The 43227-nt window shown below is 68.0% G+C and carries 43 protein-coding genes and 2 tRNA genes (1 of these 45 cut by a window edge); 29 read left to right on the forward strand and 16 right to left on the reverse strand.

Translation table 11 applies throughout. The annotated features are described in order from the left end of the window. A protein-coding gene (gene rsfS, locus LR394_RS05715; protein ID WP_231439308.1) for a ribosome silencing factor crosses the window boundary here: on the forward strand, nt 1–143 show its 3' portion. Its footprint begins 253 nt before the window's first position; only the last 143 of its 396 coding nucleotides appear in the window; its start codon lies beyond the left edge, outside the window; the stop codon is at nt 141–143. Continuing rightward, nucleotides 140–754 carry a histidine phosphatase family protein gene (locus tag LR394_RS05720; RefSeq protein ID WP_231439309.1) on the forward strand — a complete coding sequence of 205 codons (615 nt, stop codon included), beginning with the start codon at nt 140–142 and terminating at the stop codon, nt 752–754. The genes rsfS and LR394_RS05720 overlap by 4 nt, the downstream gene beginning before the upstream one ends. Here the strand turns inward: LR394_RS05720 and LR394_RS05725 are convergent. Next, on the reverse strand, nt 739–1296 hold the full coding sequence (locus LR394_RS05725) for a TetR family transcriptional regulator (protein ID WP_231439310.1): 558 nt from the start codon (nt 1294–1296) through the stop codon (nt 739–741). The two genes, LR394_RS05720 and LR394_RS05725, sit on opposite strands and share 16 nt — an antisense overlap. 90 nt (nt 1297–1386) lie before the next feature. Here LR394_RS05725 and LR394_RS05730 point away from each other — a divergent pair, with 90 nt between their 5' ends. Both LR394_RS05730 and LR394_RS05735 read left to right on the forward strand, forming a co-directional pair. Beyond that, nucleotides 1387–2343 (forward strand): saccharopine dehydrogenase family protein, encoded by a 957-nt coding sequence (locus LR394_RS05730; protein ID WP_231439311.1) that lies wholly within the window; start codon nt 1387–1389, stop codon nt 2341–2343. Nucleotides 2344–2416: 73 nt separating this feature from the next. After that, nucleotides 2417–2489 (forward strand) — tRNA-Ala (locus LR394_RS05735). A gap of 87 nt (nt 2490–2576) precedes the next feature. On the opposite strand, the gene LR394_RS05740 is transcribed toward LR394_RS05735, so the two are convergent. Both LR394_RS05740 and LR394_RS05745 read right to left on the reverse strand, forming a co-directional pair. Beyond that, nucleotides 2577–3071: a hypothetical protein gene (locus tag LR394_RS05740; RefSeq protein WP_231439312.1), complete on the reverse strand. Its 495-nt coding sequence runs from the start codon at nt 3069–3071 to the stop codon at nt 2577–2579. A 201-nt stretch (nt 3072–3272) separates the two neighbouring features. After that, entirely contained in the window at nt 3273–5930 is a 2658-nt protein-coding gene (locus LR394_RS05745; protein ID WP_231439313.1) for an EAL domain-containing protein, read from the reverse strand. Nucleotides 5931–6141: 211 nt separating this feature from the next. Here LR394_RS05745 and LR394_RS05750 point away from each other — a divergent pair, with 211 nt between their 5' ends. From LR394_RS05750 to LR394_RS05775, 6 genes are all read left to right on the forward strand, one after another. After that, a complete protein-coding gene (locus tag LR394_RS05750; RefSeq protein ID WP_231439314.1) occupies nt 6142–6306 on the forward strand; it encodes a hypothetical protein in 165 nt (54 codons plus the stop codon). Continuing rightward, entirely contained in the window at nt 6306–7418 is a 1113-nt protein-coding gene (locus LR394_RS05755) for a YeiH family protein (RefSeq protein ID WP_231439315.1), read from the forward strand. Before LR394_RS05750 ends, LR394_RS05755 begins: the two co-directional genes overlap by 1 nt. Nucleotides 7419–7664: 246 nt before the next feature. Beyond that, nucleotides 7665–9218: a pectate lyase family protein gene (locus LR394_RS05760; RefSeq protein ID WP_231439316.1), complete on the forward strand. Its 1554-nt coding sequence runs from the start codon at nt 7665–7667 to the stop codon at nt 9216–9218. A 122-nt stretch (nt 9219–9340) separates the two neighbouring features. Then, nucleotides 9341–9416: transfer RNA gene (locus LR394_RS05765), tRNA-Ala, on the forward strand. A 170-nt stretch (nt 9417–9586) separates the two neighbouring features. Further along, nucleotides 9587–10177 carry a helix-turn-helix domain-containing protein gene (locus LR394_RS05770; RefSeq protein ID WP_231439317.1) on the forward strand — a complete coding sequence of 197 codons (591 nt, stop codon included), beginning with the start codon at nt 9587–9589 and terminating at the stop codon, nt 10175–10177. After that, the gene (locus tag LR394_RS05775) at nt 10174–10743 is read left to right on the forward strand and encodes a nucleotidyltransferase (protein WP_231439318.1); all 570 of its coding nucleotides are present in this window, start codon (nt 10174–10176) and stop codon (nt 10741–10743) included. Before LR394_RS05770 ends, LR394_RS05775 begins: the two co-directional genes overlap by 4 nt. Before the next feature lie 109 nt (nt 10744–10852). On the opposite strand, the gene LR394_RS43555 is transcribed toward LR394_RS05775, so the two are convergent. Then, complete coding sequence (locus tag LR394_RS43555) at nt 10853–10972, reverse strand: phosphotransferase-like protein (RefSeq protein WP_407936976.1); 120 nt, start codon at nt 10970–10972, stop codon at nt 10853–10855. 416 nt (nt 10973–11388) lie between these two features. Between LR394_RS43555 and LR394_RS05780 the strand changes: the two genes are divergently transcribed. The 10 genes from LR394_RS05780 (at nt 11389) to LR394_RS05825 (ending at nt 21473) form a co-directional block, all read left to right on the forward strand. Then, nucleotides 11389–12756: a DNA-binding protein gene (locus tag LR394_RS05780; RefSeq protein ID WP_231439319.1), complete on the forward strand. Its 1368-nt coding sequence runs from the start codon at nt 11389–11391 to the stop codon at nt 12754–12756. A gap of 47 nt (nt 12757–12803) precedes the next feature. Beyond that, nucleotides 12804–14969, forward strand: coding sequence for a catalase/peroxidase HPI (katG, locus tag LR394_RS05785; RefSeq protein ID WP_407936986.1), 2166 nt, complete (start codon nt 12804–12806; stop codon nt 14967–14969). Nucleotides 14970–15070: 101 nt separating this feature from the next. Continuing rightward, nucleotides 15071–15532 carry an MSMEG_3727 family PQQ-associated protein gene (locus tag LR394_RS05790; protein ID WP_231439321.1) on the forward strand — a complete coding sequence of 154 codons (462 nt, stop codon included), beginning with the start codon at nt 15071–15073 and terminating at the stop codon, nt 15530–15532. Nucleotides 15533–15546: 14 nt separating this feature from the next. Further along, entirely contained in the window at nt 15547–17283 is a 1737-nt protein-coding gene (locus LR394_RS05795; protein WP_231439322.1) for a PQQ-dependent dehydrogenase, methanol/ethanol family, read from the forward strand. Between the two features lie 19 nt (nt 17284–17302). Continuing rightward, the gene (pqqA, locus tag LR394_RS05800) at nt 17303–17398 is read left to right on the forward strand and encodes a pyrroloquinoline quinone precursor peptide PqqA (RefSeq protein WP_231439323.1); all 96 of its coding nucleotides are present in this window, start codon (nt 17303–17305) and stop codon (nt 17396–17398) included. Nucleotides 17399–17434: 36 nt separating this feature from the next. After that, complete coding sequence (gene pqqB, locus LR394_RS05805; RefSeq protein ID WP_231439324.1) at nt 17435–18310, forward strand: pyrroloquinoline quinone biosynthesis protein PqqB; 876 nt, start codon at nt 17435–17437, stop codon at nt 18308–18310. Between the two features lie 39 nt (nt 18311–18349). Beyond that, nucleotides 18350–19039, forward strand: a complete 690-nt coding sequence (pqqC, locus tag LR394_RS05810) for a pyrroloquinoline-quinone synthase PqqC (RefSeq protein WP_407936987.1) — start codon at nt 18350–18352, stop codon at nt 19037–19039. A gap of 11 nt (nt 19040–19050) precedes the next feature. Further along, the gene (gene pqqD / locus LR394_RS05815) at nt 19051–19314 is read left to right on the forward strand and encodes a pyrroloquinoline quinone biosynthesis peptide chaperone PqqD (protein WP_231439326.1); all 264 of its coding nucleotides are present in this window, start codon (nt 19051–19053) and stop codon (nt 19312–19314) included. Continuing rightward, nucleotides 19307–20383 (forward strand): pyrroloquinoline quinone biosynthesis protein PqqE, encoded by a 1077-nt coding sequence (gene pqqE / locus LR394_RS05820; RefSeq protein WP_231439327.1) that lies wholly within the window; start codon nt 19307–19309, stop codon nt 20381–20383. The genes pqqD and pqqE overlap by 8 nt, the downstream gene beginning before the upstream one ends. Nucleotides 20384–20411: 28 nt before the next feature. Continuing rightward, nucleotides 20412–21473 carry a sodium:calcium antiporter gene (locus LR394_RS05825; RefSeq protein WP_231439328.1) on the forward strand — a complete coding sequence of 354 codons (1062 nt, stop codon included), beginning with the start codon at nt 20412–20414 and terminating at the stop codon, nt 21471–21473. Here LR394_RS05825 and LR394_RS05830 read toward each other — a convergent pair. The 3 genes from LR394_RS05830 to LR394_RS05840 form a co-directional block, all read right to left on the reverse strand. Next, entirely contained in the window at nt 21470–22405 is a 936-nt protein-coding gene (locus tag LR394_RS05830) for a glycine betaine ABC transporter substrate-binding protein (protein ID WP_231439329.1), read from the reverse strand. The two genes, LR394_RS05825 and LR394_RS05830, sit on opposite strands and share 4 nt — an antisense overlap. Before the next feature lie 138 nt (nt 22406–22543). Then, nucleotides 22544–23392 carry a calcium-binding protein gene (locus LR394_RS05835; RefSeq protein ID WP_231439330.1) on the reverse strand — a complete coding sequence of 283 codons (849 nt, stop codon included), beginning with the start codon at nt 23390–23392 and terminating at the stop codon, nt 22544–22546. 75 nt (nt 23393–23467) lie between these two features. Beyond that, nucleotides 23468–24292 carry a calcium-binding protein gene (locus LR394_RS05840; protein WP_231439331.1) on the reverse strand — a complete coding sequence of 275 codons (825 nt, stop codon included), beginning with the start codon at nt 24290–24292 and terminating at the stop codon, nt 23468–23470. Between the two features lie 180 nt (nt 24293–24472). Between LR394_RS05840 and LR394_RS05845 the strand changes: the two genes are divergently transcribed. Continuing rightward, entirely contained in the window at nt 24473–25183 is a 711-nt protein-coding gene (locus LR394_RS05845) for an NUDIX domain-containing protein (RefSeq protein WP_231439332.1), read from the forward strand. A gap of 71 nt (nt 25184–25254) precedes the next feature. Here the strand turns inward: LR394_RS05845 and LR394_RS05850 are convergent, their stop codons facing one another. The 4 genes from LR394_RS05850 to LR394_RS05865 all read right to left on the reverse strand — a co-directional run bounded on the left by LR394_RS05850 (nt 25255) and on the right by LR394_RS05865 (nt 32633). Beyond that, entirely contained in the window at nt 25255–26238 is a 984-nt protein-coding gene (locus tag LR394_RS05850; protein ID WP_407936988.1) for a DNA double-strand break repair nuclease NurA, read from the reverse strand. An 8-nt stretch (nt 26239–26246) separates the two neighbouring features. Further along, nucleotides 26247–29567: an AAA family ATPase gene (locus LR394_RS05855; protein ID WP_231439334.1), complete on the reverse strand. Its 3321-nt coding sequence runs from the start codon at nt 29565–29567 to the stop codon at nt 26247–26249. Beyond that, the gene (locus tag LR394_RS05860) at nt 29564–30733 is read right to left on the reverse strand and encodes an exonuclease SbcCD subunit D (protein WP_231439335.1); all 1170 of its coding nucleotides are present in this window, start codon (nt 30731–30733) and stop codon (nt 29564–29566) included. The genes LR394_RS05855 and LR394_RS05860 overlap by 4 nt, the downstream gene beginning before the upstream one ends. Before the next feature lie 157 nt (nt 30734–30890). Further along, nucleotides 30891–32633: an ATP-binding protein gene (locus tag LR394_RS05865; protein ID WP_231439336.1), complete on the reverse strand. Its 1743-nt coding sequence runs from the start codon at nt 32631–32633 to the stop codon at nt 30891–30893. Nucleotides 32634–32766: 133 nt separating this feature from the next. Between LR394_RS05865 and LR394_RS05870 the strand changes: the two genes are divergently transcribed. The 6 genes from LR394_RS05870 to LR394_RS05895 all read left to right on the forward strand — a co-directional run bounded on the left by LR394_RS05870 (nt 32767) and on the right by LR394_RS05895 (nt 37317). Beyond that, nucleotides 32767–33252, forward strand: coding sequence for a DinB family protein (locus tag LR394_RS05870; protein WP_231439337.1), 486 nt, complete (start codon nt 32767–32769; stop codon nt 33250–33252). Between the two features lie 102 nt (nt 33253–33354). After that, nucleotides 33355–34086 (forward strand): ATP-binding cassette domain-containing protein, encoded by a 732-nt coding sequence (locus tag LR394_RS05875; RefSeq protein ID WP_231439338.1) that lies wholly within the window; start codon nt 33355–33357, stop codon nt 34084–34086. Further along, nucleotides 34079–34846, forward strand: coding sequence for a hypothetical protein (locus tag LR394_RS05880; RefSeq protein ID WP_231439339.1), 768 nt, complete (start codon nt 34079–34081; stop codon nt 34844–34846). The genes LR394_RS05875 and LR394_RS05880 overlap by 8 nt, the downstream gene beginning before the upstream one ends. Before the next feature lie 165 nt (nt 34847–35011). Next, the gene (locus LR394_RS05885) at nt 35012–36271 is read left to right on the forward strand and encodes a sensor histidine kinase (protein WP_231439340.1); all 1260 of its coding nucleotides are present in this window, start codon (nt 35012–35014) and stop codon (nt 36269–36271) included. Beyond that, nucleotides 36268–36936, forward strand: a complete 669-nt coding sequence (locus LR394_RS05890; protein WP_231439341.1) for a response regulator — start codon at nt 36268–36270, stop codon at nt 36934–36936. Before LR394_RS05885 ends, LR394_RS05890 begins: the two co-directional genes overlap by 4 nt. A gap of 108 nt (nt 36937–37044) precedes the next feature. Next, nucleotides 37045–37317, forward strand: coding sequence for a hypothetical protein (locus LR394_RS05895; protein ID WP_231439342.1), 273 nt, complete (start codon nt 37045–37047; stop codon nt 37315–37317). Here the strand turns inward: LR394_RS05895 and LR394_RS05900 are convergent. Genes LR394_RS05900 through LR394_RS05915 form a run of 4 tightly spaced genes read right to left on the reverse strand, consistent with a single transcriptional unit; the run spans nt 37280 to nt 41298 of the window. Next, nucleotides 37280–38116, reverse strand: a complete 837-nt coding sequence (locus LR394_RS05900; RefSeq protein WP_231439343.1) for an ABC transporter ATP-binding protein — start codon at nt 38114–38116, stop codon at nt 37280–37282. The genes LR394_RS05895 and LR394_RS05900 overlap by 38 nt on opposite strands. 34 nt (nt 38117–38150) lie before the next feature. Beyond that, nucleotides 38151–39209 carry a FecCD family ABC transporter permease gene (locus tag LR394_RS05905; RefSeq protein ID WP_231439344.1) on the reverse strand — a complete coding sequence of 353 codons (1059 nt, stop codon included), beginning with the start codon at nt 39207–39209 and terminating at the stop codon, nt 38151–38153. Then, complete coding sequence (locus LR394_RS05910; RefSeq protein WP_407936989.1) at nt 39206–40228, reverse strand: FecCD family ABC transporter permease; 1023 nt, start codon at nt 40226–40228, stop codon at nt 39206–39208. The genes LR394_RS05905 and LR394_RS05910 overlap by 4 nt, the downstream gene beginning before the upstream one ends. A 17-nt stretch (nt 40229–40245) precedes the next feature. Continuing rightward, the gene (locus LR394_RS05915) at nt 40246–41298 is read right to left on the reverse strand and encodes an iron-siderophore ABC transporter substrate-binding protein (protein WP_231439346.1); all 1053 of its coding nucleotides are present in this window, start codon (nt 41296–41298) and stop codon (nt 40246–40248) included. A gap of 207 nt (nt 41299–41505) precedes the next feature. On the opposite strand from LR394_RS05915, the gene LR394_RS05920 reads away from it, so the two are divergent. Next, nucleotides 41506–41976, forward strand: coding sequence for a hypothetical protein (locus LR394_RS05920; protein ID WP_231439347.1), 471 nt, complete (start codon nt 41506–41508; stop codon nt 41974–41976). A 37-nt stretch (nt 41977–42013) separates the two neighbouring features. Here the strand turns inward: LR394_RS05920 and LR394_RS05925 are convergent, their stop codons facing one another. Further along, nucleotides 42014–42406 (reverse strand): YbaB/EbfC family nucleoid-associated protein, encoded by a 393-nt coding sequence (locus tag LR394_RS05925; protein ID WP_231439348.1) that lies wholly within the window; start codon nt 42404–42406, stop codon nt 42014–42016. 155 nt (nt 42407–42561) lie between these two features. Between LR394_RS05925 and LR394_RS05930 the strand changes: the two genes are divergently transcribed. Continuing rightward, nucleotides 42562–43227: WXG100-like domain-containing protein (locus LR394_RS05930; protein ID WP_231439350.1), on the forward strand; the 666-nt coding region annotated here is incomplete at its 3' end.

Below are 43227 nucleotides of genomic sequence, written 5' to 3' on the forward strand. Positions count from 1 at the left end.
ACTTCGGCGACATCGTGGTGCACGTGCAGCACGAGGAAGAGCGCGAGTACTACACGCTGGAGCGGCTCTGGAAGGACTGCCCGGTCCTCGAGTTGCCCGCCGACATCACCGCCGACAGCAACGCGGCCGGCGAGCAGGAGTGACCGCGACCCGCGTCATCCTCATCCGGCACGGTCGTACCACCTGGAACGCCTCCGCGCGCTTCCAGGGGCAGACCGACGTCCCGCTCGACGACGTGGGTGTGGGCCAGGCCCAGCGCACCGCCGATGCGCTGTACCAGGAACTGGTCGGCACCGACGTGAGGATCCTCTCGTCCGACCTGTCCCGCGCCGCGCAGACCGCCCGCGCCCTGGCCACCAAGCTGCACGTCGAGGTCGGCCTGGACGAGCGCCTGCGGGAGATCTCGGCAGGGGAGTGGGAAGGCCTGACCCGGGACGAGATCGTCAAGGGCTGGGGCGACGACTACGACGCCTGGCGCCGCGGCGACGTCGAGCTGCGGCTCGGGGGTAACGGCGAGACCCGGAACGAGGCGGCCGAGCGCTGCGCCTCCGCGATCGTCGAGGCCGAGAAGGCGATGGACAGCGGAACGCTGGTCTGTGTCGGTCACGGCGGAGCCCTACGGGGAGCCATTTTCAGCCTCCTGGGTACGCCGGCTTGGCCCTGGCACGCGATGGAAGGCCTGCGCAACGCGCACTGGGCCGAACTGCAGTACACCGGCCAGGGCTGGCGGCTGAGCCGCTACAACGTCAACTGAGCCAGCTTCTCCATCTGCAGGATCAGTGCTTCGCGCCGGGCGGTCAGATCCAGCCCGGCGCCGAGCACCGATTCCGCCACGGCGCCCAGCGACCAGCACGCCGTCACCAGCGTGACCGCGGTCAGCAGCAGGTGCTCGGCCGCCTTCTGATCCAGGCCGGGCACCGCCACCCGGAAGCAGTGCACCTGCCCCGCGCAGATCGGCTTCCTCCGGGCCAGCGCCACCGCTTGTCCCAGTTCCAGACTCTCCCAGGCCAGAAGCCGGGGTAGCTCGGGCCGCGCCAGGCAACGGTCGAACAGCTCCGCGGTAAACGCGCCGACGTCCGGCACCTCGATGCCCTCCAGCAGCGCGGACAGCTCTCGCTCCAGTACCGCGGCAAAGAACTGCTGCTTGTCACCGAAGTAGCGGTACACGCGTTCCTTGTTCACGCCGGCGTCCCGGCCGATCGCGTCCACCCGCGCGCCCGCAAACCCGTGCTGGGCGAATTGCCGCGCCCCCGCGTCCAAAAGCTTCTTACGGGTTGCCTCCGTGTCCCAGGCCATGCCGAGGACGGTACAACTCCAACCGGCTGGTTGCAGAATCGGCGGCCGCCTGTCTATGGTCAGAATCCAACCGAACGTTTGGAGAATCTCGTGAAGGCGTTGGTACTGGGTGCGCGGGGTGCGGTCGGCCGCGTGGTTGCCGCGGAACTGCTGGCGGCAGGGGATGAGGTGATTCCCGCGGGTCGCACAGCGGTTCCGGGCGGGGTGCGGGTAGAGCTTCCAACTGAGGACGGTTGGCGCGCCTTGAAGCGCGAATCGGCCAGTGTGGACGTGGTGGTGAACGCATCGGGGATTGAGGACGCCCGGATCGCCACCTACGTGGGTACGACACCCCTGGTCGAGATTTCCGCTACCGCCGCCTACCTGGCGCAGTTACGCGACGCCAACGTGGTCCTGGGCGCGGGGTTGGCGCCAGGTCTGAGCACTGTGCTCGCCCGGGCGCTGGCTTCCGAGCCGGGCGACGAAATCGATCTCCTGGTGATGCTGGGCTCGGGGGAGGTGCACGGCCCTGCCGCGGTGGCCTGGACCGCTGACCTGATCGGTGCCGAGGTCTACCAGCCGGCCGAAGGGGGTGTGGTGCGCAACCTGACCACCAGCCAAATGGTCGTTGGCCCCGACCGGCGGCGCCGCCGCTACCTCCGCGCCGACTTCCCCGACAACCTGCTCCTCGCCGACCTGCGGGTGCGCAGCTACCTAACGCTCAGTTCCGGTCTCGCCACCGCAACCCTGGCCGCGGTCGCCCATGTGCCCTCCCTGAAGGGCCTGATCGCCCGTGCACCTCACCTCGGCTCCAGCGACTGGCATGTCATTGCTGTGAATCGGCGCACAGGCGAACGCCTCGCCACCTCCGGTGCGGGCCAGTCCGAGACCACCGGCCTGCTCACCGCCCTGGCCGCCCAGCGGGTCGCGGGTACTCGGCCCGGCATCGTGACCATGGACGAAATCGTTGCTCTCCCGGACCTTCTGGGTGTTACGACGCCGGACGGGAGGCCGGCGGTCGCGCTGGCCGAGCCCGCCGCGGACGCTCCGAAGGTTCTCGATTTGTAGTTTCCCCCTTGTCCTGCGGTAAAGTTCCATGACGCCGAACGAGAGGCCGCGAAAGCGGAGCTCATCGCGTGGCGGGGCTGTAGCGCAGCTGGTAGCGCACCTCCATGGCATGGAGGGGGTCAGGGGTTCGAATCCCCTCAGCTCCACCGGAAATCAACAGAGGGACCGTCGAGAGACGGTCCCTCTGTTTCGTTTGCGGGATTCGGCCGCTCCGGATGCCGTTGGCCCGGGCCCTACTGCTCGCCCAGGTCCCGGTCGCTGACGTAGACACCGCGCTCGCTCAGCCAGTCCGGCGTGGTGGTGCGGATCTGGTGATCGGTCATGCCGGGCCGGGGCACCGTCCACGGGTCCTCCATGTAGAGGCTCCGGGTCCAGGTCGGCGTCATCTTGCGGGCGTCCTCGAACTCGTTGCCGATCAGCGTCCCGAGCAGCACGTGCCAGCCCTTGTAGGAGCCCTGCGGGCCGTGCGGGCCGCCGGCGATGTCCTTGGTGCCGCGGCGCGGCGGTGCGGCGTCGAGACGACGAGGGGTGCGGGCCCCGGGGTCCCGGTTCCACTCCGTGATGGCCGGACCGATCACCTCTGCCGACTCCTCCATCTGGAGCGCGAGACGGGTGTGGTCACGGCACTGCAGCACCAGCTTGAAGGCCCAGTTCTCGTCGGGCGCGTCGTCGTCCAGGGCAGCGATCATGGCGTTCCAGGTCGGGCCTGGGGTGGCAAAGATGGTCACACCTCGAATGGTGCGGGGCGATCCGGGTACCGGATAGGGCCATCCTGCGTAACCGGCGTGACTGATTGGTGATGAAGGCTCTCTCCGGGTGAACTTTTCGGCCGGTGGCCGGCGACCAACGGTGACGTTCGTCGCGCTCGGCAGATGCCCGCAAAACGCCTGTGGAGGCCGTCGCCGACGGCCTCCACAGATGAGTTCTGATCAGGGGTGCAGCAGCTCGGGAGAGGGCTGCGGGAGCGAGGGGGCAATCAGGTGTGAGAGGTCCTGGGCCGGCACGGGGCGGCCGAAGTGGTAACCCTGAGCCATCTGGCAGCCCAGCCGGCGTAACGCCTCGATCTGGTCGGCCTCCTCGATCCCCTCGGCGATCGTCTCCAGGCGCAGCGTGTGGCCCAGCTGCACGATGCTCTCGACCAGGTTGTCCTCGTCCTCGGTGCCGGACAGCCGTTCCACGAACGAGCGGTCGATCTTCAGGATGTCGACCGGGAAGCGGTGCAGGTAGCTCAGCGAGGAGTAGCCGGTGCCGAAGTCGTCGATCGCGATCCGCACTCCCATCGCCTTCAGCGCCTGCAGGGTGTCCAGGGTGGCCTCGGCGTCGTGGACCAGCACGCTCTCGGTCATTTCGAGGACCAGGCGCTCGGCCGGGAAACCACTCTCCAGCAGCACCTCACGGACCTCGTCGACGAAGTCGCGGCGCTGCAGCTGCTTGGCCGAGACGTTCACCGCCACGGTCAGCGCCGTCTGCGGTGACAGCTGGGCCCATTCCTGGCCTTGGGCGCAGGCCCGGCGCAGCACCTGCCGGCCCAGCTCGTGGATCATTCCGGTCTGCTCGGCGATCGGGATGAACAGGTCGGGCCGGACCATCCCGCGCTCCGGGTGCGGCCAGCGCACCAGCGCCTCCACCCCGACCATCGCGCCGGACTCCAGCACGATCGTCGGCTGGTAGTGCACCTCGAGCTCCTGGTCGACCAGGGCCCGGCGCAGATCGCTCTCCAGTGCAACCCGTTCCAGCAGGTCGTGGTGCAGGCTCGGGTCGTACCGGGCGGGCCGGCCGTCACGCCGTTCCTTGGCCTGGTACATCGCCAGGTCGGCATTGCGGATCAGCTGGTCCACCGCGATCGAGCCCACCTCGGCGCCGGCGATGCCGATGCTGGTGCCGACGAACAGCTCCTGGTCGTTCACCACGATCGCCGGTTCCAGGGCCTGGTGCAGCCGCATCGCCAGGTCGACGAACTCGGTCTCGGCCTGCGCCCCCTCGACCAGGACGGCGAACTCGTCCCCGCCCAGCCGGGCGATCGTGTCACCGGGGCGCAGGCAGGCGGTCAGCCGGGCGGCGACCTCGACCAGCAGGGCGTCGCCGGCGGCGTGCCCGAGCGTGTCGTTCACCGACTTGAAGCCGTTCAGGTCCAGGAACAGCACCCCGATGATCTCGGGCTGCTCGGTACCGGCCCGGCGGTGCAGCGCGTGCTGCACCCGGTCGTTGAACAGCGCCCGGTTGGCCAGGCCGGTCAGGGTGTCGTGGAAGGCCTGGTGCACCAGGTCGTCCTCGAGCCGGCGGCGCTCGGTGATGTCCCGGGCGTTCAGCACGTAGGCGTTCACCGCTGGGTCGTCGAGCATGTTGGTCACGACCTCCTCCATGACCAGTTCCGTCCCGCCGGGCAGGATCACGTTCAGCTCCACCCGTTCCCGGCTCAGCGGTACGGCCGAGACCCGGGCCATGGCGTCGTTCATGATCTGGTTCGACTTCTCGTCCAGCAGCGCGCTGACGTGCAGGCCGACGATGGCGTCGGCCTCGGCGCCGAGGACCCGGCCGACCGAGTTGCTGACGTAGCTCAGCACTCCGTCGCGGTCCACCAGGCCGATCACGTCGGAGCTGTTCTCCACCAGAGCCTGGAACCGCTTGTGGCCGGCCTCGACCCGTTGCTCCAGAGCCTGGGTCAGGGAACGGTTCTCGCGGCGGGCCAGGGTCTGGTGGGCGAGCATCATCAGGATCAGGACGGCGCTGAGCCAGCGGCTGATGTCGTCGCGGAAACCGGTGAGCTCGGGCATTGCCGCCGCGGCGAGGGTGGCCGCAATGATGAACGAGTTCGGGACCGCCTCGCCGAACCGGCGCCGGTGAGAGAGCGGTTGCGAGCGGGGACGGGCCGGCAGCAGCGCTCCGGCCAGCAGGCAACTGATGCCGAGCAGCCAGAAGGCGTCCAGCGGGTTGCCGATCCGGTAGGTCCCGGCCAGCGTGGCGTAGGCCAGCCAGGTGTCCGCCACCGAGGTCAGGACCACGAGGCTGACCAGGCTCCACCACGGCACCGCAGGCTGAACCCCGTTCCGGTGCAGATCGGCGGCCAGGTAGACGGTCAGCGAGATGGTGATGATCAAGGTGGCGAACAGACCGGTCACGGACAGCGCCCCGACCGCCGCCGGGTTCTCACGCAGGGCCGGGCCGAGCACGGTGACCCAGACCGCGATCAGGATCGCCCAGCCGATCATCGTCCCGTCGAGCAGCGTTCTCACCCGGGCGGTTCCGCGCTGATGCGGGGTCAGCAGCCGGACCACCCCGACCAGGAACAGCGGGCAGGCCAGCGCGAGCGCCAGCCAGCGCAGACCTTCCAGGACGGGTCCGGGGCCGGTGAGGGTGATCGCCAAAGTGGCGCTCTGGCTGAGCCCGAACAGGCCCAGGGCCGCGGCGAGGATGAGCCAGATGCTCCGCGCCGGAGTCTGCCGGGCCGTGAGCAGGCCGCGTCGGGCACCCGCGGCCGCGGTCAGCAGCGCACAGGCGGCGACCGATCCGGCTGACAGCCGGGCCAGCGAGGTCGGTGACCCGAGCTGCAGCACGAGCACGAGGGAAACCAGCAGTGAGGTGCCCACCGCCAGCGCAGCCAGGATTCGGCCAGCAGCGGGCCCGTTCGCATTCACACTCTTCGTAGTCGGCGGATCAAGAACGACGATAATGGCCCAGCAGAGTTACTCTCCGTACCCGCCCTCACTCGAACGCCGATCCCTGTCCGGCGCAATCTTGACCATCTCTATGGAGTTAATCAGAATTGTGGCCACTGCCCGCGATGCATGGAGGTCCACCATGTCCGGCACCGGTCCCACCCCCGCCCCCGATTCCGATCCCGAGCAGAGCACCAGTACCGAAGAACGCTGGGCGGTGAACGAGGACTGGCTGGCCACCGCGGTCGGCCTGATCCTGCTCGCCCTGATCCTGGCCGGAGTCATCACGAACGGACTGGTGCCCTGATGACCGAGACCACCACGACCCGGCCGGCCACCCGCGTCCCCAGTTTCGTTCTGGGTGTTCTTGTCGTCCTCGCCCTGGCCTGGATCAGCTACTACCTCAGTGAGCACGTGCCGGAATGGGCCGAGGGCGGATCCTGGGAAGACATCGCCTCGGCCGTCGAGTACCCGGTCTACGCCATCCTGTTCGGGCTGGCCGGCAACGCCGTACTCACTGCCACCGGCCTGCGCGAGCAGCTGGCCGAGGGCTTTCGCACCGAGTTCTTCATCAAGACCGGTCTGGTCCTGCTCGGCGCCTCGATCAACCTGAAGCTGATCGTCGACGCCGCGGGCCGCTCGATCCTGCAGGCGGTCCTGCTGATCACCATCGTCTTCGGCTTCACCTGGTGGCTGGGCGGCCGGCTCGGCCTGGACCAGAAGCTCCGCGCCCTCCTGGCCAGCGCGGTCTCGATCTGCGGGGTCAGCGCGGCGATCGCCGCGGCCGGCGCCGTGCAGGCCCGCAAAGAACAACTGGCCTACGCCGCGAGCCTGGTCATCGCCTTCGCGCTGCCGTCCATCTTCCTGCTTCCCTGGCTGGCCGACGTCCTCAATCTCGAGGATGCCGTGGCCGGGGCCTGGATCGGCGGCAACATCGACACCACCGCAGCGGTGACGGCGGCCGGGGCGATCGCGGGGGAGGGCCCGCTGGCGATCGCCAGCATCGTCAAGGTCACCCAGAACGCGCTGATCGGCGTGGTGGCGGTGGCGCTCGCGGCCTACTTCGCCTACCGGGTCGAGCGCACCCCGGGCGCCCCGAGGCCCGGCCTCGGCGAGTTGTGGCGGCGCTTCCCGAAGTTCGTGCTGGGTTTCGTCGCCGCCTCGGTGATCGCCACGATCTACCTGCAGAACGTCAGCGAGGCCACCGGCGACGACGCGATCGGGGTGGTCAACGACTTCCGGGTCTGGTTCCTGATCCTGGCGTTCGTCAGCATCGGCCTGGAGTTCCGGGTCTCGGCCCTGAAACAGGCCGGATGGCAGCCGATCGTGGTGTTCGGCGCCGCCACCGTGCTCAACATCCTGGTGGCTCTGGGGCTGGCGGCGCTGCTGTTCAGCGGCTTCGAGGTGCCGGCCGACTGATGGACGTGGGTGCGCGGCCTGGGCGGGAACGTCACGGTCAGGCCGCTGCCCCGGCCGGTCGAAGATGTGAAAGACACAGGTTCGCCTTGACGCTCACTTGACACACCGCGTCCGCCCTTGCCCTAAGGCTCAAAAAGTTTCCAGAAATCCTTCAAACCAGGCAACTTTCGCGGCCCCTGGTCCGACTAAGCAGGCGTGACCGAGCCCGAATCAGGCGGGCCGAGGAAGACGGATGGGACGGCAACGATGAAGCGACGGGGCAAGCGCGTACTGGGTATCGGCGGCGCGGCGACGGTTGCGGTCGCCGCGGTGGCCACGGCCGCGGTGGTGAACCTGCAGGGTGCCAGCGAGGCCACGGCAGCTGAGCCCAGCGGCGCGACCGGCTTCGCGGCGCAGAACGGCGGTACCACCGGCGGCGCCGGCGGCAAGACCGTGCGGGCCACCACGGGAACCCAGATCCATCAGGCGCTTTGCGGTCGGGCGGCGAACAGCACCCCGATCATCATCGAGGTCGCCGGCACGATCACGATCGGCAACACCGCCAAGGTCTCGGGCAGCTGCAACACCGCGGCCGGCGTGATCGAGCTGAAGGACATCAGCAACGTGACGCTGATCGGCGTCGGCAGCACCGGGGTGTTCGACCAGATCGGCATCCACGTGCGCAACTCCAAGAACATCATCCTGCAGAACCTGCACGTGAAGAACGTGAAGAAGTCCAACGGCGCGACCTCCAACGGCGGCGACGCGATCGGCCTGGAGTCGAGCGTGAGCAACGTCTGGGCCGACCACCTCACCCTGGAGGCCTCCGGCGGCGAGTCCGAGGGTTACGACGGTCTTTTCGACATGAAGTCCGGCGTCAAGTACGTCACCCTCTCGTACAGCGTGCTGAAGAACTCCGGCCGGGGCGGCCTGGTGGGTTCCAGCGACAGCGACACCGGCAACGGCCCGGTGACCTACCACCACAACTACTACCAGAACATCGAATCGCGCACGCCGCTGCTGCGCGCGGCCACCGCGCACATCTACAACAACTACTACGAGAAGCTCGGCTCCTCGGGCATCAACCCCCGTAACGGCGGCAAGGCGCTGGTCCAGAACAACTACTTCAAGGACTCGCAGAACGTCCTGGGCACGTACTACACCGACCTCAAGGGCACCTGGCAGGCCTCGGGCAACGTCCTCGACAACGTGAAGTGGACCGGTGAGGGCACCCACGCCGGCGCCGGCATGACGTCCAACGGCACGGTCACCGTCCCGTACACCACCAAGCTCGACGCCGGCGCCTCGATCCCCTCGATCGTGAAGAGCACCGCTGGTCACGGCACCGGGATGAAGACCTCGGACGGCGGCACCACCGCGCCGAACCCGGGCACCACCACCCCCGCGCCGGGCACCACCACCCCGGCTCCCGGCACGACCACGCCGGCCCCGGCCCCGGGTGGCACCAACCTGTCGATCGGTGCGGGTGCGGACGGCAGCAGCAAGGCCTCGGGCAGCAGCTACGGCAACGTCATCGACGGCAACACCAGCACCTACTGGCAGCCCAGCGGGAACACCGGCGACATCTCGGTGAAGTGGTCGAGCGCCAAGACCGTCGGCTCGATCGTGATCAAGGAGGCGTCCGGCAGCAAGGTCACCTCCTGGAAGCTGATCGACGAGACCAGCGGCAAGACGATCTCCACGGGGACGAACTCCGGCGTGAAGACGTTCACCCCGATCTCGACCAAGAAGCTGACCTTCGAGGTGGTCTCCGCGACCGGCACCACGCGGATCACCGAGTTCGAGACCTACGCCAAGTGACGTCTCGATAGGCACCTGATCCGGTCCGCCGGCAGGGGGTGGTCAAGAGCAGTCCCCGGAGTGGGATATGCTCTTAGAGCTTCCTGAGCAGGGCAACCGCCTCGGCGGACCGAATCAGGGGCGGGGCTGTAGCGCAGCTGGTAGCGCACCTCCATGGCATGGAGGGGGTCAGGGGTTCGAATCCCCTCAGCTCCACCAGACAAATTAAGGGACCGTCATCGACGGTCCCTTAATTTTGTTTGGGGGCTTGTTCTGCTGCTCGGGGTGATGAGTGGCGGGTCATGAGGCAAGGGTCCGTAGTGAACCTCCGCCTGACCGTACTCTTCCGGGAAGCCGGAGCAGATTATCCAATCTGATAATATTCTCGAGTGGATGTCGATCTGCGGGTCATGACTGAGGATCTCGACCGTGCTTGTCGAGACAGTGGCCTTCGACAGGCAGCCTTCGCCGCGGCCCTCGGTACATCTGCATCGCGCTTCTCCACCTACCGGTCGGGGCGGACTGTTCCCTCGGCAACCTTCTACCTTCGCGCTCGGCGCATTGGTAGTGCGCTGAAGCAAGCATCCGACCATGGCTGGATGACTCCTCCGATGTCAGCCGCCGCCATCGCGAGCGCCTTGGCCGAGCCTGACGAGATCTGGGCCTTCAAACTCGCTCTTCAGGCCCGCGATCATCTGCGAGAGCTCTTGACTGACCGTCCCGAGATTTCCAGTGCCTGGGAGGCTGCCCCTCAGAGCACCGGGCGAACGGAGTGGGACGCGTTCCTGGCCGCCTTGGCAGAACATGAATTCGACTTGGCCGGCCAGCCGACTCCGGCCTGGACGCAGCGCGCCGCGCTTACGGCCGACTGGATCCTTGACAGCCCGATGTTCGATGAGATGGGTGTCCGCGCCCATACGCCATCCTGGCTCGCGCAACGCCGTATCTATGTTTCTGCGAGGGATCTGACCACCGTATGAGTGATCTTTCGCCGGAGCTGAGCCGGCCGCGCATGGAGCATCTGCTGGCCCTGCTCAACGTCCGGCTCAAGGAACGCGGTGTGCGCGCCAGCATCTACGTCGTAGGTGGTGCCGCCATTGCTCTGTCGGTTCGGAACGACCGGCGTACCAGGGATATCGACGTTCTGGCGTCCGATTCGGCGGTGCTGGAAGAGGCTGCCACGGTCGCCAGAGCCGAGAAGATGTCTCCGCGGTGGCTCAACCAGGCGGCGCGTCCATGGATCCCGCCCCACCCGGCGATTTCGCTGCCCGAGCTTCCAGGGCTACGAGTCGTCTTTGCTCCACCGGAGCACTTGATGGCGATGAAGCTCGTGGCCATGCGACGGCAAGATCTGCGCGACATCGTGGCTCTGGCTCGGGAGATCGGCATGCTGGAGGCCGGTGCCGAGGATTATGCGGACTTGCTCGAACGTGTCTACGGTGACGAGTACGCGTTGCAGCAGGTCCTTGGCGTCCCTCTCGAACAGGTGAGGGGTGAAGCCGTCGCTAGAGGCGAAATGGCTCTTCAAGCAATAAATTTGATCTGAGCGCGCGTGCCCGGGACCAGCGTGAAACGCAACCCGCCGTGGGATGAACCGACTGTAAGGGCCGCGTCCTCCCGTTCCACCGGTCCTACTCTCTCCGGGGCAGATTGGATCAACCGAAGGAACAGCTCCGGATGCGAGCAGCGACCTCGGCCCAAGTCTTCTTGCCCGTGCTGACCTCCAAGTCGGAGGCGATGCCCTGATGCACCGCCTCCGCCTGCTTGGCTGCCATCCCAGTGACTTGATCACCACGAGCGCGTTCCCGCTCGGCCACGATCGCTGGGGTCGCAGTGCACCCCGGCCCAGCCCACCTGAACCTCAACCAGGGCGGCCTGCCAGTGGTGCTGCCCGCTGGTAAGCCGGTCCGAAGACCGATTGCACGCTGAAGATGCTGAGGCTGCGGTCGTGGGTGCAGCGAAACGTCCGCACCGCCCGGCGGTGCGGGCGTCCTTTGTTGTGGCGAATATTTTTATCGGGCAGTGGATTTCGCCGGTTCTCCCGGCTGGCGGAATGAGACCGGCCGCCGCCGCGCCCTAGCCATCCCTGAAATCGGTACCTAGAGTGTTGATGGTTACAACTCGGCAACAAGCGAAACAAATGGCATCACCACGGCGGGCGTTGCGGACGGACCAAGGGCGGTTCTCCACGATGAAGGATGCACGACGGCGTGAACCTCTGGGCTCGGTGTACGCCGCCTGGGAACGGTTCGTGCAGGGCGAGGACCAGGTGCTGGGCGTTCGCCCCGAGGTGGCGATCTCCTGGCATCGTTGTCGCGAGCGCTACCGGGTCGATCCGAACCTGACCGAGGCGCCGATCGCGGTTGCCGAGATCGAGCACACCCCTGAGCATGACGGCGTGTTCGCCGAGCTGGGCTTTCGGGCGGCGGCGGTGGCCCAGGACGTGGGCTTCGCCGGGGGAGTGCTCACCGTCACCGACTCCACCGGGCGCATCCTGGCCGAGTGGGGTGACCAGGGAACTCTCGCCCGCGCGGCCGAGGCCAATCTCGCCCCCTGGTTCTGCTGGTCGGAATCGGCGGCGGGCACCAACGGCATGGGCATGGCTCTTGAGACGCACGGCCCGGTGCTGGTCAAGGGGCCGGAGCACTGGTGCAAGGCGTTTCACGACTGGACGTGTGCGGGCGTCGCGGTGCGCGACGTGGTCACCCGTGAGCCGATCGCCGTCCTGAACATCTCGTGCTGGCGCAGTCGGCTGCCGTCGTTCGCCGGGAACTGGCTGAGCAACGCCGCTGTCACTACCCAGGCCCAACTGCGAAGACGCGCGCGCAACAGCGGAGCCGAGCTGGTTGCGGCGTACACCCAGGCCCGGGCGGGGGCGAGCACTCCGCTCGCGGCGATGGACACGGCCGGGAAGGTGGTGATCGCCGACGAGACGGCCAGTGTGCTGATGGGTGTTCCGGCGGCCACCCCTGCGCTCGATCCGACGGTGCGCTGGAATCCCGGCCTCCCGGAGCTGATCGGCGCCGCGCAGTACGCCGCCACGCAGGCGGCGCGGAATCCGGACTGGGTGGGCTCCACGCAGATCTTCACGAACCTCTCCGACGAACCCACGCCGATCGTCATCCGCCCGGTGTTCCTGTCCGGCCATCTGATCGGCAACCTGGTCCACTTCAACGCCACCGAGCCCGGTCCGGGCATGCCCAGTGCTGACCGCCCAGCCGCGATCCGGCCGCGCAGAGTGGTCGCCACCAGGGAGAACCGCATGGTGTTGTTGCGTCTGCCCGAGGTCGCCTTCGCGGAGTCGGACGGCAACGACGTCTGGCTCTCCACCGATCAAGGACGCTTGCGGGCGGCGTCGGCGAGTCTGGACCGGTTGGGCGGGGAACTGGCCGACGTCGGGTTTCTCCGGGTGCACCGCAGCTATGTGGTCAACCTGAGCCGGGTGCGGGAGGTCGAACGCGGCCGAGGCGGAGAACTGCTGCTGATCATGGAAAACGGGGGAGACGTACCGGTCTCCCGACGTAATGCCCCGGCTGTACGTCGCGCGCTCGACATCTAAGGAGCCTTGTGGCTGATCGTTCCCATGACGCTGCCCCCGGTGGTGGGCTGGGGCTACCCAGTCCGCACGAGCGTCCGTACTCAGCCATCCTCGACTCACGTGGAACATCCGAAGACAGCAGCAGACATTTGGATCTCAGCGTTCTGCAGTGGCCTGCATCCGACGATTTCGATTACCCAAAGGCTTTCGCCGAAGTAGACCTTGACGCGTTGGCCCGGGATGTCGATGCGGTGCTCACCACGTCGCAGGACTGGTGGCCGGCCGACTTCGGCCACTACGGGCCGCTGATCGTCCGGATGGTCTGGCACTGCGCCGGTACCTACAGGATTGGGGACGGTCGTGGCGGCCCGAGCGCGAGCCTGCAGCGATTTGCTCCGGTGGACAGCTGGCCGGACAACCGGAACCTGGACAAGGCGCGTCGCCTGCTCTGGCCGGTGAAGAAGAAGTACGGCCGGCGGATCTCCTGGGCTGACCTCATGGTCTTCGCCGGCAACCGGGCGCTGGAGTCGATGGGCCTGCGTACTTTCGGCTACGCGGGTGGGCGGGACGAGGTCTACCAGGCAGATCGGGTGGACTGGGGGCCGGAACAGGCGTGGATGGCCGATGAACGGCATACCGGGGTGCACGATCTGAACGGGCCGTTGGCGGCGGACCAGCTGGGGTTGATCTACGTCAATCCGGAAGGCCCGAACACGGTGCCGGATCCGCTGATGTCGGCGCGGGACATCCGCGACACGTTCCGGCGGATGGGCTTCAACGACGAGGAAACCGTTGCCCTGATAGGCGGCGGGCACACGTTCGGCAAGACCCACGGCGTGGCGGACCCGGAGCGGTACCTGGGCCCGGAGCCTGCGGTGGCAGATCTGGAACAGCAGGGGTTCGGCTGGCAGGGCGGGCATGGCACCGGTCAGGCCGGGGACACGGTGACGAGCGGTCTGGACGGAACCTGGACCCAGACGCCGACAACCTGGGACAACAGCTACTTCCGGAACTTGTTTCAGTACGAGTGGGACGTGGCGCTGAGCCCGGCCGGGTTGTGGCAGTGGGTGCCGCGAGGCGGGGCGGGCGCCGGGACGGTGCCGGACGCGCACGATCCGGCCGTGCGGCACGCGCCCACGTTCCTGACCACAGATCTGGCCTTTCGGGTAGACCCGGACTACGAGCCGATCGCCCGGCGGTTCATGGAGCATCCGGAGCAGTTGGCCGAGGCGTTCGCCCGGGCCTGGTTCAAGCTCACCCACATCGACATGGGCCCGCGGGAGCGCTATCTCGGGCCGCTCGTCCCGCAGGAGCACCTGGTCTGGCAGGACCCGGTCCCGCCCCCAGTACGGACCGAGTTCAGTACCAGCCTCACCCTCGATGAGATCACGCAGCTCAAGCACCAGATCCTCCGTTCCGGCCGGACCATCGCCGACCTTGTCTCCACCGCCTGGGCCTCGGCCTCCACCTACCGCAACAGCGACCGGCGCGGCGGTTCGAACGGTGGCCGGGTACGTCTCGAGCCGCAGCGCTCCTGGGAAGCCAACGATCCGGAAACCCTGCACCCGGTGCTGCAAACCCTGGAAGAGCTCAGACCACCGAACATCTCGATGGCCGACCTCGTCGTCCTGGGCGGCTGTGCAGCGGTGGAAGCAGCCGCCCGGAAAGCTGGCCACGAGATCGACGTGCCCTTCACCCCCGGCCGCATCGATGCTTCGCAGGCCTGGACCGACCCGCAATGGTTCGCCGCGCTGGAACCGCTGGCCGACGGCTTCCGCAACTACCGCAGCCGAAGAGCCCAGCACCTGTCCGAGCGCTTACTGATCGACCGGGCGAGCCAGCTGACCCTGAGCGCCCCCGAGATGACCGTGCTGCTCGGCGGTCTGCGCGCACTCGGCATCGGCCGTGACGGACTCGGCGTGCTCACCGCCACTCCCGGCGTGCTGACCAATGACTTCTTCGTGAATCTCCTTGACATGCGCTACCACTGGACTCCAGCAACGGAAAAATCATCATCGGAAGCTACTTTCGAAGGAAGGGACCGGAGTACCGGAGAGGTGTGCTGGCGCGCCGGCCGGGCTGATCTCGTCTTCGGATCCAACCCCGAACTGCGGGCGCTGAGCGAACTCTACGCGGCCGATGACGCCGAACCGAATTTTGCCCGGGACTTCGTGGCGGCCTGGGACAAGGTGATGAATCTCGGCCGGTGGGCGCAGAACCGGTCTGAACGGTAGCTCGGGGCGGGCGAACGGCGGCCCGGCGAGAATGTCGGACCCCCGGCGTAAGGTCCACTTCGGCGGAAGGTTTGATCGTTTCCGACGAGGAGCTGAGGTCGATGACGACCGTGGAAGAACGCGAAGATCTGCTGCGCCGGCTGGGGTTGGGCGGGCAGAACACCGCTGCCCTGGGCCGGCTGCTGAACACCGGCAATGTCGCCGAGGCCAAGGAACGGGAGGACGGGGTGATGGAGGCGACGATCCGGATCCGTCCCGACGAGATCTGCTGGGACCCCTCGATCCTGGTGCTGCCGCACGGCGGCGACCTGGAACTCGAGCTGATCAACGACGACCTGAACACGCACTGCGCCCTGCTGCCAAGCAACGGTGACCGCAAGTTCATCTGGCTGGTCAACCACTCCCGGGGCACGGCCAGACTCAATCTGGACGGCCCGGGCTACTACTGGTTCAGCTCGCCCTCCGGCAACGACGAGGGCCGCGGCCTGACCGGTGCCATCGTCGTCCTCGGGGACGTGCCGCCGGAGGCCCGTCTCGACCGTCCCGACCAGCCGCGCCCCTGAAAGGAGCCATCGCGATGACCACTTCGGAATCCGCAGAACCGTACGTCGACGCCGGCGAGGCGGTCGACCAGGGCCGTCTCAGCGGCAAGGTCGCGGGCGGGGACGTCGCCCCGCCGGTCACCGAGAACCTCACCTTCGAGCGGATCGTGGACGCCCGTTCGGAACCGCAGAACTGGCTCACCTACTACGGCACCTACGACGGGCAGCGGTTCAGCTCGCTGGACCAGATCAACACCGAGAACATCAAGCGCATCGGCCCGGCGTGGATCTTCCAGGCCGGGGTCAGCGGGATCATCGCCGGCACCTCGACGTACTCGTTCGAGGCCACCCCGCTGGTGGTGGACGGCATCATGTTCCTCTCCGGCTGGGACGGCTGGGTCTGGGCGCTGAATGCCGCTACCGGGGTGGAGATCTGGCGCTACAAGCACGCGGTGCCGTTCGACGTGTCGCTGTGCTGCGGCAACGTCAACCGCGGGGTCGCGGTGGCCAAGGGCAAGGTCTTCTTCGTCACCGCCAACGCGCACGTGCTCGCTCTGGACGCCACCACCGGCAAGCGGGTCTGGGACAAGACGTACGGCGACGTGCGGGCCGGCGAGAGCGGCACGATGGCTCCGATCGTGGTGAAGAACAACGTGATCGTGGGCAGTTCGGGCGGTGAGTTCGGGGTGCGCGGTCATCTCGATGCGTTCGACCTCGAGACCGGGGAACACCAGTGGCGCTGCTACATGGTGCCCAAGCCCGGTGAGCCCGGTTCAGAGACCTGGCCGGCCGACGGCGAGGCCTGGCAGCGCGGTGGCGGGAACTGCTGGCTGACCGGCACTTACGACGTGGAGCAGAACCTGCTGATCTGGGGTACCGGCAACCCGGCCCCCGACTTCGACGGGGAGGTGCGCGAGGGCGACAACCTCTACACCGACAGCCTGGTCGCGGTCGACGCCGACACCGGTCAGATCCGCTGGCACTACCAGTGCACCCCGCACGACGTGTGGGACTACGACAGCATGAGCGAGTGCATCCTGTTCGAGAAGGACGGCCGCAAGCTGCTGGCCCACTTCGACAAGAACGGGTACATGTTCGTGCTCGACCGCACCAACGGTGAACGGGTCTCGATCACCCCGTTCGTCGACCGGATCACCTGGGGAGCGATCACCCGCGACGGGCAGGTCGTGCCCAAGGTGTACCCGGAGGCCGAGGGGGTCGCCGTGCACTTCTACCCGGGCCCGGCCGGCGCCAAGGAGTGGACGCACGCGGCCTACAGTCCCAAGACGGAACTGTTCTACGTACCGATCCAGGACGTCGGAGCCACCGCTGCCCGCCGCCGTCGCGAGTTCAAGGAAGGCATCCCGTACTGGGGCGCCGGCGTCGCGGTCGACATCGAAGAAGCCGTGGGGTACCTCAGTGCCTTCGACGCCAACGGCGAAGAGAAGTGGCGCTGGCGCAACGAACTGCCGATGTGTGCCTCGGTGCTGGCCACCGGGGGAGACCTGGTGTTCGCCGGGGAGCCGTCGGGCGAGTTCAACGCTTACGACGCCCGCACCGGGGAACTGCTCTGGCAGTTCCAGTGCGGCAGCGGCCATCACAGCAGCCCGGTCACGTACTCGGTGGACGGTCGGCAGTACATCGCCGTGCCGGTCGGCTGGGGCGGCTGGGCGGAAGGTTTCCTGCCCGGGATGCTCGGTGCCGGTCACGGCAGCGCGCTGATCGTTTTCGCCCTGCCCGAGGACACCCCCGGCCGCGGCGACGACGACTGATCTGAGAGGAGGTGCAGCCATGGAATCCCGTTACGAGGAGTGGGAGACGCCTGCGTTCGACGAGATCGCCGTCGCCCCTGAGGTGACGATGTACATCGCCCAGCTCGACGACTGAGAGAACTGAGATAACCCGAGGAGGGGTGGTTCACGGATGTGGGTACGGGTACTCGGCTCCGCAGCCGGCGGCGGTTCGCCGCAGTGGAACTGTGGTTGCGAGGTCTGTGTGAACGTACGCTCCGGGGCCGCCCCTCCCCGCACTCAATCGTCGATTGTTGTCAGCCCCGATCGGCAGCGCTGGTTCCTGTTCAACGCCTCACCGGACGTGCTCACCCAGTTCGCGTCCTTCCCACCGCTGCAACCGCGCAGCGCCCGGGAATCCCCGGTGGAGGCGGTCTTTCTGACCGATGCCGAGCTCGACCACACGATGGGACTGCTGCTCCTGCGGGAGGCCGAGTCGATCCGGCTGCACGCCACTCCCGCGGTGCACAAGACCCTGTGCGACGGTTCCGGCCTGCTGACCTTGCTGGAACGTTACTGCCAGGTCGAATGGACGCCGGTGGTCGCCGGAGCGGTTCAGAGCCTCACCGAAGGGCTCACCTGCAGTGCTTTTGAAGTGGAGACGAGCAAACGTGACCGTTTCGGGGTGGGGGCCGGGCCCGGGCGGGTCGTGGGCTACCGACTGCACGACGCGAACACCGGAGGAACCCTGGTGTACCTGCCCGGCGTTCAGCAGCTCACCCCGCAGATCCGGGAGCAGATCGAAAGCTGCACCTGCCTGCTGATCGACGGAACCTGCTTCCGTGACGACGAACTGGTGCGGCTCGGTCTGGCCGCCAAGACGTCCCGGCAGATGGGGCACACCCCGGTGGAGGAGAACCTCGACCTGCTCGGCCGCAGATCGGGGCGGACCGTCTTCGTGCACCTGAACAACACCAACCCGATCCTGCTCGAAGGCACACCGGAAAGGCTTGCGGTGGAGCAGAACAGGCTGGAAGTGGCCGTGGACGGACTCGAGATGGAGGTCTGAACGATGCCCCAGACGACCCAGGAGACTCAGGTGACTCAGATGGCCCAGCCGGCCGGCGACACCGAGTTCGTCGCCCGGCTGCGTGCCCACTCGAGGAAGTACCACGACCAGCACCCGTTCCACGTGAGAATGAACGCCGGTGAGCTGAGCCCGCAGCAGTTGCGTGGCTGGATCGCGAACCGCTTCTACTACCAGGAGATCATCCCGCGTAAGGACGGCGCGATCCTGTCCAACTGCCCCGATCCGGAGGTGCGGCGCCGCTGGATCCGCCGGATCACCGATCACGACGGCACCGCCGAGGGCGAGGGCGGGATCGAGGCCTGGCTGCGGCTCGGCGAGGCGGCCGGACTGAACCGCGAGGAGTTGCTCGACCATCGGCATCTGGTGCCCGGTGCGCGCTTCGCGGTCGAGGCGTACCTGACCTTCACCCGCACCCGTCCGTGGGTGGAATCGGTGGCCTCCTCACTGACCGAACTCTTCGCCCCCGATCTGATGGCCGAGCGACTGGCGGCGTTCGAGCGGCACTACACCTGGATCGATCCGGCCGGCCTGGCCTACTTCCGGGCCCGCCTGGAACAGGCACCCCGCGACAGCGAGCACGCCCTGGAAGTGGTCACCCAATACTGTCTTTCCACCGAGTCGCAAGCTGCGGCGATCGATGCGCTCTCGTTCAAGTGCGACGTGCTGTGGAGCCTGATGGACGCGATCGACCGGGCGTGCCCACAGTGAACAGCCTAGAGGTGAGTACCCGCCCGCGGCTGGCCCGCCACGTCCGCCTGACCTACTCGGTGGCCCGCAAACGTCCCGTGTTGTTGCTCCCCGAGACCGTGGTCGTGCTCAACGAGACCGGCGCGGCCATCCTGAAGCTTTGCGACGGGCAGCGCACGGTCCCGGAGATCGTGGCCGAACTGAGGGCTCGCTACCGCGAGGTGCCTACCGACGAGGTGCAGCGATTCCTGGCCGGCCTGGCCGCCCGTCGTTGCGTGGAGCTGCCCGATGGATAGTCCGTTCGGGCTCCTGGCCGAGCTCACCTACCGCTGCCCGCTGTCCTGCGCCTACTGCTCGAACCCGATCAACATGGCCTCGTACACCGACGAACTCAGCACCGACGAGTGGAGGCGAACCCTCGCCGAGGCAGCCGAACTCGGGGTTCTGCAGGCTCACCTGTCGGGAGGCGAGCCCTTGCTGCGCCGCGATCTGGTCGAGATCGTCGATCAGGCAGCTGGTCTGGGGCTGTACACGAACCTGGTCACCAGCGCGATCGGCTTCTCCCGCCGGACCGCTGAGCGTTTGCGGGAAGCCGGGCTGGACCACGTGCAGGTCAGCATCCAGGCTGATGCCCCGGTGCTGTCCGACCGGATCGCCGGCATCCCGTCGTTCCAGCGCAAGATCGACGCGATGCGGCTGGTGAAGGAACTGGGCTGGCCGCTGACGGTGAACGTGGTGCTGCACCGGCGCAACATCGACCGGATCGCAGACGTGCTGCGGCTGGCCGAGGAGGTCGGAGCCGATCGGGTGGAACTGGCCAACACCCAGTACTACGGCTGGGCCTGGAAGAACCGGGACGCCCTGCTGCCCAGCCGGGAACAGCTGGCCCAGGCCGAGGCGGTGGTGCGCGAGGCCCGAGAACGATTGTCCATGGATGTGCTGTACGTGATCCCCGACTACTACAGCAAGTACCCCAAGCCCTGCATGGGTGGCTGGGCGTCCCGGCAACTGACGGTCGCCCCCAACGGCGAGGTGCTGCCGTGCCCGGCCGCTCAGTCGTTACCGCTGCCGAAAGCCAGCATCCGGGAGCAGGAACTCGCCGAGATCTGGACCGATTCCCCGGTGATGAATGCCTTCCGGGGCACGGACTGGATGCCGGACCCGTGCCGCAGTTGCGACCGGCAGGAGCTGGATTTCGGCGGTTGCCGATGCCAGGCCTTCCAGCTCACCGGCGATGCCTCGCGCACCGATCCGGTGTGCCACCTGTCCGGCGACCACGAGGTGGTGGCCGCCGCGGTAGCAGCAGCTCAGCAACCGGTGAGTCTGCAGCTCACCCCCCGACCGCACAGACCGCAACAGGCTTGATCCACGGGCGCAAGGAGGCACCTGCGGCATGATCTCGATTCTCTTCTTCCTAGTGGGCGCGGCCCTACTGGTCTACTGCGCCGAGAAACTCGTGTTCTACCTGGTCGGAGCGGCCGCCGGACTGCACATCTCGGTGTTCCTGCTGGCGATCGTGTTCACCGGGATCGAGTTCGACGACGTCGCCCTCGGGGTAGCGCTGAACCTGGAAGACCTCGACGGGGTGGCTTTGGGCACGGTCTTCGGCACGGCGATCTCGATGACCGGAATCGTGCTCGCCCTGGCCGCGATCATCAAACCCACCCGGGTGAACATCCCGCGCAGCTACGTCACCATCTTCGCCCTGTCACCGCTGGCGATGCTGCCCTTCGTGCTGACCGGCCCGTTGACCACCAGCGACGGCGTGCTGCTGGTGCTGCTGTTCGCCGGGTTCATCACCTACGTGGCCGCGTGCGAGTTGCGCAGCACCACGCCGGTGTTCCGCAACGCCGAGATCCTGGAGCAGATGGAAGTCTCCACTGCCGGTACCGCCGGCTCAGCAACCTCGGCGACCACACCGTCCGTTGGTACTGCAGTTGCCGAACGCCCCACCGACCTGCCCCCGTTCCCGGTGAACCAACCCCGGCTGGCCGGGATCGGCCTCGCCCTGCTGGCCCTGGTCGGGCTGGTGGCCGCAGCAACCCTGACCAGCGAGGGCATCGAAGGCATCCTCGACGACTTCTCCATCGAGGGAACGCTGTTCGGCGCCACCATCGCCACCCTGGTGCTGACCTTGGAGGACATCTTCCTCACGGTGGGGCCCAACCGCCGTGGCGTGTCGGAGATCGGCATCGGCAACGTGATCGGCAGCGTGGTCTTCGGCGTCACCGCCAAGCTGGGCATCATCCTGCTGACCGGCGGCAGCATCGAGATCGGCGACGACGTCCTGGCCTGGCACCTGCCCGTCCTGATCGTGATGACCGGCCTCGCCGCCTACTTCATCTCCACCGGACGCCTTCGCCGCCACCACGGATTCGTGTTGCTGGCGCTCTACCTCGTCTACTGGGTGGTCAGCTACACGGTGCTAGGGGAGGCCCCGCTGGAAATGGACTAGATCAGGCCCTTCTCCTGCAGCCAGGACTCGGCGACCTCCTCCGGATCCTCACCCTCCGCGTCCACCCGCGTGTTCAGCTCGGTCATCGTGGCATCGTCGAGCTGGGCGGTGACCGAGTTGATGTAGTCGGCGATCTTCGGGTGCTGGTCCAGGGTCTCCTGACGCAGGGTGAGGGCCGCGCTGTAGCTGGGGAACAGGTAGCGGTCGTCGGTGAGCACCTTCAGGCCGAGGGCGCTGATCCGGCCGTCGGTGGCGAACACCTCGCCGAACGTGCAGGTCTGGCCCTTGGCCACCTCGCTGGAGATCACCTCGCCCTCGAGTGTCTTCACCTTGTCCTGGTCCACCCGGATGCCGTAGGCCTCGGTCATCCCGGTAAAACCGTCCTTGCGAGCCGAGAACTCGGCGTCGATACAGAAGCTGATCCCGGCGGACTTGGACTTGGACAGCTTGGCCAGGTCGGTCAGCGACTCCAGCCGTAGCTCCTTGGCCTTGTCCCCGGCCACCGCGATGGCGTAGCTGTTGTTCACCGGGGCGCCGTCCAGCCAGGCGATGCCCTCGGCCGCATCGGCCACCTTCATCTCCTGGTACTGCTGCACCGGATCGGCGATGGCCTGGGCGTTGCCGCGGTACGAAACCCAGGCAGCGCCGGTGTATTCCCAGTACATGTCCACTGCACCGCTGGTCAGTGCGGCGCGAGCGTCCTTCGGGTTCTCGGTCTCGTCGACGATCGTGGCGCCGTGCGCGGACAGCACCGCGGCGGTCATCTTGCCCAGCAGAATGTTCTCGGTGGTGCCCTTGCTGGCAACCGTAAAAGTGGCGCCCTCGAAAGGAAGTCGGGGGGACACCGCGTCCGGGTCCTCCTTACCGGCGCAGGCGGTCAGCGCGACAACGGTGGTCAGCACGGCGAAGAAGCTGCACGTTTCCCGTTTCATCTGGCTCCCTCGGTAGACAGGACCAGGTTACTTTCGGGTACCGCAGGTGGCAGCAGGGCAACGATGACTGCCCGTTCGGGCGGACAAAATGCAAAGACCTGCCCGGCGCCGAAAGCGCCGGACAGGTCCTGGATGCAGTTACTGCTTCACGACGTTCTTGCCCGGCCCGCCGCGCAGCATGTCCTTGCCCCCACCGCCCCAGATCCAGTCGTTACCGTCACCGCCCCAGATCCGGTCGGCGCCACCCTGCCCCCACAACTGGTCGTCGCCGCTGTTGCCCCAGATGTCGTCGTCCCCGTCGCCGCCCCAGATCTTGTCGTTGCCGTCACCGCCGAGCAGCAACTGACGGCCGGCGTTGCCCCAGATCTGGTCGTCGTCCTTGCCGCCGTCGGCCCAGGTGTTCTTGCCCCACAACTTGATCTGGTCGTCGCCGTTACCACCCCAGACCTTGGCCCGGGGGCCGGCAGCGATCCAGTCGTCACCGCCCTGTCCGAGAACCTGCGTCCCGTCCAGGCCCTTGCTGGTGCTGTCCAGCCAGTCGGCGCCCGGGCCGAGCGCGATCTTGGCGAAGTACTTGGTCTGCTTCGTGCGGTTGTCGAACCAGACCTTGTCGTCGCCGTCCCCCAGCTTCATCGACAGTGCGGGGTAAGCCTTGGCCTCCGGGGCGGGGGTGACCACGCAGCGCACCTTGGTGCGGTCGTCCTTGTCCGGGTACACGCACCCGTCGCCGAGATCGATCCGGATCACGTCGTTGATCCGGTAGATCAGCTTGGTCTTGTCCTTGCTCCAGCTGGCCGAGGCGACAACCTCGTTCGCCACCCCGGCCGGCGCGATGTAGGCCAGCTGCGAGGAGGCCGCGGCGACGATCGCGCTCGAAGTGATCTGCTGATCGGCGTGCGCCGGGCTGCTCACCGCCAGTGGAGCCAGGCCGCAGGCCAGGATCGCGGCGGCGCCGAGCAGACGTCGCTGGGTGAAGTGCAGTGCCATGGTGAATCCCCCGTGAAAGATGTGACGCTTGGTGTTGCGAACGTCACGCTACGCCATGTTGCTGCAGTGACGTAGTCAGGGCTTGAGCAGGTCCTCGCCGGCGCCGCCGCCGAGCTTGTCCATGCCCTTACCGCCGTTGATGAAGTCGTCGCCGCTATTGCCGTAGATCGAGTCGACGCCCTGCTCGCCATACAGCTTGTCGTCGCCCCGCCCTCCGTAGAGCGTGTCGTTGCCGGCGCCGCCGTGGATCACATCGTCATCCGGCCCGCCGCGTAGGTACTGCGTGCCTACCCCGCCCCAGAGCTTGTCGTCGCCCTTGCCGCCGTCCAGGTCGCTGTAACTGCCGTTGGCGGTCAGAACGTCTGCCCCCTCGCCGCCCTGCACGGTGGCGACCGATCCGGTGGTGATCCGGTCCGGCCCGTTCTGCCCCCAGACGAAGCTGCCGTCCTCCTTGATGGCTTTGCTGCTGTCCAGGGTGTCTTTTCCGTCGCCGAGCCGGAACTCGTTGAAGTAGAAGGCCTGTGACGTGTTGTTGTGGAACTCGACGTTGTCGTTCTTGTCCCGCAGGCTCATCGTCATGGTGGCGTACGGGTCCGGCTTGTCCACGGGTTGCACCACACAGCGCACGCTGGTGCGGTCGTCGTCGACCAGATGCTCGCAGCCGGCGCCCGGATCGATCGGCACCGAATCGTCGATCAGGTACACCAAGGCCCCGGCGTCGTTGCTCTCCACCGAGGCCACGATCTTGTTCACCTGTCCCGGGGCGGCGTTGTACGTCAGCTTCCAGCCTTCCGGGTTGACGCTCGCCGTCGCCTGTCCCGGGGCTGCCTGGGCGGGGTAGGCAAAAACGAGCGGGGTCAGGGCGAAAATCGACGCTGCACTGATCACAAGCGGACGCATGACCGGGCCTCCCGAGAAGAGATCACTCAAAGTGTGCGGCCGTCACGCTACGCCCAAGTCGGTGGTCCGGCAGGTCGTAGCGCCGCGAGTGTGGGCTAGCTCAGGTTGGCTCGGGGCACGAGCCAGGGCACGATGGCAGATGTGGCAGGGCGAGTGCGGACAAAAGGTAAAGAAGAGCCGGTGAAGGTTCGTCGAGCCCGGGTGGTCACCCTGGCTCCCACCGGCCGGGTCGCCATGATCGAACGCTACGTTCGCGGGCACCGTTACCTGAGTGTTCCCGGTGGGCGGATGGAACCGGGCGAGACTCCCGAGCAGACGGCGATCCGGGAGATCGAAGAGGAACTCGGCCTGGAGATCACGCTGGCCGGGCGGTTGCCCGACCACGACGGGCAGGCGTACTTCATCGCGGTGGTGCCCGACGAGGTCGAGCTGCAGATGTCCGGCCCGGAGATGAAGCACTCCAGCCGCAACAACCGTTACACGCCGCGCTGGGTGGACGCTGCCACGCTGGACGGGCTGCCGTTGCGTCAGCCGGTGCGCCCGCTGATCACCACCGCGGCGCTCGCGGTGGCGGCGACGATGTCAGTGGTCGAGCCGGTTGCAGAGCCAATGGGGGACGCGTCTCCTGGGCTGGCCGAGCCCGGGTCGCCTGAGACGGCCAAGGGCGAAGAACTTACGGACGTAGGTGCGCCGGTCGAGCAGGTCGCGGCGCCTGAGTCGGTAGAGGCTGCCGAGCCCGTGGCCGACCTTGTGCTTCCTCCGTTGTCAGGCCCTCGGGCCGATTACGACCCCGCCGCGGCTACTTTCACTTTCGGCCATTCGCTGCGTCGGCGCTTCACCTTCCGCGCGCGGGGACGTTCCCGCGACGAACGTGTCGGAGTCCGCCGTTAGAGCCTGTCCTGCGGGATCTTTGCCTACCGCCGGGCGCCTCCTCGCTACGGCCCTGATCCACAGGGCAGGCCCTACCCCCTTCGGGTCCGCAACGAGCGGTGCAGCAGCTGCGGATTCCCCAGCCGGCGCCGCAGTTCTCGCTCCAGCCCGGCGATCGGGTACAGGTTCTGCGGGGCCCGCGGGTCTTTGATCTCGTCACTGGCGTAGCGCACCAGAACTGATTGGCTCAGATAGGCCAGTTCCACCGCATCCGCAGCGGTCAGGTCGGCGCTGCACTCCACCCGCACGATCCCGGCCCACGGCGCACCCTCTCGGTAGGGCAGCCGCAGGTACCACGAGTACCGCTCCCAGTTCGTGCCCATCCGGAACACCGGTGTGCGGTAGCCCGGCTCGAGCTTGCTGACCAGCTGGTTCAGCTCGCTGGGCAGATAGCGGCTGTGGTGCGTCTTGATGTAGCCGATCGTCCGGGGCAGGTGCTGCCGACCGCGCAGCGGCCCGTCGATCACCAGCAGATCCTCGTCCTGCTGCGACGGTTCGAGCTGGTCCCGGGCCGCCACCGCAACGCTGATCTCCAGCTCGGACAGCCGCTGCTGCAGGAGAGCAGACAGCAGCGCCGGCAACGGGGTGGCCGGATCGGCATCGGTGACGTGAGCCCGGTAGTTCCCGGCCGGAGCTGGGATTTCGCGAGCTTCGAGGGCCGTGGTGAACAACCCCCGCCGGACATCGCTACCTCCGATACCGGCTGAGTTGCCGCGACTGTCATGACGGCAAACCACCACTCCGGAGGCGTAGGACGCGCACAACCCCAGGGCGGCCTCATCGTCCAGCTCGGCCGAGCGGATCCAGATCCGTGCGTCCACCCGGCGTACCCCGTCCACAAAAAGCACTGTGGGCGGATGGTTCTGACCTTTTCGAGGACCAATCGCCCGCCACTCGGCCGCGGGAATCTCGATGTCCGGCTCGAGTTCGGCCTTCGACCCGGAAAGGCCGTCTTCATCCTCGGCGGCGAACGTGCTCCCGTAGCTCGGGTCCCACGCCTCCACCGAGTAGCTCATCGCCGTACTCACAGGTTCTGCCTCTCCACCCTCGAAGTCTGAGCATCGCGCCGCACGTTGAACCGCACCGGCACCCGGTCGGCCAGGGCCGGTACGTGGGTGATCACCCCGACCATCCGCTCGCCCCGGGCCAGGTTCTCCAGCGTTCCCGCCACCGTCTCCAGCGTGTCCGGGTCCAGCGTGCCGAAACCCTCGTCCAGGAAGATCGAGTCGAGCCGCGCCCCACCGGCACTGGACAGCTGTGACATCTGCGACGACAGCGCGAGCGCCATCGCCAGGCTGGCCTGGAAGGTCTCCCCACCGGAGAGGGTCTTCACCGAGCGCCGGGCGTCCGCATCGGTGTGATCGACCACCACCAGGTCGCCCTTGTCGTCGTGGTCCAGGTCGAACTGGTTGTTCGAGAGCTGCCGCAGGGTGTCGGACGCCTCGATCACCAGGCTCTCCAGGGCGGCAGTGGCCAGCCAGCGCGGGAACTGGGTGGAACGCAGCAGTTCCCCGAGCATCTTGGCGACCTGGGCGTCGCGTTCCTCGACGGCTCGCTCGGCGACCGTCTGAGCGGCCCGCTCCCGCCGTTCGCGGATCCGTTCGAGCGCGCCCCGCGCCTCGGTGTGAGCGCCGGTGGCGGCGGCCAGGGCACTGGTGGCCAGATCGTCGCCACTCACCGGGATCTCGTGGTGTTTGAGGACGCCGGTCAGCTCGGCTCGCGCGGTGGCGGACTGTTCTCGCCGCTGCGCGGTGACGTTCTGGGCCGCGACCAGGGCCTGCGAGCGCTGCCCGGCCGCCGAGGAACTCCAGGTGGTGAGCGTGTTCCACCCGGTCAGCAGGCTTTCTCCCTCGAACTCGGGGGCACCCAGCTGAACCACCGAGTCCCGGGCGCGCCGCAGCACAGCCCACCCGCCTGCCAGCTGATCGTCCAACGACGTCAGCTGCCGACGGGCTCGGTCCCGTGCCTGGCGGGCCACCCTGAGCGCCTCGTCGGTCTGTCGCACCGCGGCCTCGAGCTGAGCGATCTGATCGAGCTGGGCACGGGCCTCCTCGAGCGCCGGAGCGGTCTCGAGCTCTGAGCCCAGTTGCGCGATCCGCTGCTCAGCCTGCTCCAGCGTGGTCCGGGCCCGCTCGGCGGCGGCCAGTGCCTGCTGCTGCTCGGTGCGGGCCTGACGCAGCGTGTCCTCGCCGGCCTTGAGCGAGGTGCCGGTGAGTCGTTGCTCCGCCAGCGCTGCCTCGAGTTCCTTACGTTTCTCGGCCAGTTCGGTGCTCAGCCGGCCGGCCTGTTCGGCGGCCCACCCGATCAGCCGCTTCCAGGCATCCGGCAGGGTGAGGTCCTCGACCGTGGGAGCTCCCAACCCGACCAGCGGATCACGGGCCTGCCCCAGCGCACTGCGGATCCGGGCCTCGGCGGCCGCCAGTTGCTCACCCCGCGAGCGCACGGCGTCGATCTCGGCCCGGGCCTTGCGCACTTGGGCAGACGAGCTCTGCGCGGCTTTCTCAAGGGCGTCGATCTCGGCCAGGAGCCGGTCTGCGGTGGTGAGATCCGGGCACTCAGGGGGCAGTTGAGCCTTCAGCTCCGCCAGGCGTCGCCGAGCCGACTCCAGGTTGGCCTCGGCGCCGCTCTCCGCCCGGGAAGCCTGGTCGAGAAGAGCGCGCGACCGGTCTAGTTCGGTCTCGGCCTTGGCGATAGCGGCGTCGACAACGGCCAGGTCCTGGTGCGCAGTGTCCGCGGCCGGATCGATCACCGAGACCGCAGACACCGGCTGCATGCACACCGGGCAGTCTTCCCCGGCCACCAGATGCGCTCGCAGAGACCGGGCGGCGTGCTGACGCTGAACCTCGTCCCGACGCTGCCTCGCCTGCCGGAGGGCAGCATCACCGGCCTGTACCGCTTGGGCGGCGTCCTTGGCCGCCTGGTGTGCGGCCTGCGATCGCGACTCCAACGCGGACAGCTGATCGCTCAGCCCGGCCAGTTCCTCGAGAATGCTGCGGGCACGCTCCAGCTTGCTGCGCTTGGGGGCGGCCTGATGAGCCGCAGCCGCTGCTTCGTCCGCCTTTTCGGCAGCCCCCAAGGCGGTCCGGAGGACCTGGTACTCGGCTCGGGCCGCGGTCAGGTCCCGATCCAGCTCATCCAGCCCGGTCGGCAGCGAAGGGCGAGTGAGCAGAGCATGCTGCCCCTCCAGTTCGGTCACCCGCCGCTGGGCTTCCTCGGCCGCCCGCCCCGATCGCTCGGCGGCGGCCTGGGCCTGGACGTGTTGCAGTTCGGCTGCGGTGACCTGGTGATCGGCCTTTTCATGGCGCCGGCGGGCAGCATCGGCAGACGCCACCGCCGCCGGTCGCTCAGAGGTGAGCTGGGCCAGCTCGGTGTGGTGCTGCACCGCCTGCTCGAGCGGGCCCCGTGCGGGCGCGGCCGAAAGCTTCTCTCGGGCAGCCGAATCCTTCTGCTCAGCAGCAGCTTCCAGCTCGGCGGCAGTCGTCGCCGCGGCCCGGGCCGCCGAGACTTCCTGATCGATCTCGGCCACCCCGGCCGGGACCACGATCGCCGCCAGCCGGTCACGTTCGCCCGCCAGCTGCTCTTCGTCCCGCAGAGCCTCGGCCAGGGCTTCCTGTGCCGAAGCGAGACCCGGCAGGGCCGCCCGCACCTGAGCGACCAGCTCTTCCAGCCGCTGCTCACGTTCCTGTGCGGAGGCCTCTGCCTCCGGCGTGGCATCGCCCAGTTCAGCCAGTGTCCGGTTCAGGCGATCCACCCGGTCCAGCGACTGACTGGCCTTCTCGTTGGCCCGCTTCTGGATCTGCTCGTAGTGCTCGGCCCCGATCAGCCGCAGCAGGATCTCCTGCCGATTGCTCGGCGTGGAGTGCAGGAACTCGGCGAAGGCGTTCTGCGGCAGCACCACACACTGGCGGAACTGCTCGAAACTCAGCCCCAGCAGGGCCTCGACCGCCCCGGTGACCTTGCTGTCGGTCGCGAGCGACTCGGTGACCTCGTCCGGCTCGCCCCGGCTGGTCGCGGACGGAAGCCGTTCCAGCCGCTGGTTCTTGGCCGAGACCGAGGCACCGGTGCGGCGCACCTCCCGCGCCACCACGTAGCGCTCGCCGGCCAGCTCGAACACCAGCCGCACCACCGCCCGGTTGCCGTGCGGTGACAGGGCCATGTTCACGGCGTTGCGGCGCTGCCAGCGCGGCGCCGAGCCGAACAACGCGAACGTCATGGCATCGACCAGGGTGGACTTCCCGGCCCCGGTCGGCCCGACGATGGCGAAGTAGTCGGCCTCCTCGAAGTCGACCACCGCCCGCTCGCGGAACGAGGCGAAGCCCTCCATCTCCAGCAGCACCGGCCTCATGCCGACGCCTCCTGCGCGACGACCTCGTCGCTCAGCCGGGCGAACAGGCGGGCCACGGCGTCGTCCTTCACCCCGGACTGCTCGCAGTAGCGTTCGAACAGCTCCTGAGGGCTGCCCGTGGTGCGGTCCTTGTGCTGGGCCGAGCGCTCGGCCGAACCACTGAACTCCGGATCGATCCGGACCTCCAGGGCGTTCGGCAGGACATCGCTGATCGCCTCCCGTAGGCCGGAGCGGGCCGGTTCGCGCACCATCACCCGGAGGTAGTCGTCGCCGAAACCTTCGGCCGCGGCCTCCAGCTCGGCCACCGTGCCGTGCACTGTACGAAGCTTGCGGGCCGAGCTGATCGGCACGTCCGTGATCCGGGCCGGGGTGCTCGCGGTGGCCTCGACCACGCACACCACCGAGGGGTTGTCCTGCTCACCGAAGTCGACCGCGATCGGGGCGCCGCTGTAGATCACCGGGCAGGCCGCCGGAAGGGCCTGCCGCCGGTGCAGGTGCCCGAGCGCGGCATAACTGCACTCGGCCGGGAAGATGCTGGCCGGTACCGAGTACTCGAAGATGGACTGGGCCTGCCGTTCACCCCCGCCCCAGATCCCGTTGGTGACGGTCAGATGGGCCATGGCCAGGTTGACGGTGTCGTCGTGGAACTCGGCGCACAGCGCGGCCAGCACGTCACGCACCATCTGGTCGTAGGCGCCGACGTTCTCGGAAGCGGTGTTGGTGATCAGGTTCGCCGCCCGTACCGCGTACCGCTGGGAGAGGAACGGCAGCAGGGCCACCGACGTGTCCTGCCCGTCGGAGCGGGCCTTGAACCGGACCACGCCGCCCTTGTCGGCAGGCCGCGCGTTGCCCAGCAGGGTGATGCCCGAGCGGCCCATCAGCGGCCGGAACGCGTCGAACGTGCCCGGGTGGTCGTGGTTCCCGGCCAGCGCGATCACCTCGCACCCCAGATCACGCAGTTGCAGCAGGGTGCGCACCACCAGCTGCTGGGCGGCGGCGCTGGGGACGGCGTTCTCGTACAGGTCGCCGGAGATCAGCACCGCGTCGACCTCGTGAGCGGCGGCCACGCCGACGATCTCGCGCAGGACCGCCCGCTGCTCATCGATCCGGTCACGGCCCTTGAGCTGTTTACCGACGTGCCAGTCGGAGGTGTGCAGGAACTTCATGGAGCGGGCCTCCTCAGGTGAGGGACGGACGATGGTGAGGTGCGGGAGCGGCCGGGCCGACCGAGCCCCGACCGGGCTGACCGAACCCGACCGGGCTGACTGGGCCGACTGGCCACGGGCGGGCCCGGCTGTGAACGGCCCGGCTCGCCACCACGGATCAGAACGGCGGTTCGTCGTCATCGAAGGTCGGGGGAAGCCGGGTGAAGACGTTCGCCGCCGGTTTCTTCTCCGCACCGGGGCTTTTCGCCGGACTCTCGCCGAGTTCGTGCGGGAGGCATTCGGACAACCGGGTGGCCCAGGCCGGGAACGGGAACTCCACGGCCAGCGGCACCGGGATCTCGGGCTGGGTGATGAACATGGTGCCCGGCTTGATCAGCGTGGCCCGCTGCCGCTGCGAGGGCGGCAGGAACCCGTACTCCGGCCGCCCGGCCTCGGCCGGGTCCAGCCGCCCGACCACTTTGATGCTGCTGTTGCTGATGATTCGCCGCTCGACCTCGCTGGCGGTCTGCTGGGCGCCGATCAGGATGATCCCCAGCGAGCGCCCGCGCTCGGCGATGTCGAGCAACGTGTCCTTGATCGGGCTGTTGCCCTCGCGCGGCGCGTACTTGTTCAGCTCGTCGATCATCGTGAACAGCAGGCTGCCGGTGCCGGCTGCTTCTTTCCGCCGGGTCTCGGAGGCCAGCACCACACCGACCACGAAACGCTGCGCCCGCTCCTGCAACTGGTGCAGGTCGACCACGGTGATCTGCTGCCCCTCGGTGGAGACCACCCGCTCGTCGGACTTCTGCAGGTCACCCCGCAGGATCTCGCGCAGCGGGCGGACCGACGAGATCAGCCGCCGGATGAAGGCGTTCGCGGTGCCCGGGCCGATCGCCGGGCCGGCCCAGGAACCCCGGGTGGAGTCGTCCCCGAGTTGCTCGACCACGAAATCAACCAGCTGCTCGTACGTCCGCAGGGTCTTGCCCTCGATGGTCACCGCGCCGTCCAGCCCGGCCGGCACCGCCTCGTACTTCAGCTTCGTGGCCACGTTGTGCACGACCATCGTGTACTGGTTGCGCTCGTCCTCCACGTCGGCGAACACGTACGGCAGCAGGCCCTCGGCGCAGAACTCGGCCAGGGTCCACCAGAAGGCGTGCACCCCGCTGGTGCGCCCGGACACGTGCGGCCGGCCGGTCGGGTCCTGCGGGGTCGGCGGAGCGAAGAAGCCCACCGACTCGAACGGCGCGGCCGGCAGGCCGAGCACGCCGTAGTCGGCCCGCAGTTCCTCGTCCAGACGGACGTTGGTCTTGTCGAGGAAGAGCAGATCCTCACCCTTGACGCTGAAGACCAGGGCCTTGGAGTTGCGGCCCCCGCCGCCCAGCACTCCGGAGCGGAAGATCGAGTGCATGAGCCAGAGCGCGAAACTGGTCTTGGTGGCCACCCCGGAGATGCCGCTGATCGAGACGTGGGCGCCCCGCACCCCGTTGAGGAACTCCAGGTTGAGGTACACGGGCTCGCCGTCGCGGCCGGTCCCGACCGGAACCTTCTTCTCCATCTTGTCGAAGTACAGCGCCCGGGCCCGTTCTTCACCGGCCGCCCGGCGCGCCGCCTCACCCGGACGGGGCGGCACGTACACCTCCGGATCGACCCGGGTGGTGGTGACCTCGGCGATCTCCTGCACCTGGGCGGGCAGCACCCCGTCGGCGATCAGGAAGACGTCGGAACCGAAGCTCGCGCCCTCGTGCCGGGAACGCACCTCGGTGACGATGCCCGAGGTCATCACCGGCCCGACCCCGGGAATCACGCGCTGGGTGACCACCACGTCGTCCAGCTGCAGATAGGCGTCCGGAGCGACCGCCACGGCAAATTTCAGCGGCGTGGAGTCCTCCGTGCCGACCACCAGCCCGACCGTGTCGCTCACGTGCCCAACTCCTTGCTCGAAGTGCCGAGTCCAACCGATGCGAGGCAGCCTAGGGAAGACCACCGACAAGATGGCTCCGACCCACCGGCGACACTCCCGGTGAAAGGTGCATTTCGGAAAGTAGTGTGACGGGATGTCGCTCTCACCGGCCGAACTGCTGCTCTCGTACCTCGACGGCCAGCGCGCTCACGTACTGGGGGCGATCGAGGGCCTCGACGAGCAGGACCTGCGCCGGCCCGTGCTGCCCTCGGGCTGGTCGTGCCTGAGCCTGGTGAACCATCTCGCGAAGGACGTAGAGGTCTTCTGGTTCCAGGGCGTGGTGGCCGGACGGCCGGCAGCCCAGGGCGGGAACGACGAACCAGACGGCTGGCAGTTGCCGGAGGACGTCGAGGCAGCAGCCGTGGTGGCCGGCTACCGCGAGGCGGTCCGTGAGGCCAACCGCATCATCCGGGCGACCCCGCTCGACAGCGCGGCGGCCTGGTGGCCGGACTACTTCCCCGACCGCCACCGTGACCTGCAGCAGACGGTGCTGCACGTACTCACCGAGACGGCCACTCACGCCGGGCACCTCGATGCGGCCCGGGAACTGATCGACGGCCGCACCTGGCTGGTCCTCTAGGCCGGCAACCGGCCTGTGGACGACTTGTACATCCACAGGTTTACGCAGAGACCGATCTGCAGGATGACGACCACAGCGGTTCGGATTTCTAGTGTTGGGCCCATGATTTCGTGCAGGCACCTGACCAAACGCTACGGCGCGGCCACCGCCGTGGAGGATCTCAGCTTCGATGTCCGCTCCGGCGTGGTCACGGCCTTCCTCGGCCCGAACGGGGCCGGTAAGTCCACCACGCTGCGGCTCATGCTCGAACTCGACCACGGCGAGGGTGTCACCACGTTCGACGGAACCCGGTTCCGCGATCTGCCCGATCCGATCCGCACGGTCGGCGCGGTGCTGGAGACCAGGGCCTGGCATCCGGGTCGCAGCGCCCACGACCACCTGCGCATGCTGGCCGTCGGAGGAGGGGTACCGCAGCCACGAGTGGACGAAGTGCTCGCCCTGGTCGGTCTGGCGGACGTTGCGCACCGGCGGCCCAAGGGTTTCTCCCTGGGTATGGCGCAGCGCCTCAGTCTGGCGGTGGCGCTGCTCGGCGACCCGAAGGTGATCGTCCTGGACGAGCCGGAGAACGGGCTCGACCCGCAGGGCATCCACTGGCTGCGCACCTTCCTGCGCGATCTGGCCGCCCAGGGGCGCACGGTGCTGGTCTCCAGTCACCAGCTCGCCGGTATCGAAACCCTTGCTGACGACGTGGTGGTGCTCGGCCGCGGGCGTGTCCTGGCCCAGGGGCCGCTCACCGCGTTCGTCGCGGGTGTCGGGGCGGATCGGCTCGAGGATGCGTATCTGCAGGTCACCGCCGAATCCATGGAGTACGCCGGGGGAGCCGACCATGCCTGAGCAGGTTCAGGTCCAGACACAGGTACGGCGCGCGATGGCGATGGAATGGTTCAGGTTGCGCACCCTCCGCAGCACCTGGCTGATCACCGGGCTGTGCCTGCTCGCCTCGGCCGGGCTCGCGCTGGCCATCGTGCTGGTGGAAGGCGACGTGGTCGACGCCGATCTGGCGCGATCGGTGCTCAACCCTGGTCAGCCGTCACCGCTGGCTCTGCTGCTGGGCCTGCTCGGGGTGCTGGCCTGGGGGCACGACTCCCGCTACGGCACGATCCGGCCGCTCCTGACAGTCCTGCCCGACCGCCGCGTACTGGCCGTCGCACGTACCCTCGTGATGACGGCCTACCTGCTGTCGGTGGTCCTGCTGTGCCAGGCGGCCGCCTGGGTCACGGGTCTGCTGGCCACCGGCGGGGATCTGGCGGAGTTCGCCACTGCAGAAGTCGTCCTGCGCAACGGGCTGGGCATGGTTGTCCTAGGACTGGGCGTGGGCTGGTTCGGGCTGGCTCTGGGAGTGCTCCTACCCTCCTTACCGGCCGCGGTGGCCACGTTCTTCATCTATCCGGCGGCGGTCGAGCCGATGATCTCGATGCTGCTGGAGAAGACCGCCGGCAACGCTCACCTGTGGTTGCCCTTCGGCAGTTTCGGCTCGCTGATCGGCGTGGACCAGGGCGGGCCGTCGCCGTTGGGGGCCGCCGCGCTGTTCCTCGGTGCGATGGCCCTGCTCAATCTGGCCGGGCTGGCCCGCCTGCACACCCGAGACGTTTAGGGCCTGTCCCGTGGATCTTTGCCTACTGCGGGGGAACCGGGACGCCTTCTGGACGCGTCCAGCGCTGCCCCACGCAAAACCACTGCGAGCGGCCACACCCAGCCGACACCCTGGGCGCATCCTCGCAACGGCCCTGATCCACAGGACAGGCCCTAGGCTCGGATGATGTACGGCTGGCTGCGCCGCTTCGCCCACGATCACCCGATCCGCCATCGCCTGGCCGCAGACCTGCTGGTCGTGGCCGCCGCCCTGATAGCCGCCGGGGCCTCGGTGATCTATGTGGCAGGCCTGGTCGGCTGGCCCGCGGCGCTCTTGTGCAGCCTGCCGCCCGCCCTGGCCCTGTTCTGGCGCCGGCGGGCGCCCTTCACCGTCCTCGGCATCAGCGTGCTGGCCATGCTGGTCGAGTGGGGACTGGCCGTACCGGTGAACGGAGCCCAGACCGCCCTTCTGATCAGCCTGTACACCATCGCCCGCCACGAACCGGTCCGCTCCGGCCGGATCGCCCTGGGCGTCTGCCTGGCCCTGGTCGCGCTCGCCTCCACCCGCATGCCCTACCAGAGCCTCGGAAACGCCTTTCTGCAGGCTCTGTTCGTGATCGTGGTCTGGGTGCTGGCCACCAACATCGCACTCCGGCACAGCTACCTACAGGCGTTGGAGGAGCGGGCGGCCAGGCTGGAACGCGAGCGCGACGCCGCCGTGCACGCCGCAACCCTGACCGAGCGCACCCGCATTGCACGCGAGATGCACGACGTGGTGGCCCATCACGTCAGCGTCATGGTGGTCCAGGCCGAGGGCGCGACCTGGGCGATCGACACCGCGCCGGGCCAGGCCCGGGCGGCGGTGACCACGATCGCCGAGACCGGGCGCTCCACCCTCACCGAACTCCGGCGTCTGCTGGGTGTGCTACGGGACGGAGGTAGCGAATCCGTGTCTCCGCAGCCGGAATTCGCTGATATCGTTGCCCTGGTCGATCAGTTCCGGTTGAGTGGGCTGGACGTGCAGGGCGGTGCGGTACCGGATGCAGGGGGCATTCCGGAGAGCGTGCAACTGGCCGTCTATCGCGTGATCGAGGAAGGCCTCACGAACGCGTTGAAGCACGGTGGGGCGGGGGTGCGAGTGAACGTCGGGGTGGACATGCTGTTCAGCACGGGGGAGATCCAGGTCGAGGTAGCTACCGCTGGGGCGGCGGAGGGAGCTGAACCAGCCTCTGGAAAGAAGATCGGCGCCGAAGCCACCCCCACGGCGGTCCCCGGAACAGGCCACAGCCCGGTCCCTGGCACGGGCCACGGCCCGATCCCCGGAACGGGCCACGGCCTCATCGGAATCCGCGAACGAGCAGCCCTTTTCGACGGCCGAACCGAGATCGGCCCCACCCCCGACGGCGGATTCCTCGTGCGTGCCTGGTTCCCGGTAGGGGCGTCATGATCCGCGTGGCCCTGGTGGACGATCAGGAGCTCGTCCGTACCGGCTTCCGCATGGTGCTGCAGGCCCAGCCCGACATGGAGGTGGTCGGCGAAGCGGCGGACGGTCTGCAGGCGCTGCAGCTGCTCGGCGAGGTGACCGCCGACATCGTGCTCATGGACGTCCGCATGCCGCACCTCGACGGCGTTCAGGCCACGCGGCGGCTCACCGGCACCGAGAACCCGCCCCACGTCATCATCCTCACCACCTTCGACCTGGACGAGTACGCCTATGCCGGTCTCCAGGCGGGAGCCAGTGGCTTCCTGCTGAAAGACGTCCCCAGTGCCGAACTGCTCTACGGCATCCGGTCCGTGGCCAACGGCGACGCGATCGTGGCCCCCAGCACCACCAAGCGCCTGCTCGAGCACTTCGTGCCCAAGTTCGACGCCGCCGCAGACGCCCACCGGCACCGCCACGCCCGGCTCGACCTGCTCACCGAGCGCGAGCGTGACGTCCTCGTCATGATCGCCCGCGGCCTGCCCAACAGCGCTATCGCCGAACACCTGGTCATCGCCGAGGCCACGGTCAAGACCCACGTCCACCGCATCCTGAGCAAACTCGGCCTGCGCGACCGGGTCCAGGCCGTCGTCCTCGCCTACGAAACCGGCCTGGTCCACCCCGGCCGCTGAAGACCAGCCGTGCGTTTTCACCCGTCCGGCCGTAGGCAACCCGGCAAGCAGCCCATACCTTTACGCGGCGGCTGCACCGGGGCAGCCGAACCGCCGGAAGGACGACAGATGATTCCCGTGGGCCTCGTGGCTCTTGCCCTCGTGCTGGGCGCGACGGCAGCGGCCGGCCTCTCGATCCGCCGATCCGGGAACTACCGCGCAGCAGCCCTCTTCGCGGCCGGTCTGGCCTTCGCCGCCGCCTTCGTGGTGGCCGCCGTCGCCGACGGCATCAAGGCCGACGAGACCGGCACCACGGGTGGCTTCGGCCTCGGCGAACTCATCCTCTTCCTGTCCGCCGCAGGCCTTATGACCGGTGCTCTGGCAGCTCACCGGCGGCGCTAGCCACCATGTGATGCCGCCCGATCGGCAGCATCAGCGGCCCACCCGACGTCGGATCGGTGATCACCTTGCTGTCCAGGCCGAACACCGCCCGCACCATGTCCTCGGTCAGCACATCCGCCGGATCCCCGGCCGCGTGGACCTTGCCGTCCGCGATGGCGATCAGCTGATCGCAGTACCGCGCAGCCAGGTTCAGGTCGTGCAGCACCATCACCACGGTCGTGCCCCGCGAGCGGTTCAGGTCGGTGAGCAGGTCCAGCACCTCCACCTGATGCTGCACGTCCAGGAAGGTGGTGGGCTCGTCGAGCAGCAGCAGATCGGTCTCCTGGGCCAGCGCCATCGCGATCCAGACCCGCTGACGCTGACCGCCGGACAACTCGTCCACCGCTCGATCGGCCAGTTCCACCGTATGAGTGGCTTCCAACGCGGAAGCCACTGCGGCGTCGTCCTGGGCGGACCAGCGCGAGAACACGCCCTGGTGCGGATGCCGGCCACGCCCGACCAGGTCGGTCACCGTGATGCCCTCGGGCGCGATCGGCGACTGCGGCAGCAGGCCCAGGGTGCGCGCGAGCTCCTTGGCTGCCGTCTTGTGCACCTCCTTGCCGTCCAGCAGCACCTGGCCCTTACGCGGGCTGAGCAGGCGCGACATGGAGCGCAGCAGGGTGGACTTACCGCAGGCGTTGGCCCCGACGATCGCCGTGACCTTGCCGGGGGTGACGGTCAGCTCCAGGCCTTCGATGACCGTGCGTTCCTTGTAGCCGAGACTGAGATTCTCGGCCTTGAGCAGGTGTTCGGTGGTCACAACGCTCCTCCGGCCCGGTCGGGGGACCCGGGCATCACAGGGCCCCTCCGGTCCGGTTCGTACGAATGATCAGGTAGATGAGATAGGGCGCACCCAGCACGCCGGTGACAACCCCGACCGGGAACCGCGTGCCCAGCGCGTACTGTCCGCAGAAGTCGGCGATCAGCACCAGCAGGGCGCCGACCAGCGCCGCGGGCAACAGCATGGACGAGCCCGGCCCGACCAGTCGCACCGCGATCGGCCCGGCCAGGAAGGCGAGGAAGGCGATCGGCCCGGTGGCCGAGGTGGCGAACGCGATCAGGCCCACGGCGGCGATCACCACGAGCAGCCGGGTGCGGTCCACCCGCACGCCCAGCGCCGAGGCGGTGTCGTCGCCCAGCTGCAGCATGTTCAGGTCCTTCGCTACCACAGACAGCAGCGGCACGAACAAAATCATGATCACCGCCACCAGCACCACCGAGGGCCAGCGCATCCCGTTCAGGCTGCCGGTGAGCCAGCGCAGCGCCTCCTGCAGGTCCCACTGCCCGGCCGTGGACAGCACGTACGAGGTGGCCGACTGCATCATCGCCGCGATGCCGATCCCGATCAGGATCAGCCGGATGCCCGAGACCCCGTCCTTGTAGGCCAGCAGGTAGACCAGCATCGCCACGCCCAGCCCGGCGCCGATCGCGAAGGCCGAGACCCCGGTGCCGGACAGGCCCAGCGTGATGATCGCGAAGGCCGCCGCGGTGCTCGCGCCGGTGCTGATCCCGATGATGTCCGGGCTGGCCAGCGGGTTACGCAGCATGGTCTGGAAGGTCACGCCGCCCAGGCCGAAGCAGGCCCCGGCCAGGACCGCCATCACCGTGCGGGGCAGTCGCAGCCGGCCGACGGTGAACGAGGCGCCCTGGACCTCCTGGCCCATGATCACCCGCAGCACGTCCATCGGCGGGTAGAACGTGCGCCCGACCATCAGGGAGACCGCAACCATCACGACGATCAGCACCGACAGCACCGAGAGCACGACCAGGCGCCGCCGGTTGCGCCGCCTGCGACCCAAAGTGACTGTGGCCAGCGTCGTCGCGTCGGGCGTCCTCAATGCAGTTGTACTCACAGCGCACGGACCTTCTGGCGACGGACGATGTAGATGAAGAACGGCGCACCGATGAAGGCGGTCACGATGCCCACCTCGATCTCGGCCGGACGGGCGATGATCCGGCCGACCACGTCGGCCGCGAGCAGCAGCGAAGCCCCGGTCAGCGCCGTGAACGGCAGCAGCCAGCGGTGATCCGGGCCGACCAGCAGACGGCACAGGTGCGGCACGACCAGACCGACGAAACCGATCGGCCCACAGATCGCGGTGGCCGCACCGGCCAGCATCACCGCACCCAGAGAAGCCATCCCCCGCGCCACCGCAACCTTTTCGCCCAACCCGGCCGCCACGTCGTCCCCCAAGGCAAGGGAGTTCAGGCTCTTGGCGGAGAGGAAGCAGATCGCCAGGCCGACCCCGATGAACGGCAGCATCTGCCAGATCCGCTCGAAGGTGGCACCGCCGACCCCGCCGATCTGCCAGGACTGCACGTTCTCGGCGATGTCGCCGCGGGGCAGGATCACCGCGGTCACGAACGAGATCAGCGCCGCGGACGTCGCGGCACCGGCCAGCGCAAGCTTCAGGGGAGTGGGGCCACCGCGCCCGAGCGAACCCACGGCGTACACGAAGATCGCCGAGAGTGCGGCGCCGGAAATGGCCACCCAGATCTGGCTGTTGGGGTTGCTCATCCCGAAATAGGCCAAGCCGATCACCACGGCCAGCGAGGCGCCCATGTTGATCCCGAGAATGCCCGGATCGGCCAGCGGGTTACGGGTCACGCCCTGGAACACCGCCCCGGAAACAGCCAGTGCGGCACCAGCGATGATCGCCAGCACGGTCCGCGGGATCCGGACCTGGATCACGGCCTCGTCGAGGGTCTCGTCCGAGCCACCCAGCGCACTGAGGATCGAGGAGACCGGCACCGTTCGGGTACCGATCGCGATCGACGCCACCACCAGCAACGCCAGAATGCCCAGACAGACCAGGAACCAGGCCATCCGCACGCGCCTCGGGCGCCGCACAACGGCGGCGCCCGAGGACATTACTGCTTCGGTCGTGCTCACTGAGCGGCGTCGACCTTGTCGGCCGCGTCCGCCAGCATCTTGACGTACTCGGGGAGCATCGTCTCGATCGACAGCGGAGTCGGGTTGGCCGCGGTGCCGATCTCGCTGGTGCCGTCGAGCAGGACGATCGCGCCGCTCTGGACCGCCGGCATCTTCGACAGGATCGGGTCCTTCTTCAGGGTCTCGAGCAGGTTGCCGTCGCCGTAGGTGACGATGATCTCGACGTCGTTGAACGTGTCGACCGTCTCGGCGCTGACTTCCTGCGAGAACTCCTCGGTCGCGGCCGAGGCCTCGGCGATGCTGGCGGGCGTGCCCAGGCCCAGGTCGCTGAAGAACTGCGCGCGGGTGTCCTTGTCGGTGTAGAAGCTGACCTTGCTCAGGTCGCTGCTGTCCACGTGGGTCAGGAACATCGTCTTCTTGTCGGCCAGCTGCGGGTACTTCGCGGCCTCGTCGGTCATCGCCTTCTCGATCGAGGCGATCAGCTCGGTGCCCTGGGTCTCCTGGCCCATCGCCTGGCTGCTCAGCTTGATCATGTCGCGCCAGCTGGTCTCCCACGGCCCGTTCGGGTACGGGATGGTCGGCGCGATCTCGCTCAGCGTGTCGTAGTCCTCCTGGGTCAGACCGGAGTAGGTCGCCAGGATCAGGCTCGGCTGGGTGTCGGCCACGGCCTCGAAGTCGATGCCGTCGGTCTCGTCGAACTGCACCGGGGTCTCGCCGCCGAGCTCGTCCAGCTTGGCCTTCTGCCAGGAGAGCAGGCCGTCGCCGTCCGCGTCACCGAAGTTGGCCTTCGCGTAGCCGACCGGAACCACGCCGAGCGCCAGCGGAACCTCGTGGTTCGCCCACTGAACCGTGGCGATCCGCTCGGGCTTCTCCGGGACGACCGTCTCGCCCAGAGCGTGCTTGACGGTGATCGGGAAGGACGCTTCGGAGGCGGCGGCCGGCGACTCGGAGCCCTCGGCTTCGGAGTCGGAACCGCCACCACAAGCGGCCAGCACCAGCGCGGCGGCGGTGGCAACCGCACCGGCCATCAGGCGACGACGAGCAAACACGAGGACTTCCTGTCTCTGGAGGGTGCACATGAACGTGCGGCGCAGCAGTGACTCTGCGCCGCACGTGATGAGCTGAGGCTAACCTAATGTTAGGTACGCCTTGGTGGCGGTGCGTACGTAACGTGATGGATCCGTCGTCGGTTCGTTATGTTTCAACTACCGGAAGTTGATCGGGCAAAGTTCGTATAACGGGCGTTCAATGGATGGATGGATCAGGCCGAGCTGAGCATCTGGGACGGGCCGGCGACGATGGAGCACTTCGCCGACATCCGCAGCGTCTTCCACGCCGCGTACCCCAGACGTTCGGTGGCCGACCACCGCGATCTGCTCACCCGCCAGGCGGCCAGCTACGGCTTCATGGCCTGCGTGGCTTCGGTGGGTGGCCGGCTGGTCGGGTGCGCCTACGGTTTGCCGCTCCAATTAGGGACGCTGTGGTGGCGCGATCTGTCAGCTCACCTGGGCGACGATTTCGTTTGGGAGGACGGCTTACGGACGTTTGCCCTCCTCGAACTTTGCGTCTCACCGCTTGCGCCGGTGGCTTTGAGAGCGGAACTACTACGGGTGCTGCTGGCCCGACGGCGTGAAAGCCGAGTGACCACACACTCTTCGACCGCCGCGGCGGTATTGCCCTGGCGCTCCTGCGGCGACGATGTCTGGGTGCTCGCGCTGCCCGTCTGATCTGTTCGTGGGCCTGAACCGGAAAGCTTCTCGGCGATCAAGTTTCCGGGAAGCTGGGGATCTCGCCCCGGGCCAGGGCGTCCAGGTTCTGCCCGGGAAACAGGCGATCCATGACGGCCTGTGCCCGCTGGGCCGCATCTTCCGCGGCTTTCTGGACAGTGTTTTTCACCAGGGCTGCAAGCGCTTCGCTGTCTGTCTGGCGGTAGATGCGCGGGTCCAGGTCCAGTTCCTGCAGCAGTCCCTGCAGATTGACCACGGCGCTCACGTAACCGTCAGGGGAGGTGGCGGTACCGCGCATCGCAGCGAGTTCTTGTTGCAGCGCATCGGTGTTCGACCGTAGGGCGTGCCACTGCTCGGTCGCTGCGGCGGCGCGCTCGCGGTAGACGCTCAGGTGATCGGGGTTCAGGTCCTCGATGTCCGGCAGTTTCACGCCCGTTCCCTTCACGCCTGTTGCTCAGCCTGTACGTCGTGATCGTCACGACGATCATGCCTTATCGCTCCGGGACGACCTTGGTAGCGTCCAATCCGATCGAAATCTGACGGTTTCGTTCGGTGACGATAATGGCGGACTGTGAGGGGCGTCTGGTGTCGATCGATCTGCCGGAACCGGTGACCTGGCTGCTGGGGCTGGCCGGGGTGTACTGGCCTGACATCGACGAGGACGCCGTGCGTGAACTCGCCGGGCACGTGCGCCAGTTCGGCGACGATCTGCTGGCCGGGCAGGACACCGCGACCGGCACGATCTCCAGCGTGGGCTCCGCCTATACCGGTGGCAGCTACGACACTCTCGCCGCGTCCTGGTCGAACGCCTCCTCGGGGCACATGAGCGCCATGCTGACCGCCTGCGAGGGCTGCGCGCTCGGCCTCGAGAGCACCGCGATGATGATCGAACTGACCAAGGCCGCCGCGGTCGCCCACCTGACCATGCTGGCCACCACCGTCGCGGCCGCCCAGGCCGCCACCGTGGCCACGTTCGGCCTCTCCCAGGCGGCCTCCGCCGCAGCCATTGCCGCCGCGCGGATGACCACCAACTGGCTCACCACCCAGCTCGTCGGCTACATCACCGGCCAGCTCATCCTCACTGCGGTCGGGCCTTTGGAGGAGAAGGTCGAGGCGGCCGTGTCCGGACTGGTCTACGAGCAACTCGCCAAGGCCGCGGTCGCCACCTCCAGCGGAACCATGACCATGGACCCCGACCAGGTCACCACCCACGCCCAGACCATCGACGCCTACGCCAGCGAAGTGGTCGAC

This window comes from Kineosporia babensis, from assembly GCF_021129305.1.
In the GTDB taxonomy this organism is placed as follows: domain Bacteria; phylum Actinomycetota; class Actinomycetes; order Actinomycetales; family Kineosporiaceae; genus Kineosporia; species Kineosporia babensis.

Bases quoted from the DNA above. Each gene is read 5' to 3' on its own strand.
- LR394_RS05790 (WP_231439321.1), top strand. From the start codon at position 15,071: ATGACGACCGTGGAAGAACGCGAAGATCTGCTGCGCCGGCTGGGGTTG.
- LR394_RS05850 (WP_407936988.1), bottom strand. From the start codon at position 26,238: ATGAGCTACTCGGTGGAGGCGTGGGACCCGAGCTACGGGAGCACGTTC.
- LR394_RS43555 (WP_407936976.1), bottom strand. From the start codon at position 10,972: ATGGCAGCCAAGCAGGCGGAGGCGGTGCATCAGGGCATCGCCTCCGAC.
- LR394_RS05870 (WP_231439337.1), top strand. From the start codon at position 32,767: ATGTCGCTCTCACCGGCCGAACTGCTGCTCTCGTACCTCGACGGCCAG.
- LR394_RS05890 (WP_231439341.1), top strand. From the start codon at position 36,268: ATGATCCGCGTGGCCCTGGTGGACGATCAGGAGCTCGTCCGTACCGGC.
- LR394_RS05775 (WP_231439318.1), top strand. From the start codon at position 10,174: ATGAGTGATCTTTCGCCGGAGCTGAGCCGGCCGCGCATGGAGCATCTG.
- LR394_RS05855 (WP_231439334.1), bottom strand. From the start codon at position 29,567: ATGAGGCCGGTGCTGCTGGAGATGGAGGGCTTCGCCTCGTTCCGCGAG.
- LR394_RS05920 (WP_231439347.1), top strand. From the start codon at position 41,506: ATGGATCAGGCCGAGCTGAGCATCTGGGACGGGCCGGCGACGATGGAG.
- pqqE (WP_231439327.1), top strand. From the start codon at position 19,307: ATGGATAGTCCGTTCGGGCTCCTGGCCGAGCTCACCTACCGCTGCCCG.
- LR394_RS05830 (WP_231439329.1), bottom strand. From the start codon at position 22,405: ATGAAACGGGAAACGTGCAGCTTCTTCGCCGTGCTGACCACCGTTGTC.
- pqqC (WP_407936987.1), top strand. From the start codon at position 18,350: ATGGCCCAGCCGGCCGGCGACACCGAGTTCGTCGCCCGGCTGCGTGCC.
- LR394_RS05725 (WP_231439310.1), bottom strand. From the start codon at position 1,296: ATGGCCTGGGACACGGAGGCAACCCGTAAGAAGCTTTTGGACGCGGGG.
- pqqB (WP_231439324.1), top strand. From the start codon at position 17,435: ATGTGGGTACGGGTACTCGGCTCCGCAGCCGGCGGCGGTTCGCCGCAG.
- LR394_RS05840 (WP_231439331.1), bottom strand. From the start codon at position 24,292: ATGCGTCCGCTTGTGATCAGTGCAGCGTCGATTTTCGCCCTGACCCCG.
- LR394_RS05755 (WP_231439315.1), top strand. From the start codon at position 6,306: ATGACCGAGACCACCACGACCCGGCCGGCCACCCGCGTCCCCAGTTTC.
- LR394_RS05880 (WP_231439339.1), top strand. From the start codon at position 34,079: ATGCCTGAGCAGGTTCAGGTCCAGACACAGGTACGGCGCGCGATGGCG.
- LR394_RS05825 (WP_231439328.1), top strand. From the start codon at position 20,412: ATGATCTCGATTCTCTTCTTCCTAGTGGGCGCGGCCCTACTGGTCTAC.
- pqqA (WP_231439323.1), top strand. From the start codon at position 17,303: ATGGAATCCCGTTACGAGGAGTGGGAGACGCCTGCGTTCGACGAGATC.
- LR394_RS05760 (WP_231439316.1), top strand. From the start codon at position 7,665: ATGAAGCGACGGGGCAAGCGCGTACTGGGTATCGGCGGCGCGGCGACG.
- LR394_RS05860 (WP_231439335.1), bottom strand. From the start codon at position 30,733: ATGAAGTTCCTGCACACCTCCGACTGGCACGTCGGTAAACAGCTCAAG.
- LR394_RS05910 (WP_407936989.1), bottom strand. From the start codon at position 40,228: ATGTCCTCGGGCGCCGCCGTTGTGCGGCGCCCGAGGCGCGTGCGGATG.
- LR394_RS05780 (WP_231439319.1), top strand. From the start codon at position 11,389: ATGAAGGATGCACGACGGCGTGAACCTCTGGGCTCGGTGTACGCCGCC.
- LR394_RS05875 (WP_231439338.1), top strand. From the start codon at position 33,355: ATGATTTCGTGCAGGCACCTGACCAAACGCTACGGCGCGGCCACCGCC.
- LR394_RS05750 (WP_231439314.1), top strand. From the start codon at position 6,142: ATGTCCGGCACCGGTCCCACCCCCGCCCCCGATTCCGATCCCGAGCAG.
- LR394_RS05795 (WP_231439322.1), top strand. From the start codon at position 15,547: ATGACCACTTCGGAATCCGCAGAACCGTACGTCGACGCCGGCGAGGCG.
- LR394_RS05835 (WP_231439330.1), bottom strand. From the start codon at position 23,392: ATGGCACTGCACTTCACCCAGCGACGTCTGCTCGGCGCCGCCGCGATC.
- LR394_RS05895 (WP_231439342.1), top strand. From the start codon at position 37,045: ATGATTCCCGTGGGCCTCGTGGCTCTTGCCCTCGTGCTGGGCGCGACG.
- LR394_RS05885 (WP_231439340.1), top strand. From the start codon at position 35,012: ATGTACGGCTGGCTGCGCCGCTTCGCCCACGATCACCCGATCCGCCAT.